The following is a 56,229-nucleotide window of genomic DNA, read 5'->3' as shown; positions in this document are numbered from 1 at the left end:
AGTACTGGCTTGCGACGAGCGCGTCACTTTCTCCTCAAGGAAAGAAAAAAGTAGCGGATCTTTTTGATGCTCAGAATCTGGTTCCTGAGCGCGTGGTTGCCAGTACGGATCTCGACGCTCTTCTAAATAAACACCCTGATGTCGAGCGTAGTAACTATAAGCTCTATCTCACAAGCGTTGCCGTATTGGAAATGCTGCTACACAACGAACTATTTGTGCACGCTCAGGATCTTCTGACTGGCATCGAATCGCGTCGCAAATATTACGTACAAGGACGCTCTCTTGCAAAAGCGCAAGAAATTTTGGAAAAGAATCGTGTTTGCATCATCAGTGGCCCGCCTGGAGTAGGGAAGACTACTCTTGCTGAAATGATCTCGCTGAATCTGATCGAGGAAGGTTACAGGCCCTTCTGGATCAGTGAAGACCCGCGAGAAGCGGATATTATTTGGCGGAGCGGGGAAAAGCAATTCTTCTTGTATGACGATTTTCTTGGTAAGAACGCCTTGGCTGACAAGATGGGAGTCAAGGGCGACGCTCGTCTACTAGCTTTGATGGACAGGGTTAAGAATAGTTCTAACCACTTCTTGATTATGACCACGCGCGAGTACATCCTTTCGGCGGCGAGGCAAACCTATGAGTTGCTGCGAAGCCCAACGATCGACTACTCAAAGATCATTGTCGATCTTTCTTCGTACACCGAGTTCCATAGAGCGCACATCCTATACAACCACGTATATTTTTCCGATTTGGGAATAGCGGCTAGAAGGTCGCTAGTTGAACGTAAGCAGTACAAGAAGATCATCGCGCACTGGAACTACAACCCGCGCCTGATCAGGTTTATTATTGACTCGGCGGTCGCGGCGGGCGGGCAAGATTCTGGAGCTGGTTTTGCTGCGTTTATGCTGAAGAGTCTTCTGAACCCGTCGGAGCTTTGGGGGCATATCTTCACGCATCAGATCAGTCAGGTCGCTCGCGACATGTTGCTGGTTTTGCTGACCTTTGGTGGATATGCAACTCTTGGGGAGTTTCGCTCGGCGGTGAAGTTCTATCGCGAAGTAGTTCGCGGCGGAAATTCTTCGATGGAGGAAATTCAGAATGGGTTGTCGGTGTTGGACGGCGCGTTCATCAATGTTTTTGAATCTGGCGACGGGCGCGCGGTACGGTTCGCGAACCCAGGTATCGCCGACTACCTGTATCGCTATCTACGCGATAACCCATTCCTTTATGAAAACCTTGCAAGTGGATCGAATACGCCGGAGCAGGTGATTACAGTATGGGGCTTTACGCAGGCGGATAAGGCTGTGCACGGTGAACTTTACCTGCCAGAGATCGCGAATGAGTTTAGGAAATCACCAGAATTTCTACTTCAAGCTATGCTGCGTGTCATTCGCGAAGGCAAGGAGGGTAGAATTTGGGCAGTCCGGACCCCTTTGGCTTCTTTCTCGTCGGAGCGAGTTGCGACTCTTGCGGCTAATCTCTCAAAGAGGATTTCCAATGCGACGCTCTCGGGGACTGTGGCAATAGCTTGCGCGGCATTCAACCCGCGGTGGTCATTGAAGCGTGGGGATAAGCACTGGGCTCTTTCATTTATCCGGGCCTCTCGAGTTGTCTTAGTGCAAAGCGACGCTGGAATTGACCTTATTGAAAGTGTGCGGGCGTGGTTTGCGGGGACATTGCACGAGGCTGATGACTATGTGAAGTATCGAGAACTTGAGGAAGCTGTCGGAGGGCGGGAAAACGAAGGTGACGACCTCTTCCGAGAGAGCTTTATAGGATTCGCGAGGGATCAATTGGACTCGATGCTCGAATCGGACGACCTCGATTCAATTGTGCGTGAATTTGGCGAATTGAAGTCCGCGCTTGAGGATTTCGATATCTCAAGCGAGATCGAGTCATATATCGAATCTGTTGAGAACCGTATTTCTGAGCTGGAGCAAGAGTATCCGGACGAGTCAGATGATGACGATTGGCCAGGCGAGAGCGGAGGCGAGGATGATGGTGACATCGACAACTTGTTTTCTACTCTTGAATGAGCGGCGAGCGATTGGTCTTGTCCATGAACCTGTCCATGAACTGTCGTCTGACCTGCCGAACATGCGGCAGGTCATCGCAGCAGGGCCAGGTGGAGGCGCACGTTGACGCGCTGGGCCATGTGACCTTGGACACTCATAATCCGTCAGGTCGTGGGTTCGAGCCCCACCTTCCCCACCACCTCCACCAGGTCAAATCGCGTGCGGACACGACCTCCCGGTGCGTAGGGTGCGCGAGACCAAGGGGGTGTGACATGACGAAGCTGAACCAGATCATCGCGGTGGAGAAGAGTGTCAAGGGGGGCACGCTTCGAGACCTGACCGACGCGCACCACGGGTTGCAGAAGCCCGCGCTGCTGGCCGGCATCTCGCGGACGTACCAGCCGAAGGACGAGGACGGCGAGGTGCTGCCGCCGGAGTCCACCCGCGTGCAGATCAAGGCCGAGGACGTGCTGCGCAAGACCGCCGCCGTGATGACCCGGCTCTTCGACGTCACGGCGACCAAGGACTGGGCCAACTGCGTCGCGAAGGCCGACGTGGTGGTCGACGGGCGGACGTTGCTGCGCGACGTGCCCGTGTCGTACCTGCTGTTCCTCGAGAAGCAGCTGACCGACCTGCACACCTTCGTGAAGAAGCTGCCCCTGCTGGACGCGGCCGAGGACTGGAGCTTCGACGAGTCCGCCGACTACTGGCGGACCGAGCAGGTGCGGACCATCCGTACCAAGAAGGTGCCGCGCAACCACGTCAAGGCCGAGGCCACGGAGAAGCACCCGGCGCAGGTCGAGGTGTACTACGAGGACATCCCGGTGGGGTACTGGACCACGGTGAAGTTCTCCGGTGCGCTGCCCGCCCGGCGGGTCAACGAGCTCGTCGACCGGGTGGAGAAGCTCCAGCACGCGGTGAAGTTCGCCCGCGAGGAGGCCAACGGCCTGGAGATCACCGATCAGCGCGTCGGCGAGGTCGTCTTCGACTACCTCTTCCGCTAGCGTCTGCAGACTCCCCCGCTGGAGCGCGGGGGTGCGCTCCTGCAAGGGAGCGTGAAAGCTGAAACTGAAACGTCAGCCTGAACCACCCGGTCACAAGTGGAGGTTCGAATCCTCCTCCCGGCACCATCGCGCCGGGGTAGCCCAATCGGTAGAGGCAAGCCGGGATCACACTCAGACTCTCGCTCCAGATTCAGCATTTCCGCCGAACGCCAGATCACCCGAGACCGGACAAGACTCGCCGAGGTGCAGGTTCGAATCCTGCTGGCCGCTCTGCCGTGCGGCCGTAGCTCAACGGAAGAGCGCGGCGACCTAAGGACTGATCCGACTCTTAAACGTCGCTGGTGTGCGCAAATGGGCGGCAAACCGGGGCCCTGGACTGGACATGTCCGGGGCCCCACCCGCGTTCAACGGGACTTTTGCGCGCGCAGGCCCTCGACGTAGATCGACAGGAAGCGCCGCCACTCGTCCGGGGAGTCGCGGATCACCTGGGCCATCGCCCTCGTCAGCGTGGCCAGGTCGGCGATCGAGTAGTCGGCGCGCAGCACGCCCGCCGCCAGGGCGCGGTCGATCAGGATCCCCGCGTGCCCGGCGCCGCGGTGGCAGGCCGAGACCACCTCGGGGGCGTTCGGCAGGTCGCGGGCCAGGACGTCGTTGAGGCCCCGGTCCTCCGCCTGCAACGCGTAGAGGTCGTCCAGGTAGCCGGCGAAGGCCCGCCAGGGGTCCGGTTCGGCCAGGGCCTTGTCGCCGATGACGTCCAGGGCGGCCAGCCGCTGCGGGAAGATCTGCGCCACGAAGTCGTCGCGGGTCGGGAAGTGCTTGTACAGCGTGCCGATGCTGACCTCGGCCTTGCGGGCGATGTGTTCCAGGGGCACGTCGAGGCCGCGTTCCGCGAACAGCTCCGCGGCCGCTGCCAGCAGCTTGTCCCTGTTTCGTGCCGCGTCCGCACGCAGGGGCCTCGACGCGGTGACCATGGGGCGGATCCTACTCGGGCGTTAAATCGAGGGTCCCCTCGATTTCTGTGGTAGCGTCGGCGGACGTAAGTCGAGGGTTGCCTCGAATTAGCGTTCGGAAGGACGGAACCCATGTCTCCCACAGCTGTTGTGCTCGGGGTCGGCCCCGGGCTCGGCATGTCCATCGCGCATCGCTTTGGCCGTGAGGGCTACGACGTCGCGCTGGTCTCGCGTCGTGGTGATCGGCACGCCGGCTACCTGAAGTCCCTCGCCGATGCCGGCGTGCGAGGGCGGGCGTTCGCCGTCGACGTCCGGGACCGCGAGCAGCTGCTGTCCACTTTGGACGAGATCGGTCCGGTGGACGTCGTGTACTACGGGCCCGGTGCCACCGACCTGAACGACGCGCCCGGTGAGATCACGTCGACCACGTCCGACGATGCCCGCGCCGCCATGAACTGGCTCTACCCGGCCGTCGACGTCGTCCAGCGCGTGCTGCCGGGCGTGGTCGAGCGCGGGGGAGGCCTGCTGTTCGCAGGTGGGCTGAGCGCGGTGCGGCCGATGCCGGTGCTCGGTGCGCTCGCGCTGACGAGTGCCGCGTTGCGCAACTACGCGGTGACGCTGAACGCGGCGTTGGCCGAGAAGGGTGTGTACGCGGGCACGCTCACCATCGGTGGCGTGGTCGAGCGTGGAGACATCCACCAGACGGTGAAGTCCATGCCTGAGCGGTTCGGCTCCCTGGCCGGGCACACCCTGGATCCGGACGACATCGCGGAGACCGTGTGGCAGATGTTCGTGAAGCGGGACCGCGCGGAGGAGGTGTTCTCGGCGCTCTAGAGGTACGAACCCGGAGTGTGGCCGAGGGAGCGGCGGAAGACGTCGATGAACGCGCTCGACGTGGCGAATCCGCACCGCAGGGCGACGGCGGTGACGGGCTGGCCCTCGGCGAGCAGGCGCAGGGCGTGGTAGAGCCGCACCTGGGTGCGCCACTGGGGGAAGGTCATGCCCATCTCGTCGCGGAACAGCCTGGTCAGGGTCCTGCCGCTCGCGCCCGCCTCGCGGCCGAGCGCTTCGAGACCGCGTGCGTCCGAGGGATCGGTCTCGAGCGTCGCGCAGACCGCCGCGAGCCTGGGGTCGCGGGCGGCGGGGACGCGCACCGGTCGCTCGGACGCGGTGGCCAGCTGGTCGAGCAGGACCGAGCGCATTCGTTTGCCCGCAGGGGTTTCTCGGTCGGTGCGCTCTGTGTAGGCGATGAGCAGCTCACGGAGCAAAGGGGAGACGGCGAGTGCCGTCGGCTCGTGGAGCTTCAGCGGGTTCTGCTTGAGCCCGAGGAAATGCAGCCGTGTGACGCCGTACGCGCGATGTGAGTGCACGGCGCCGGACGGAATCCACAACGCACGGTGCGCGGGCGCGATCTAGCGCGACGTCTCCGTGTGCACGGCCACGACGCCGCGGCTGGCGTAGACGATCTGGTGCTCGTCGTGCCAGTGCGCGGTGACGCCACCGGCGGCGGCCAAGTCGCGGCTCGTGGTCGGCGCGGCCGGCACATGGCGAGAACTCGACATACATCGGCAGAATATCGGAATCCCGAATGCACCGGCGGCCGCGACGATCGGGGCGTGAACAACTCCCGCCGGCGGATGTCGCTCCTGGTCGCCGGACACGCGGTGAACGACCTCTACCAGGGGGCCGTTCCCGCAGTCGTCCCGTTCCTCGTCGTCGAACGCTCCTACGGCTACGTCGCGGCGGCGGGCATCACCGTCGCCGCGACGCTGCTGTCGTCGGTCGTGCAACCGTTGTTCGGGGTGTTGACCGACCGGCGGCCCATGCCGTGGCTGGTGCCCGCCGGCATGACGTTCGCCGGGGTGGGCATCGGGCTGTCGGGGCTGAGCGACTCGTACCTGGTGACGTGGCTCGCGGTCGCGTTGTCGGGCCTGGGTGTCGCCGCGTACCACCCCGAAGCCGCCCGTCTCGCGCGTCGCGTCGCGCAGGACAGCCACGTCGGCATGAGCTGGTTCGCGGTGGGCGGCAACGTCGGGTTCGCCCTGGGCCCCGTGCTCGTCACGCCGGTGCTGGCGTTCGGTGGGCTCGCGTGGAGTCCGTTGCTCGCGGTGCCCGCGCTGGTAGGAGGTGTGCTGACGGCAGTGGCGTTGCGCGGGGTGCACGCCGCCGCTACGAGCCGGGAGGCGGTGGGCCGGGACGACTGGGGCCAGTTCAGCAGGCTGACGGTGGTGATCGTCGCGCGTTCGATGGTGACGTTCGGGCTCGGCACGTTCCTCGCGATCTGGGTGACCGACCGCGTCGGCGGTGGTCCGGCGGCCGGAGCGGCGGCGCTGGTCGTGCTGTTCGGAGCCGGTGCCGCGAGCACGTTGCTCGGCGGCGTGCTGGCCGGACGGTTCGGACGCGTTCGTGTGTTGCAGGTGTCTTATGCCGCTGCGGTGCCCGCGGTCGCTGGCGTCGCGTTGGTACCGGGTCCGGCCGTGTACCTGATGGTCGCGCTCACGGCCGTGGCGCTGTACGTGCCGTTCTCCCTGCACGTCACGCTCGGCCAGGACTACCTGCCCAACCGCCTCGGCACCGCCGGAGGTGTCACGCTCGGCCTCGCGGTCAGCATCGGTGGCCTGGGTTCTCCGGTCGTGGGCGCCATCGCGGGCGTGTGGAACCTGCAGTGGGGCCTGCTGTCTCTCGTAGTGCTGCCCATCGTCGCGTGGGTAGTAGCACGCGGTTTGCGCTCACCCGTGCGCGTCTAGCTCCATGCGCGCTCTAGCCGCGTTGACTACCGTGGAGCGCGTGCGAGTGGCGACCTGGAACGTGAACTCCGTCAAGCAACGCGTACCCCGCCTGCTGCCGTGGCTGGACCAGCGGCAGCCGGACGTCGTGTGCCTGCAGGAGACCAAACTGGCCGACGACGCCTTCACCGCGTTGCTCGGAGACGCCCTCGAGGAACGCGGCTACGAGTTCGCCCTGTTCGGCGAAACCCAGTGGAACGGTGTCGCCCTGCTCTCCCGCGTAGGCCTGGAAGACGTGGCCGTAGGTGTGGCCGGCGCACCCGGCTTTCCACATGTCGAGGCACGCGCCGTAGCCGCGACGTGCGGCGGCGTGCGCGTCCACTCGCTGTACGTGCCGAACGGCCGTGAGCCGGAGTCGGACCACTACAAGTACAAGCTGGAGTGGCTGGCAGCACTGCGCGACGTGCTGGAGGCGGGTCCTTCGGACGCGCTGGTGTGCGGCGACATCAACATCGCGCCGACCGACGCAGACGTGTTCGACCCCGAGGCCTACATCGGCTCGACCCACGTCACCGAACCCGAACGCGCCGCATTGCAGGCCATCAAAGCGTTGGGGTTCCACGACGTCGTGCGCGACCGGTGGCCCACCGAGCGGATCTTCAGCTACTGGGACTATCGGGCCGGCATGTTCCACCGCGACCTCGGCATGCGCATCGACCTGATCCTCGCGTCCAGCTCCGTCGCGCCGCGGGCCAAGGCCGCGTGGATCGACCGGCACGCGCGCAAGGGCACCGGGCCCAGCGACCACGCGCCGGTGATCGTGGATCTGGACGAGGCGCCGGACGGGGACATCGGGCCCGTGGTGCCGCCGCCCTCGTCGCCGGGGTCGAAGAAGAAGGTCAAGCTGCCCCAGGCGAAGTAGGCCGCCATGGAGTGGTCGGACGGCCGCTGATGGCTGGGACTGCGGCCGCGGTGGTACCGCAGTGGACCGCTATTCGACGATCTGTTCGTTGCGGTGCCGGAACTGTGCGGTCTACTGCGGTCCCGGCCGCAGCGTCACGGTGAACGCCGCCCCGCCCTCCGCCGCCGGACCCGCCGCGATCGTCCCGCCCATCCGCGTCACCAGCCCGTGCACCAGCGCGAGCCCCACACCGGTCCCGACCGGCCGCGACTCCTGGTACCGCGCGTGCAGCACCCCGCGGTCGAACGCCACGGGGTAGTCCTCGGGGGCCAGACCCGGGCCGCCGTCCCGCACCTCCAGCACGGTGGACAGGGCGAGCACGACCGGGCGGCCCGCGGGCGTGACGCGCAGGGCGTTCTCCAGCAGGCCGTCGATCACCTGGCGCAGGCGGCGCGCGTCCGCCCACACCACCGGTGACGACGAGACTTCCAGCACGAAGCGCACTCCTCGGGCGTGGCAGCGGGCGTGCCAGACCTCGGCGGCCGAGCGGACCACCGGTTCCAGGGAGATCGCGGCCATGTCCAGGCGGAAGTCGTCGGCGCCCAGGCGGGCCAGGTCGAGGAGGTCGGTGACCAGGCGGTCGAGGCGGCGGGACTCCTCCAGGATCACTCTGCCCACGGGGGCGACCTGGTCGCCGGAGACCACGCCGTCCGCCAGGGATTCGGCGAAGCCGGTGACCGCGGTGAGGGGTGTGCGCAGCTCGTGGGAGACGGAGAGCAGGAAGTCGCGCTGGCGGGACTCGCTGCGCTGCAACGCGTCCGCCAGGGAGTTCATCGCCTGGCTGACCTCGGCCAGTTCGTGTGTGCCGGCGACGGGGACCCTCAGGTCTCGGCGGCCCGCGCTCATCGAGTGGGCGACCGAGGCGACTCGGCGCAGCGGGCGGGCCAGGAAGGAACCCAGGGCCAGGCCCGCCAGGCACGCCACGGCCAGGCCCGCCCCTAGGGCGCCGAGGATGTTGCGCACCAGCTTGCGGTAGGTGCCGCTGGTCTCGGTCTCCTGGACCAGGGCGAAGCCGCCCGCCCCCGACGGACGGGCTTCCACGTTCAGGCGGCCGCTCACCCCGGACACGGCGGAACCCGACAGCACCTTCCGGTAGTCGACGGAGCGCACCGCGCGGACGGCGGCCCGGTCGGCGCCGGTGACGTCGCCGGACGCGGTGATCCGGACGATCGCGATGTCCTGGCCCTCCAGGATCTGCTCGACGCGGTTGTTCGAGATCTGGCCCGCCACCACGTCGGCCTGGGAGCGCAGGAACTCCCGGCTCACCTGTTGCGAGGTCGAGAGCACCAGGCGGGCCGAGACGAAGCCCGCCACGGCCACGGCCACGAACGCGACTCCGAGGCACAGCAACGCTATTCTGCCCGCGAGGTTCACGACGCGTCCGCCGAGTAGCCGACGCCGCGCACCGTCCGAATGGGACTGAGAGCACCGAACTTGGCGCGTAGCTGAGCCACGTGGACGTCGACTGTTCGTGTGCCGGCCATGGACGAGTAGCCCCACACGGCCGAGAGGAGTTGCTCGCGCGAGAACACCTGGCGCGGGTTCTTCATCAGGTAGGAAAGCAGTCCGAACTCCGTCGTGGTCAACGAGACTTCCGCGTCACCGGCGAACGCCCGCCGTTCGCCGATGTCGAGCCGCACGGAGCCCACCTGCAGAACGTCGGACACGGTGCCGGACGAACGACGCAGCACCGTCCGCACGCGCAGAGCCAGCTCGCGCGGGCTGAAGGGCTTCGTGATGTAGTCGTCGGCGCCCAGTTCCAGCCCGAGCAAGCGGTCCACCTCGTCGTCCCGGGCCGTCACGAACAGCACCGGCGTCCAGTCACCGGCCGCGCGCATGGCCCGGCAGACCTCGATGCCGTTCAGCACGGGCAGGCCGACGTCCAGCACCACCGCCACGGGCGAGAGCGAGCGGACCGCGGCCAGTGCCGCGTCCCCCGAGGACTCCAGGTGCACGCCGAAGCCGTCGCGCCGCAGGTACAGCGCCACCAGTTCGGCGATCGCCGGTTCGTCCTCCACGACGAGCACCAGGCCACGTTCCACGCGTTCACCCCGGCTGGTTGATGTCCGACTCGATGCTGTTCAGCGTTGATTCCACATCATCGAGGTCCGGCGCCGGCTCCTCACCCCGGCACGCCGTCAGGGCGAACAGCAGGACGGCCGCGGCGAGCCACCTCACTTCGACCCGCAGTGCTCGGACTTGAACTTGGCGACGCGCTCGCCGGCCTTCGCCAGCTTCACGAGCTGCGCGTCCCGCAGCTTCAGGCGTGCGTCGAGCACGTCCGCGCGCGCCGTGTTGCCGGCCTTGCGGGCGTCCGCGGCCTTCTGCTCAATCCACTTCTTCGAGCCGAGCGTCTCCGGGCCGCCGTTGATCTTGTCGGTCAGCGCCTTGACCTTGGCCTCGACGCGCGGGACGCGGTTCGAGCAGATCTGCTGCACCTTCTCCGGGCTGATCGTGATCGGTTCCTGCGCCGACGCGGTCCCCGCGCCCAGCAGCAGCATTCCCGCCACGAGCCCACCGATTCGCGAAATGTTCATGGCACAGAACGATGACCGGCCATGGTCAGAACCAGGTCCGCCGAATGTTCGGGTTCTGCAAAGATCAACGCAGGGCTATCCCGCGCACGGCCGCCGCCTGCGCCATCGGGCGCATCCGGTCCCAGACCCGCTCCGACTTCAGCTCCTCCGCCGCGCGCACCGCCCGCATCCCCACGGCCTGGCCCTCGTCGAAGTCGCCGTCGAGGAAGTGGCACGTGGCCAGCGAGATCAGGCAGAACGTCCGGCTGCGCGCCATCGCCGGCTCGAAGTCCTCGATCGCCGTCCGCAACGCCGGTATCGCGGCGCCGGTGTCACCGAGCTCGGTGTGGACCGTGCCGATCATCGCCGTCAGGTCGGTCTCGTCGTGGAACCGCGCCCAGTCGGGCACGTGCGTCAGGTCCGCGGACGCGAACGAGTCCTGCGCCTTGCCCAAGGCTCGCAACGCCTCGGCGGCACGGGCCTGGTGCGCGTACGCCCACGCCTCGTTGGCGTACATGATGCTCGCCGCCAACGGCGCGAAAGCGCCCCTCTGGAAGTACGCCAGCGCATCGCCCGGCGCACCGTGATGCAGATGCACGCGCCCACGCCGATAAACGATGTTGGTGATCAGGTCCTCGTCGTGCCGGGCGAAGTCCAGCGCGCGGTCGAAGTGGTGGTACGCGGCCCCGACCTGACCGCTGTCGAACGACGTCCACCCCGCCAGGTTGTGCAGGTCCGCGACAGCGGACAACAGGCGCGCCCGCACCCCTTCCGAGGCTTCGGCGGCCAGCAGCTGCTGAGCCCAGTAGATCCGCACCACGACCGCGTCGCGGCACGCTCCTCCGCCGTACTGGTAGTCCACCGCGCGCAGTGACCGGGTCTGCGCCTCCAGCTGTTCCACATCGCTCACACCGATGCGGCTGGAGTGCGGGGGAGGGAAGTACGCAGGATCCGCCATGAAGCACACCTCCTGCGCCGCCTTGTGAACCCGAGCGTAGGGCGCCCGGGTCCGGGTGAGAAGAGGCCCGGTGTCGCTTGGAATTGTCCGAAAGTAGCGATTAAGCAGGTATTAATGCGGGTAGGCAGGACGAAGTTCGCGGAGCACGCTTTGCTCATGAGGCGACGCGCGCACCTGCGGCTGGTGACCTCCTCCGAGGTCGAGGACACGACGTTGACAGCGGTCCTCCGGGCTGAGGACCTGGCTGAGCGGCTGGGGCTCGATCCCTGCTCACGGGTGACGTGCGCGTTGCATCGTTGCTGGCTGCACCAGTGTGTCGACTCGTTCGAAGCCGCAGCGGACCGCCAGGTCCTCCGGGCCTACCGCACGAGCGTCGCGGCAACGTACGCCCACTAAGACGGATAGTAGAACGGCCCCGCAGAACGACCCGGAAGCGTTAAGCCTGACGGGTGAAGACGGCGGTCTCCGGAAGATAGCTCGGCGGCCGGCGGCTGTCCGCCGGCACGTCGAGCAGTGCCCAGATGACATGCCGGCCACCCCCGGCAGGCGTCTCGCCCATCGTGAAGTTGCAGACGGCGATGGACGCGACGTTGTGCCGCATGGTGTGCCACTGCTTGAGGTCGAAGCGTGCGGTCGTGCGCACGGCGACGGACAACTTGTTGCCACGCATGCGCAGTAGCAGCGAGAGAGGGCTGTCGTCCTCGATGTGCGACACCAGCTCGACGGCCACCTGCGGCGCGACGTCCAGCATCGACTGGACGCCCCACCGCTCGCAGGCGCGTTCGGTGATCCGCTCGGCCACGTGGGGCAGGCAGCGGCACGTCGGCAGCGGCGCGTCCACCCGGTCCTCGTGCTTGAGCCGCACCACCGCGGCCACCGCGGCCGTGGTCGTCGAGTACAGGGGGATGTGCCGGGGCAGTCCGCGCGACTCCAGCGTGGAACGCAGCTGGTGGTCGCTGACGACGATGCTCATGGAGATGCCCGGCCAGCGCGCCGCGGACAGCCACACGACGTCGAACAGCACGAGCAGTGCGGGAGATTCGGTGACGAGCTCGTCCAGCTCCACCACGACGCCGAAGAGCTCCTTGGTCGCGTGGTCGAGCAGCACGTCCTGCGCGCGCATGTACGTCGCCCAGTCGAGCCGTCCGCTGAACCGGACGACGAGCACGCCGTTCTGCTCCCGGACGTCGACCTCGAGGCTGCTACCGGCCATGATCTCGTCCCCTCCCGCGGCCACGTCCTCGCCAAGCCTCCAAGACTGACGAGCTCGCCGCATGCGCCCTAGGGGGTAACTACCCGTGTTTCACCGTTGGTGCCTCCGGGGGACCGCATTGCAGCGGGAGATCGAGCAGACCTAGGGTGCCGCTGTGGGCGGTTCGCTGTACCCAGGGCGCAAAGGCAATTTGCCTGCTGACACAACTACTTTCGTCGGCCGCAAGCACGACGTCGCCGAAGTGAGGAGGCTGCTGTCCGAGTCGCGCCTCGTCACTCTCACGGGTGTCGGTGGCGTCGGCAAGACGCGGCTGGCGTTGCGCGCTGCCGCCGAAACCAGCAGAGCGTTCCGCGACGGCGTGTGGTTCGTCGACCTGGGCGGTGTCACCGACCCGGAACTGGTGGTGCACACGGTCCTGGAGCAGCTGGGCGTCCACGACGACACCGTCCGCAGGCATCGCACCGTCCTGGTGGAACACCTGCGCGACCGGCAGCTGCTGATGGTCCTGGACAACTGCGAGCACGTCATCGGACCGACCGCCGATCTCGTGGACGTGCTGCTGCGCGGAGTCCCCGGCCTGCGCGTACTCGTCACCAGCCGCGAACGGCTGGGCATCGACGGCGAACACCTCTGGCAGGTGACGCCCCTGTCGCAGGACCCGGCGCTGGCGCTGTTCGCCGAACGGGCCGCCGCCGTCGACCCCGGATTCGTCCTCGACGCGTGCAACCACGAGAAGGTCAGCCAGATCTGCACGCTGCTCGGCGGGATCCCCCTCGCCATCGAACTGGCCGCGGTGCGTCTGCGCGTGCTGGGTCTTGACCACTTGTCGTCCAGATTGGACAACACCTTCCGGGTGCTCGCGGACGCCAAGCGCGGCGGCGATCCGCGCCACCAGACGCTGCACGCCGCGGTGGACTGGAGCTTCCACCTGTGCACGCGGTCCGAGCAGATCCTGTGGGCGCGGGCGTCGGTGTTCACCGGCACGTTCGACCTGGAGGCCGCGGAACGGGTCTGCTCCGGCGACAGCGTCGCGCCAGAGGAGGTCATGCACTCCCTGATGGGCCTGGTCGACAAGTCGGTCGTGGTGGCCGAGCAGCACCCGTCCGGCACGCGCTTCCGGCTGCTGGAGCCGTTGCGCCAGTACGGCCTGGACGAGCTGCGGGGCGCCGGTCGTGAACAGGTGATGCGCGAACGGCACCGCGACCACTACATCGAATGGGCGGAGCGCCGCGAGAAGGAGTGGTTCGGCCCCGCGCAGCCGCAGATCTTCGCGCTCACCCGGCTGGAGCAGGGGAACCTGCGGTCGGCCCTGGACTTCTGCTTCGACCACGGCGGCGACCACTGCGTGCACCTGGCCAGCACGCTGTGGTTCTACTGGGCGGGCTGCGGCATGCTCGGGGAGGGCCGCCACTGGCTCGACCGCGCCGTCGCGAGCGCGAAACCGGGCCCCTTGCGGGCCAAGGCGCTGTGGGTCAACGGGTACGTGGCGACGCTGCAGGGCGACCTGCCCGCGTCGACGCGGATGCTGGACGAGTGCCGCGAGTACGCCCTCCAGTCCGGCGACGGCGCCGCGCTCGCCTACGCCACGCACCGCCTCGCCTGCACGCACCTGGTCGCCGACGACCTCGACCTCGCGGACAGCGGGTTCCACGAGGCCATGCGCCTGTACCGGAACCAGGGCACGGTCAACAGCCACACCATGCTCGCCGGCATCGAACTCGCGATCGCGGCGACCTTCCGGCACGACTTCGCGTCCGCCGAACGGCTCTGCGTCGAGGCCAAGGCGGTCGGCGAGGAGCACGGCGAACTGTGGGCGCAGGCCTACGCGATCTGGGTGCTGGCGTTGTGCGCGTGGGTCAGCGGCGACCTGGTCCGCGCCGACCTGCTCGGCCGCGAGTGCCTGCGGATCAAGAGCTCGTTCCACGACCTGCTGGGCATCGTGCTCGCGCTCGAGGTGCTGGCCTGGATCTCCGCCTCGCAGGGCAACGCGGTGCGCGCGGCCACGCTGCTGGGCGCCACCAGCGAGATCTGGCAGTCGGTGGGCTATCCCATGTTCGGCTCGCGGCACTTCGGCGCGCCGCACGGCGAGTGCGAGTCCGCGGCGGTCTCCGCGCTCGGCGAGCAGGAGTTCCGGGCGGTGTTCCGCAAGGGCATGGACCTCGAGCTGGAGGAGGCCATCGCGTACGCGATCGGCGAGGAACAGGCCGAGGCCCCGGTGCCGGTCCTGGCCCTCACCCCGCTGACCCGGCGCGAGCAGCAGGTCGCCGACCTCATCGCCGGCGGCATGTCGAACAAGGAGATCGCGGCCAGGCTGGTGATCGCGCGGCGGACGGCGGAGGGGCACGTGGAGCGGATCCTGCAGAAGCTCGGCTTCACCTCACGCGCGCAGATCGCGACCTGGGTCACCGAACGCCGTGTCTAGTGGTGTGGCTAGTCGACGCAGGGGATGCCGTCGCCGGGTGGCGGCGGGGGCGGGGCCGTGGCCAGTTCGGTCACCTTCGCCCGCACCTTGGCCTGGTCCACCTTGTTGACGTCGAGCCCGCCCAGGTGTGCGCCGCCCTCGATCGGCAGCGTGTCGAACCGCACCTCGGTGGGGATGTCGCGGGCGAACTCGGCCAGGTCGAAGCCCGCGTCCAGCACGACGTCCTGCTTGGCCATGTCGATCATCGCCTGCACCGCGCCCACGTCCGCGCCCTTGAGGCGCTTGGTCACGGCGGACAGGAACGCCTGCTGCCGCCGGGTCCGGCCGATGTCACCGTCGGGCAGGCCGTGCCGCTGCCGCACGAACGACAACGCCTGGCCCGCGTCGAGGTGCTGCGGTCCTGCCGGGAAGTCCGCGCCGGACAACGGGTCCTTCGTCGCGTTGCGCAGGCACACGTCCACGCCGCCGAGCCCTTCGGCGATGTGGAAGAACCCGATCAGTGAGATCTCCACGAGGTGGTCGATCGGCTGGTTGAGGAACGACGACACGGTCCGCACCTGGGCCCTGCGCCCGGCCTCCCGCCCGGCGCGTTCCAGCTCGCGCCTGTCGTGCGTCCCGGCGGCGCGCAGCCTGTCCTCCTCGGCGACCTTGGCCCGCCCGTAGGCCTCCTTGATCTTGCCCTCGCCGCCCGAGGACAGCGGGACGAGGTTGTCGCGGGGCACGGACATCGCCACGGCCGGTCCGGAAACCGGGATGTGCAACAGGATCAGCGTGTTCGCGTTGTACCCGCCGCGGTCGCTCTCGCCCGCCTGCATGCGCCGCAGCACGTCGTCGGGAAGCGGTTCGCCGTGCAGGTCCAGCCTGGTCGTCAGACCCATGATCAGGATGTTGCGGCCGGACTCCGAACGCGGCGCGTCGGCGGGGATCGCGTAGGACCGCTCGACCCCCGTCGAGATGGTCGACACGGTGGTCCACGCGAACGCCGAGGCGGCGAGGACCGCCGCGCTCAGGGCCGCCCACGCGAGGCGCGTGAGGACGCGGAAGACCGTGCGGTGATAGCCGCCACCTGGTTGCATGAAAAGGACACCCCCTGAACTATTCTAGGTGGTCATGGGGGTTCAACTGCCCACTCTCGCCGCGCTCGCGATGCTGGCGGTGTTCACGCAGACGGGGGTCTGGGCGGACGGGGGCGACCTCGGCTGGGTCTTCGGCGTGTGGCTCGTGGGGGGCACGCTCGTGGTCTCGGCTCTGGTCCGCCGAGTGGGTTTGTGGACGGTGGCACCGGCGCCACCTCTCGTGTTCGTCGTCGTCGCGGTGGGCAACGCGGCCTGGGAACGGCAGTCGAAGAGGCTCGCGCCGTGGGGGAGCAGCAAGGAGTTGGCAGCTGACGCGGTCCCGTTGCTGGTGAACGGGTTTCCGTGGATGGCGTCGGCGGTCGGTGCGGCACTGGTGGTCGCGGTCGTCCGCATCATCACCTGGGGGAAGAGGAAATGCAGGTCTTCGTCGATCGAAACGGCGGTAGACGGGTAGCGGCGAGGTTCGTCAGCTGGACCGTCGCGAGTGGACTGATCGTGTTCGCCGCCGTGGTGGGCGGCACGCTGCTGGGAGCGTGGTGAAGCGCACACCCCGGTTGCACTGGATCTCCATCCTGCTGGGGCTGCTCGTGCTGATGTGCGTGGTGTCGTTCCACGCCTACGCGGCGATCAGGCCCGAGCCCGTGCCGGTCGCGGGCGGGCACCGGGAGCTGCCGGACGGCGCGTTCGCGCTGGCGTTCCACGGCGGCCCTGACCCGAAGTGGACGCCGCGGACCCTGGAGAGGCTGGACGCCGCGGGCATCAAGGCGACCTTCTTCGTCACCGGTGCCCAGGTCACCCGGCATCCGGACGTCGCGCGCCGGATCGTCGCCGAGGGGCACCGGATCGGCATCGACGGCTTCCGCGCCGAGGGCGACCTCGCCACCGGGCTGAACCTCGCCCTCGCGCAGGCCGCGCTCGCCGACGCGCTGGGCGTCCACACGCGACTGGTGGGCGCTCCGGCCGAGATCGACAGCGGCGACCGCGAGCACCAGGACATCGGCACGCTGGTGCGGATGTCGTTGCGGGAGCGGGGAGGAGGCGTCGTCCGGCTGCACGACAACGGCAGCATCGGCGGCGACATAGCCCGGGAACTGGCGAAACAGCCCGGCCACCGGTTCGTGTTCGTCAGCGACGAACCGCCGGTCGAGGCCTCCGCGCGGGAACGGTTCACCGGCGCGGTCACCACGTGGTCGCAGCGCAACGGCGGCATCGTGCTCGTGGTGTTCGGCACGGCCATCGCGATCGCCGCCCTGCTCGGCCTGCTGCGCACCCTGATGCAGCTGGGCCTCGCCCACACCGACCGCCGGCTGCGGCGCGAGAACGAGCCGCCGCCGTGGTTCGCGCCGCCGGTCTCGGTGGTCGTCCCCGCGTACAACGAGGCGCTGAACATCGCCGCCACGGTCAGGTCCATCGCCGGGAACGACCACGTGGCCGACGTCGAGGTCATCGTCGTGGACGACGGCTCGACCGACGGCACCGCGGACATCGCCGAGCAGCTGGACCTGCCCGGTGTCACCGTGATCCGGCAGACCAACCAGGGCAAGCCGGCGGCGCTGAACGCGGGCGTGCGCGAGGCGTCGCACGACGTGCTGGTGCTGGTGGACGGCGACACGATCTTCGAGCCGGACACGATCGGCCAGCTCGTGCAGCCGTTCGCGGACAACGGGGTCGGCGCGGTCTCCGGCAACGCCAAGGTCGGCAACCGGCAGGGCCTGCTCGGGCGCTGGCAGCACCTGGAGTACTGCGCGGGCTCCAACCTGGACCGGCAGATCCTGCACGCGCTGCGCTGCATCCCGACGGTGCCGGGCGCGGTCGGGGCGTTCCGCAGGGCCGCGCTCACCGACGTCGGCGGCGTCAGCGCCGACACGCTGGCCGAGGACACCGACCTCACGATGGCCGTCACGCGCGCGGGCTGGCGGGTCGCCTACCGGCCGGAGGCCAAGGCGTGGACGGAGGCGCCGGCCAGCCTCCACGGCCTGTTCCTGCAGCGGTATCGCTGGTCGTACGGCACTTTTCAGGCGATGTGGAAGCACCGCGGCGCGTTGGTGGAGAACGGGCCGATGGGCCGGTTCGGACTCCTTTACCTGCTGGCGTTCCACCTGCTGCTGCCGCTGCTCGCGCCGGTGATGGACCTCTTGGTGCTGTACGGGTTCCTCGTCGCGGACGCGCCGCTCGGGTTGATCGTGTGGGCGGTGTTCCTGCTGATCCAGACCGCGAGCGCGGGGTACGCGCTGCGGCTCGACGGCGAGTCGCTCAGGCCGCTGTGGGCCTATCCGTTGCAGCAGCTGGTCTACCGGCAGCTGATGTACGTCGTGGTCATCCAGTCGTTGATCACGGCGTTGCACGGCACGCAGCTGCGGTGGATGTCGGTGCGGCGCACGGGTCGGCTGGCGGACGCGCCCGGCGGTAGGGTGCGCGTCACCTGAGCCTCGGGAGGGCCGTTGGGTCGCACGCCTTTGGACGCGCCGGAGCGTCAGCGGGAGGTCTTCGCCGCCGTGCTCGACGTGCTGGCCGAGGTGGGCTACGCGCGGTTCAACATGGACCTCGTCGCCGGCCGTGCGCGCGCCAGCAAGGCGAGTCTCTACCAGCGCTGGCCGTCCAAGGCGCGGCTGATCACCGACGCCCTGAAGGCGAACCTGCCCGAGCTGCCCCAGCCGGACGAGGGCACGTTCGCCGAGGACGTCCGCCAGATCCTGCTGGCGTGGGGCGAGCCGATGCCGTTCGACACCGCCGGGATCTTCCTGGGGCTGCTCGAAGGCAGCCGCCAGGACGCGGACCTCGCGTGCCTGCGCGAGGAGCACATCGACCGCGCCTACACGGAGCACCTGCGGGTCGCCGTGGACCGGGCGAAGGCGCGCGGCGAACTGCCGGAGCGCCTCGACGCGGACTTCCTCATCACCGCTCTGATCTCGACCTTCGTGCTCAGGTCCGAGGAGCGGGGTGTGATCGAGGGGATCGTCGACGGCCTGTTGAGACCCCTCATCGGGACCTTTAGGGCCAAATAACTCGTCAGGGAGTAGTTTCTTCGCTACGTTCGGTCATGGAATCAAAAGAACAGTTCTGTTCTGTTGAGGGGACTCCCGTGACTGAAGCCGCTGTCTGCCCGGTCCACCACGAACGCGACCACCCGCTCCACCCTCCGATCGGCTTCGCCGAGGCCGTCAGCGACGGGCCGGTCAGGATGGTCTGGCCCAACGGCGTCGAGGCCTGGATGGTGTCCAGCTACGCCGGTGTCCGGCAGGTGCTCTCCGACCCGCGGTTCAGCACCCGCAAGGGCGGCCAGCCGGAGATGCGCACCGACAACGGCGAGGAGGTGCTCGACCCCGACCAGCCGGGCAACATCAACGGCATCGACGGCGCCGAGCACATGCGGTTGCGCCGTCCTCTCTCGCGCGGCTTCATGGTCAAGCGCATGAACGAACTGCGTCCGCGCATCCAGCAGATCGTCGACGAGCACCTCGACGTGATGGAGGCCAAGGGCGCTCCCGCGGACCTGGTCGCCTCGCTGTGCCTGCCGCTGCCGTCGCTGGTGATCGCCGAGCTGCTGGGCGTGCCGCCGGAGCACCAGGAGCTGTTCCAGGCCACGGCCGGCGACCTGTTCGGCAAGAACGGCTCGAAGGACGAGTACCTCGCGCACGCGACCAAGCTCGCGGAGGTGCTCACGCCGATCGTCGAGGCGAAACGGGCCGCGGGCACGAACGACGACATGATCGGCCTGATGGCCAACGACACCGACTTCAGCATGGAAGAGCTGATCTTCCTCTGCATCGGGCTGCTCGCCGCCGGGCACGAGACCACGTCGAACTTCCTGGGCCTCTTCACGTTGCACCTGTTCGAGAAGCCCGACCAGCTGGAGGTCCTGCGGCGCGACCCGAGCCGCGCGGACGTGGTGGTCGAGGAGCTGATGCGGTACACGGTCGGCCAGCTCGGCGGCCCGGGACTCACCCGCAGGGCGACCGAGGACGTCGAGGTCGACGGTGTGCTGATCAAGGCGGGGGACTGGGTGAGCGTGTCGCTCATGGCGAACCTCGACGAGGCGCTCTGCCCGCGTGCGGAGCAGCTGGACCTGGAACGCGACGCCGTGTCGCACCTGGGCTTCGGGTTCGGCCCGCACCAGTGCCTCGGCGCGAACCTGGCCCGAGCGGAGCTGCAGATCGGCCTGCGGACGCTCTTCGAGCGGTTCCCGAACCTGCGCCCCGCCGTGCCCGTCACGGAGATGAGGTACCGCAACGACATGATCACCTACGGCGCCGCCGAGATCCCGGTGGTGTGGTGACATGACGGTCCGGATAGACCAGACGAGGTGCATCGGATCGGGCCAGTGCGTGCTCGCCGCACCGGACGTGTTCGACCAGTCCGACGACGACGGGCTCGGCGTCGTGCTGGTCGCCGAACCCCCGGCCGACCTGCTGCCGGGCGTTCGTGACGCGGTGGACAGGTGTCCCGCTCAGGTGGTCACCCTGGAAGAGTGACCCGACTCGGCCGAACCGGTGAGGAGTCGTCACGGGGAATGGATTCAGTTCCCGTGCGGTGACACCTCGTTGGCCCCTTTCCGTTCACCACCACCGTCCGAAATCGTAGGCGCGACCACCACGGCGTTGTGGCGGTCGCGCCGGCGTGCCCCGGGAGAGCCGAAAGGCCCTGTCCCGGCCAGGCCTGACAGCGGGATGGTGTCGGCGGCACGGGTGAGTACCGACGGTGTGCAGCGGGTATCCCTCGCGGGGTGCGCGTGCGCACGTCAGGAGGGCCGACCTATGTTCAACGGCGATGCGTTTTCCGGTCGTGTGGACAAGACCGACGTGCGGCATGTCGAGACCCTGACGAGTGCTTTGCGGGCGCTCGACCACGAGTACGGCGGCGGTGCCTGCCGCGACGCCTGCGTCGCGCTGCTGAACTGGGCGAACCCGCTGATCGACACCAGCTCGTCCGGACAGGTGCTGCACCGGCTCCAGGTCGCCATCGCGGACCTGCACAACCTGGCCGGCTGGGCGTCGTTCGACATGGGCCTGCTCGAGTCGGCGCACCTGCACTTCGGCCGCGCGATGGGCCTTGCGCGCGCGTCGGGCAACAGCGCGCTGGAAGCGAACATCCACTACCGGATGGGGCGCGTGCACCTGCACTACGAGCTGCCGGAAGACGCCTTGTCGTCGTTCCAGCGGGGTCTGCCCATCGCGCAGGCCAGCGGGTCGACCCTGGCCGTGTCGATCCTGCACGCCAACGAGGCGTGGGCGTTCGCGAAGATGGGCGCGGAAAGGCAGGCGCTGCGCCAGTTCGCGCGCGCCGAGGACGAGTTCCACCGGTCCGAGACCGAGGACGCGCCGCCGTGGGCGCGGTTCTTCGACCTGGCCGACCTGGTGTCGATCGGCGGCATGGTGCACACCGAGCTCGCGCGCACCTGCGACGTGAAGTACGCCCGGTCGGCGATCCCGCTGCTCACCAGGGCGATCTCCTCGGACGGAGCGGAGGCGTCGCGCAGCCAGTCGTTCCGGCTGGCCGCGCTCGCGATGAACTACCTCGTGCAGAACGACGCCGAACAGGCACGGGAGATCGGGGAACAGGCGATCGCGCTGTCCGGTCCCATCCGCTCGGCCCGCACGCGGGACCGCATGAGGCCGTTGAAGGTGGAGGCGGAACGGTTGCGGGGCAACGAGGCCGCGGACGACCTGGCGTCGCGCCTGGGGAAGTTCATGACGGCGTCGCGCGGCGCGGCCTGAGCCGGAGGCGGCACCGGGGCCCGAGGAGAGGTTTGGGCTTCGGGCCCCGGTGACACCGTCTGAAGAGGAGCGGCGCCCCGCTGGGGGGCCAAGACGCCGCTCCAGCCTGGTGTGCCTCAGCAGCGGATGTCGGAGCGGACTTCGGCCTGGCCGGAAGTCACCACTCCCGATGACAACGCCGCGGCGGCGACGGAGGTTGTCGTGCTCATGGGCGAGAAGCATCACGTGACCCGCTGACATTTCGCTGACACCTAGGGTTACCGGCTGGTTAGGATCGGCTCATGCAACGGCGGTGGGGGTTCAGGGTTCTCGGATCGTTGCAGGTCATCGACTCAGGCCGGGTCGTGGAGCTGCGCTCGGCCAAGCAGCGTGTCCTGCTCGCCGCACTGCTGATGAAGGCGAACGCGCCGGTGTCGTCCTACGAGCTGATGGAGCACCTCTGGGGCGAAGAGCCGTCCGGTTCGGCGCGCGCGACCTTGCAGACGTACGTCATGCGGTTGAGGCAGTCGCTGGACGACCTGGCCGACCGCAAGCTCGTCCGCACGTGGCCCACCGGCTACTCGATCCACGTCGAGGACGACCAGCTGGACCTGCTGACGTTCCAGCGGCTGCGCGCCGAGGCCCGCCGCGCGCCCGACCTGGAGACCGAGGCCCGCCTGCTCGGTGAGGCCGCGGCGCTGTGGCGCGGCCCGGCCCTGGACCAGGTGTCGTCGCTGCGGATGGAACAGACCGACGTGCAGCGGCTCAACGAACAGCGCTGGGAGGTGCTGGAACGCCGCAACGACGCCGAGCTGCAGCTGGGCCGGCACGACCAGATCGTCGACGAGCTGCGGTCGCTCGTCGCGGAACACCCGCTGCGCGAACGCTTCTGGTACCAGCTGATGCTCGCCCTGCACCGCACCGGCCAGCAGGCGCAGGCGCTGGACGTCTACCGGCGGGCCAGCGACGTGCTCGCCGACGAGCTCGGCATCGACCCGAACGCCGAGCTGCGCGCGCTGCACATGGAGGTGCTGGCGGGTTCCTCCGCGCCGGTCGCCGTCCAGTCCGGACCCTCGTGGCTGCCGCCCGCGGTCGGCGACTTCTCCGGGCGGTCCGGCGAGGTGGCCCGCCTGACGGCCGGGCTGCGCGCCGGCGGGACGTGGACGATCACCGGCCCCGGTGGCGTCGGCAAGACCTCGCTGGCCGTGCACTGCGCCCACGCCGTCCGCGACACGTTCCCGGACGGGCAGCTGTACCTCAACCTGCGCGGCGGCGAGCAGAAGCCCGTCGAGCCGGCCGCGGCGCTGGACCGGTTGCTGCGCGGACTCGGTGTCTCCGGCGGCGCGATCCCGTCCTCCGTGGAGGACCGGGTCGACCTGTACCGGGACCTGTTGTCGGACCGGCGGATCCTCGTCGTGCTGGACAACGCGGTGAACGAGGCCCAGGTGCGTCCGCTGCTGCCGGGGACCACCTCCGGTGCCGCGCTGGTGACCTCCCGCGCCGCGCTGGCCGGCCTGGAGGCCGCACACGTCGTGCCGCTGGACGTACTGCCCTCCACCGATGCGCTGGCGTTGCTGCGGGCCGCCGTCGGCGAGGCCCGGTGCGCCGCCGAACCCGGTGCGGCGCAGGAGATCGTGGACTACTGCGGCAAGCTGCCGCTCGCGTTGCGGGTGGCCGCGGCCAGGCTGGTGGCCCGCCCGCACTGGCAGCTCGCGAAGCTCGCCGGCCGGTTGTCCGACGAACGCCGCCGGTTCGACGAGCTGTCGCTGGGCGATCTGGACGTGCGCGCCTCGCTCGCTTTGTCCTACGACGGTCTGGGCGAGTCGCACCAGACCGCGTTCCGCCTGCTGTCGCTGCTCGACACACCGGACTTCCCCGCCTGGGTGGCGTCGCCGTTGCTGGGGCTGGACCTCGACGACGCGGAGGACCACGTCGAGGCGCTGGTCGACGCCCGGCTGGTCGACTACGCGGGACGCGATGTGCTGGGGCAGGTGCGTTACCGGCTGCACGACCTGTTGCGCGCCTACGGCCGCGAGGCCGCTTCCGAGGACCCGGCCGTCGCGCTCCAGGCGTTGTTCGAGCAGTGGCTCGACCTCGCGATGCGGGCCGACGTGGAGCTGCCGCACCAGGGCGTCCGGCTCGAACCCCTTGCGCTGGAACGGTTCGACCTCGGCGACCCGGCCGACTGGTTCGACGCGGAGTGGCTGAACATCCACGCCGTGATCACCCAGGCAGCGGCGCTGGGCCTCGGGTCGCTGGCCGCCGAGCTGGCGATCCGGTCGGCCGCTTTCTGCGACCTGCGGGCCCGGTTCGACGACTGGGAGCAGATCAACGCGCTGGGACTCTCGTGCGCACCTCCCGCACGCCGCCCGATGTTGTTCCAGCAGCGCGGGATCCTGCGGGCCCGGCTGCACGACTACGCCTCGGCCTCCGCCGACTTCCAGGCCGCGCAGGAAGGCTTCGCCGCCGCCGGTGACGTGTGGGGCGAGGCCTACGCCTGGTACGGCATGGGGTGGATGCACGAGTGGAGCGGGCGGTCCGCGGAGGCCCGCGAGGCCCATCGCGAGGCCATGACCCGGTTCGTCGTCTCCAGCAACCCGCACGGCGAGATCGAGGTCCTGTGTTCGCTGGGCGCCATCGAGCGCCGGGCCGGTGGGCTGGCCGCCGCCCAGGAGTACCTCGAACGCGCCCGCCGCGTCGCGGGGCAGCTGGGGGACGAGCAGAGCGAACTGATGGCGACCCTGGAACTGGGGCGGCTGCACCAGTTCACGGGCGAGCTGGCCGAGTCCGCCGCGTTCCTGCGGTCCTCGCTGGCCGCCGCGCAGAAGCTCGGCGATCCGGATCTCGCGGCCAACATCCGGTTGTTCCTGGCGGACACGCTGGTGCGGTCGGGCCAGAACTCCCTGGCCGAGGAGCAGCTGCGGCAGGCCTGGGAGTTCTTCGAGGAGCACGACGACCGGCAGGGCCGCATCTGGGTGTGGCGCCTGAGGTCCGGGCTGGCCTCGTCCGCCGAGGAGGCGCTGAGCCTGGCCTCGCTGGCCGTGGAGCAGGCCAGGAAGATGGGCTCTCCGCCGGAGCTCGGGCGGTCGTTGAGGGTGATGGGCAACGCCCTGGAGCGGTCCGGCCGGGGCGACGAGGCCCGGGACTACTGGCAGCTGGCCGAGGAGACGCTGACGGCCGCGGGGTTCCAGGCGGAGGTCGACGAACTCCGCCTCGCGACGTCCTAGCCCCGGTTCTGGCTCAGGACCGCGACCCCGTGCGGGCGTTGGCGCCAGGCGACGGGCACGGGTGTCGCCTGGCGGGTCAGCAACGCGCGGCGGATCAGCTGATCGTGATCGCGCCCGCCGGGCAGAGGTTCGCCGCTTCCTCCGCGGTGGCCTCGTGCCCGGCGTCCGGGTGTTCCTGCAGGAGGACGACCGTGCCGTCCTCGTCGTTCTGGTCGAACAGGTCCGGGTCGGTCAGAACGCACATTCCCGAACCGCAGCACTTCGTCTGGTCGACGGAAATCTTCATGCCGACCACGCTACTGGCAGCGAGTGGACCCCGTAGATCCCCATGTCGGTGCGCAGCGGCACCTCCTCGGGGTCGACGTCGAGGCGGAGGTCCGGGAACTCCTGGAACAGCTTGGAGAACCCGATCCTCATCTCGATGCGGGCCAGCTGCTGGCCCAGGCACTGGTGGATGCCGTGCCCGAACGCCACGTGCCCGCTGGCCGGGCGGCGCAGGTCCAGCTCGTCGGGGTTGCCGGGGAACTTCTCCGGGTCGCGGTTCGCCGCCGGCACGTGCATCAGCACGGTGTCGCCGGCCCTGATGAGGTGGCCCTCGATCTCCACGTCCTCGGTGGCGGTGCGCACCGGTCCGAAGTGGATGATCGACAGGTACCGCATCAGCTCCTCGACGGCGTTGTCGACGACCTCCGGTTCGTCGCGCAGGACCTTGAGCTGGTCCGGGTGCTGCAGCAGCGTGAACGTGCCGAGTCCCAGCATGTTCGCCGTGGTCTCGTGGCCCGCCAGCAGGAGCAGCAGCGCCATGTTCGACGCTTCCTCGTCGGTCGGTTCCCCGGTGGCGAGCAGGTCGCTGATCATGTCGTCGCCCGGGGCCGCCTTCTTGCGGACGATCAGCTCGCGCATGAACTCCTGGATGCGCTTCATGGCCGCCATGGCCTCGTCGAACGTCGAGTCCAGGCTCAGCAGCTTCGTCGTGTCGTCCTGGAACCGGTGCCTCTCGTCGTAGTCGACGCCGAGGAGCGCGCAGATCACCAGTGACGGCACGGGAAGCGCGAACTCCTTCACGAGGTCCGCCTTGCCGCCCAGCGACCGCAGGTGCTCGAGCTGGTCGTCGACGATCGTGCCGATCCACTCGGACAGCTGGTTCATCCGCCGGACCGTGAACTGGCCCTGCAGCATCTTGCGCAGCCGGGTGTGGTCCGGCGGGTCCTGGCTCAGGAACATGCCGGGCTCGACCTTGCGCCTCTCCGGCGGCGCCTCCCCCTGGAACCTGACGTCCAGCATGTGGTGCTTGCCGGGGTCGTTCGTGAACTTCGGACTTCCCAGGATCTCGCGGACCTGGTGATGACCGGTGACGAGCCAGCCGAGGTGACCGTCGGCGAACTTCAGCCTGCTGATGCGGGCCTGCTCGCGGATCCGGGTCACCTCGGCGGGCGGGTCGAACGGGTTCTGGCGCGTGATCGGCAGTTCGTCGGCGATCAGTTCGGTCATCTCGCACACCTCCCAGTGCTCGGCAGAAGACCTATTTCGAAGCTACAGAAGTTTCATTACTTCGTGAAGCTGATTCGAGGGCCACGGACCGCCATGAACGGAAATCTGTCCGCATCTGCCGGTCGTGGGTCGCGACGGCCACGGCGGCCCTGGTCTGGTGCAGGGCCTCGGTCAGCTCGTCGACCAGGGCGATCGACAGGTGGTTGGTCGGTTCGTCGAGCAGCAGGACGTGGGGCGAGCCGCTCAGCAGGATCGCCAGCTCCAGGCGCCTGCGTTGCCCAGTGGACAGGCGGCGGACCGGCCGCACCAGGTCTTCTCCTCTGAGCAGACCGATGTCCTCCACACGCGAACAGAGCTGCACCGCGGTGGCGTCCTCGTTCTCGAACGCGGACTCCTGGGCCAGCAGGGCGACCCGGCCGACGTGGTGCACGGTGCCGCGGGCAGGTGCGACGCGGCCGGCGAGCACGCCGAGCAACGTCGACTTGCCCGCCCCGTTCGGGCCGGTGATCAACAGTTTCTCGCCCGCGCTGAGCGAGATCGGCTCGGTGAGGCGCAGCCGTCCTGGCACTTCGAGCGGGGTGGCGTGCAGCAGGTCGCCGCTCGCCTCCAGCTCGGGCGGCGTGAACCGCAGCGGGGGCGGGGGAGCGCCGACGCGCTGGTCGCCGAGCTCTTCGAGCCTGCGGGCGACGTTGCGCATCTTGTTCGCCGCACGGGTCGTGCGCTGGTGCCTGCCCGTGCCCTTCGGAGGGCGCCAGCCGTCCCTCAGGCCGGACTGGGCGCGCTCGACCTTCTCGGTCAGGTCGTCGTGCTCGGCCTCCTCCTGGGCGAACCGCTGCTCCCACCGTTGCCTCTCGGCGCGTTTGGCCTCCTTGAACGCCCGGTAGCCGCCGCCGTGCAGGTGCACCTCGCCGTCCGGCGCGGGATCGAGGTCGAGCAACTGGGTGCAGACCTCGTCCAGCAACGTGCGGTCGTGGCTCACGAGCACCACGACGCCGTGGTGGTGCTGCAGGCGTTCGGTCAGGAAGGCCAGGGCACCCGCGTCGAGGTGGTTGGTCGGTTCGTCCAACAGCAGGACGTCGGAGCGTTCGGCCAGCAGGCACGCGAGCCGGACCCGGTAGCGCTGCCCCACGCTGAGCCGGGCGAGCGGCGTCGCTCGGTCGTGGTCGGCGTCGAGGGCCTTCAGCGCGATCTCGGCGCGGCGCTCGGCGTCCCAGGCCTCGACGTCCTCGGCGTGGGCCAGTGCCTTCTCGTAGCGCTGCTCGTCGAACGGCGCCGCCGCACGGTCCAGTTCGGACAGTGCCTCGCGGCTTTCGCGCAGAGCCTCGGACAGCAGGTCCCCCACCGTTTCGCCCTCGTGGAAGGGCATTTCCTGTCGTACGAGGCTCAACGAACCGTGGCGGGTGACGGTTCCCTGGTCCGGCGCCAGGTCTTCGGCGAGCAGGCGGAGCAGCGTGGTCTTGCCGCGGCCGTTCTCGCCGATGACGCCGAGGCGCTGGCCGGCGGAGACCTTCAGGGAGATGCCGTCGACGACGGGCCCGGCCTCATAGCCCTTGGTGAGATCTTGGGTCGTCAAATGAACATGCGAACGCACGGGGATCCTCTTCTGGGTACGCGAAATCAGGACGTGTTGCGCGGTGGCACACGTCCGTGATCAGAGGTAGAAGACCCCGTACCCGAATCCCATGAAACCCACGGTACTTACGGCCGCAACGCTTTTTCCACGGCCGCCTTGAGGTCTCGGACGCTCTCCTCGGTGCCCGGTGTCGGTCCGACCGTGCTGCCGGCGCCGACGAGCCGGTAGAAGAGCAGGCCCTCCAGGAACGCCGTGAGGTGCGCGCCCGCCCGTTCCGGGTCCTCGTGGCCGAGCATCTTCGCGATCGCGGTGGCCTGCTCGCGCGGCGAGTGCGCCATGATCGACTTCAGCTCGGGGTGGTGCGTGGCCTCCAGCATCGCCGCGTACCTCGCGAGCGTCCTGTTCCGCTCGACGAGCCAGCTGTCGATCGTCCTCGCGATGCTGCCCGCGACGTCGTCCGGATCGGGCGCGATGTCCTGCTGCTCCTGGTTCGCGAGGCGCGCGACGAACCCCTCGACCAACGCCTTGCGCGTGCGGAAGTACGCGCTGGTGGAGCCCTCCGGCAGGCCCGCGCGGCGGTCGACCGCGCGGTGGGTGAGCCCGCGCATGCCCTGCTCGGCGACGAGGTCGATCGCGGCGTCCGCGATGAGGTCTCTGCGCATTGTGCTTCCCATCTCTCTACAGCTGTAGTCTACGGCTGTAGAGTCTTCTACATCTGTAGAGGAGGACGCCGTGAAGGCGATCGTGGTGGGTGGCGGCATCGGTGGGCTGGCGACGGCGGTGTCGTTGCGACGCGTGGGCTGGGAGGTCGTGGTCCACGAACGCGCGGCGGCCTTCGGGGAGATCGGCGCGGGCGTGGGCGTGATGCCGAACGCGCTGCGGGCGCTGGAGTGGATGGGCCTCACCGACGAGGTGCGCCGGCTGGGCACGCCCCGCGTGTCCGGTGGGGTCAGGGCGTCCGACGGGCGCTGGCTGGTGCACCTGACCGACGTCGCCGGGCAGAACGTCATCGCGATCCACCGAGCCGATCTGCACGGCGTGCTGCTGCGCGCGTTGCCGCCCGAGATCCTCTTCAACAACGTCGAGGTGACCGGCGTTGACGAGCTGGACGCGGATCTCGTGGTGGCGGCGGACGGCATCAACAGCCGCCTTCGCGCGGAACTGCTGCCCGACGCGCCGGGACCGGTGTACGCGGGGGCCACGGCGTGGCGAGGGGTGGCGCCGGGGCCCTGCGAGCTGCCGCTCTCGCAGACACTCGGTCCCGGCTGCGAGGCGGGCGTCCTGCCTCTCGGAGACGGCCGGGTCTGCTGGTACGTCGCGGCCGTCGCGCCGGCCTCGGCCGACCTGGACCCGGTGGCGCTGTTCGCCGACTGGCACGACCCGGTGCCGGAACTGCTGGCGTCCACCCCGGACGTGATCCGGCACGACATCTACGAACTGCCGTTGCTACCCACGTTCGTGGGCGGCCGGGTGGCACTTCTGGGCGACGCCGCGCACGCGATGACGCCGTACCTCGGTCAGGGGGCGTGCATGGCGCTGGAAGACGCGGTGACGCTGGCCTCGGTCAACGGGGATCTCGCGCGTTACGACGCATTGCGGCGGCCGCGGGCCCAATCGGTGTGGAAAGCCTCGCGGATGGCGGGGAAGTTCGGCATCGAAGTCCGCTCACCTGTGGCGTTGGCGCTGCGGAACCTCGCTTTCCGGGCGGTCCCGCCTTCCTTGGCGATACGCGGGATGACGCGCTTCTCGTCGTGGGAGGTACCCGCCGAAGTTCACTCGAACGGGTCGAATCCGGTGGTGAACTGAATCACCGGTCAATGTTTGGTGTCGGCGCGATAACGGTCCAGAACCACCCTTTGTCGCGCCCTTTGTCACCCGGTTGTAGGATCAAGTACTTGCTGAGCGTGTCGGACGCGGTCCAGTGATCCAGATGGCGTAGCGCGACAGGCGGTTCCTACTCCACGAAAGCGCAACTACGGTGCCTCGCCATGACCCCCGTCCCGACTGACGTGATGCCCCGTTCCCTCACGGCGCTTCCCTCGGCGCAGGTCGAGAACACCGGCGAGATCGACATCGCCGAGGCTGAGGACTTCGTCCGGCAGCACCACACCGAGAACCCGGACCTCGGTCCCGTCGAGGCCAGGCTGGCCGAAGTGCACGCGGAGATCGCCGCGACCGGTACCTACCGCCACACCACCGCCGAACTGACCTTCGGTGCCAGGGTGGCCTGGCGCAACAGTTCCCGCTGCATCGGACGCCTCTACTGGCGGAGCTTGAAAGTGCGCGACCAGCGGGAGCTGTCCGCTCCCGCCGAAGTGGCCGAACAGTGCGTCGAGCACCTCCGCGTCGCCACCAACAAGGGCAAGATCCGGCCCGTCATCACGATCTTCGCCCCCGCAGAGCCGGGCATGGACGCGCCGCGGATCGTCAACGAGCAGATCATCCGCTACGCCGCCTACCGCGGCTCCGACGGCGGAGTGCTCGGCGACGCGCGCAACCTCGCCCTCACCGACCTCGCGTTGAAGCGAGGCTGGCAGCCGCCGTCCACACGTGGCCCGTTCGACGTGCTGCCGCTCATGGTGTCCTGCAAGGGCCAGGAACCCGCGCTCGTCGAGATCCCCGCCGACGACGTGCTGGAAGTCCCGTTGTCCCACCCGGACTTCCCGTGGCTGAAGGCGCTCGGCGTGAAGTGGCACGCCGTCCCCGCCATCAGCAACATGCGCCTGCGCATCGGCGGGATCGACTACCCGTCCGCGCCGTTCAACGGCTGGTACATGGGCACCGAGATCGGCGCCCGCAACCTGGCCGACCACGACCGCTACGACCTGCTGCCGTACCTCGCCAAGCGAATGGGCCTGGACATGTCGTCGGAGGCGACGTTGTGGCGCGACCGAGCTCTGGTGGAGCTCAACCGCGCCGTCCTGCACTCGTTCGCGGAGGCCGGGGTCACGATCACGGACCACCACACGGAGTCGCAGAGGTTCCTGACGCACCTGGAGAAGGAGGAGGCCGCCGGACGCACCTGCCCCGCGGACTGGTCCTGGATCGTGCCACCCGTGTCGGGCGGGCTGACACCGGTCTACCACCGCTACTACGACACGGAGGAGCTGCTGCCGAACTTCTTCCCCTCGGCCGAGCCCTCCGGATGTCCTGTGTCCCACTGATCCGCGGTGCTCGCCCCGGCCGCGGCGGCGGCCGGGTCCGCCGGTCCGGTGTGCTCTGGCAACTGTGATGCGGCCCAGGTCACCTTTGATCGCGTAACGTGCGTACGGTGAGAGTGGGAACCCCCGCAGAGTCGCGGCCCGCCGAGCGCCGAGTCGCCTGCGTACCGGAAACGGTGTCGTCGCTGGTCGACGCTGGACTGACCGTGCACGTACAGGAAGGCGCCGGGCGTCACGCCCACGCCCTCGACGCCGCGTACCGCGCGGCAGGGGCCGTGGTGGCGCTCGAGGACCCGACGCCGGAGTCCGACGTCGTCGTGTCCGTGCAGCCGTTGACCACCGCCCAGGCCTCCGCGTTGAAACCGGGCGCCATCACCATCAGCTTCCTGCAGCCCCAAGGCGAGCGGGAACTTCTCGACGTCTATGCGCGGCGGAACGTCACGTCGTTCAGCTTCGACCTGCTGCCCCGCGTGACCCGTGCCCAGAGCGCGGACGCCCTGTCCTCCCAGGCGCTGGTCGCCGGCTACCGTGCCGTCCTGGTCGCCGCCGAACGACTACCGCGCTTCCTGCCCATGTTCACCACCGCCGCCGGCACCGTGCCGCCGGCGAAGGTGCTGGTGCTCGGCGCCGGCGTGGCGGGCCTGCAGGCCATCGCCACCGCACGCAGGCTGGGCGCCGTCGTCGAGGCGTACGACGTGCGCAAGGCCGCGGGCGAGGAGGTCCGCAGCCTCGGCGCGAAGTTCATCGAGCTCGAACTCGAGACGCAGTCCGGCGTCTACGCCTCCGCGCAGTCCGAGGAGTTCCTGGAACGCCAGCGGGAACTCATCGGCGAGCACGTGGCGGCGTCAGACGTCGTGATCACCACGGCCGCCATCCCCGGCCGCAAGGCCCCGGTGCTCGTCACGACGGACATGCTCAAGGCCATGGCGCCCGGCTCCGTCGTGGTCGACCTGGCCGCGGAGTCCGGTGGCAACTACGCCGGTTCCGTCGCGGGCCAGGAGATCTGGGTCGGCGACGTGCTCGTGCACGGCGCGCTGAACCTGCCGTCGTCCATGCCGGTGCACGCCAGCAAGCTCTACTCGCGCAACGTGTTGAACCTGCTCAAGCTCATGATCGCGGACGGCTCGGTCGTGCCGGACCTCTCGGACGAGGTGCTCGACGGCTGCTGCCTCACCCACGACGGCCGGATCCGCAAGGAGTTGCCGTGATCGACCTGCTGACGATCTTCGTGCTGGCCGTGTTCGTGGGCTTCGAGGTGGTCTCGAAGGTGTCCACGATCCTGCACACGCCGCTGATGTCCGGTGCGAACGCCATCCACGGCGTGATCCTCGTCGGCGCGATCCTGATCACGGGGTCCGCCGAGAGCACCCTGGAACTGGTTCTGGGGCTGATCGCGGTCTTCCTGGCCACGGTCAACGTCGTCGGCGGGTTCGTGGTGACCGACCGGATGCTGGAGATGTTCAAGAGGTGACGGTCCAGCTGATGTACCTCGTCGCGTCGGTGTGCTTCGTCCTGGCGCTGAAAGGCCTGAGCTCGCCCAAATACGCGCGCTACGGCAACTTCATCGGCGCGTTCGGCATGCTGGTCGCCGTCGTCACCGCGTACGTCCACGGCGTCGTCCACAACGGACTGTGGATCCTGGTCGCCGTCGCACTCGGTGTCGCGGTCGGCATCCCCGCCGCGCGGTCGGTGAAGATGACGGCCATCCCGCAGATGGTGGCGCTGTTCAACGGAGTCGGTGGCGCCGCGGCGGCTCTGGTGGCACTGGCCGAGTTCTTCGCGGTACCGGACACGACTGTCCTGTTCCGGCTCGCGACCGTGCTGACGGTGCTGATCGGCTCGGTCAGCTTCTCCGGTTCCGTGGTCACGTTCCTGAAGCTGCAGGAGCTGATGACCACCCGCCCGGTGCTTTTGCCCGCCGGGCAGCAGCTCGCGATCGCGGCCGCCGCGTCGTCGGTCGCCCTGTGCGCGGTGACGATGGCGGTGCCGAACGGGTTGCTGCTGTGGCTGCTGGCGGTCGTCGGGCTGGCCCTCGGCGTGCTGTTCGTGCTGCCGGTCGGTGGCGCGGACGTGCCGATCGCCATCTCGCTGCTCAACGCGTTCACCGGTCTCGCGGTCGCCGCGTCGGGTTACGTGCTGGCGAACACGCTGCTGATCGTCGCGGGCACGCTCGTCGGCGCGTCCGGCACCATCCTGACCCGGCTGATGGCGCAGGCGATGGGACGGTCGCTCGCCAACATCCTGTTCGGCGCGTTCAAGGCGACCACCGCTGTGGCGCAAGGGGAAGAGCAGCGCACGGTCAAGTCGGGCACGGTCGAGGACGTCGCGATCCTGCTGGGGTACGCGAACAACGTGGTCGTCGTGCCGGGGTACGGCCTCGCCGTCGCGCAGGCGCAGCACGCGGTGCGTGAGCTCGTGGCGCAGCTCGAACGGCGCGGGGTGTCCGTGGCGTACGGGATCCATCCAGTGGCGGGGCGGATGCCGGGCCACATGAACGTGCTGCTGGCCGAGGCGGACGTGCCGTACGAGCAGCTCAAGGAGCTCGACGACGTCAACCCCGGCATCACGTCGGTCGACGTGGCCGTGGTCGTCGGGGCGAACGACGTGGTGAACCCGGGCGCGCGGGACGAGCCGTCGAGCCCGATCTACGGCATGCCGATCTTCGACGTGGACCGCGCGAAGTCCGTGGTGTTCATGAAGCGGTCGATGCGGCCGGGGTTCGCGGGCGTGGACAACGAGCTGCTGTACAACCCGAAGACGACGCTGTTGTTCGGTGACGCGAAGGACTCGCTCACGAAGCTTCTGGCCGCGGTGAAGCAGCTGTAGCCAGGAGCTCGGTGACCTCGGCCGCGGGCAGGGCGGGCAGCAGCCCGATCACGCCGTCCGCGCCCGCCCGCCGCCAGTGCTCGGCGTCCTCGGGGGTGTGCACCTCGTCGACGCCGAACCGCACGCCGAAGCCGTGCACGGTCTCGATGAGGGCGCGCATCGCCTGGTGCAGCGGCGAATCCGGCCTCGGAGCGGGCGCGCGGGTGATCACCGAGCGGACCGGTACCTCGGTCAGCACCGCCAGTTCGTCGTGGCCGCCGCGGAACCCGTCCAGCGCCGTGACGACGCCGCTGTCGTGCAGCACCAGGGCGTTGTCGTCGCCGGCCAGCACCGACGAGATGTCCAGCGCGATCCGCAGCCGTTCCGGCGGAAGCCCCGTGTCGTCGAGCGCCCGCTTGACGTCGGCCACCAGGTCCTCGTCGCGGGACTGCAGGGCGCCCAGCACGAGGTGCAGCGTGGGCGCTCCGTCACCGAACTCCTCGACCCATCTCGCGGCCTGCACGCACGCCTCCCGCAACAGCCAGCGGCCGATCGGCAGCGACAGCCCCGTGGAGTCGGCCAGCGCCATCGTGTCGTTGTGGCTCAGGTCGTCCCAGTGCAGGCGGGCGACGGCGCCGAGCACCTCCTGGGTCTCCAGGTCGTGCACCGGCGCGTAGACGATCTCGACCTCGCCGTGCTCCCACGCGCCCGGCATCGACGCGGCCAGCGCGTACCTGCCGCGGCGGCGGGCGTCGTCGTGCGGGTCGTGCAGGGCCCACTGCCGCTTGCCCCGCGCCTTCGCCTGGCGCAGCGCCGCGTTGGCGCACCGCATCAGCTCGGCGGCGGTCGCGAACGCGGGCGGCCGGTCCACCACGCCGACGCTCACCGACAGCGCGAGGCCGTGATCGTCCACAAAGGTCGGTTCGCCGAGTGCTTCCTGGATCTCCTCGATGGTCGAGGTGACGTTGTCCGAGACCGTCATCAACGCGAACTCGTCACCGCCGACGCGCGCCAGCACGGCGTCCTTCGCGGCGGCGAGCTCGCCCAGGCGGTGCGCGACGATCTTGAGGAGCTTGTCACCGGTCTCGTGGCCCAGGCCGTTGTTGACGACCGAGAACGCGTCCAGGCCCAGGTGGTACAGCGTGATCGGGCCGCCGTCGAGCCGCCGTTCCAGCCGGGAGAGGAAGTGCTGGCGGTTCGACAGGCCGGTGAGCGAGTCGTGCAGCAGCTGGTGGTCGAGGCTGCGCTGCAGCAGGTGCAGCTCGCTGATGTCCTCGACCATCGTCACGTGGTGCGTCGGCCGGCCGTCCGCGTCCCGCAGCACCGACACCACGAGGTGCACCCACACCGGCTCGCCGTCCGCGCGGATCAGCTTGCGCTGGTCGCGGAACCTGTCGACGTGCCCCTCGCTCACCTTCCGGTACGAGGCGCCCAAGGCGGCCAGGTCTTCCGGGTGGTAGAAGTCGCGCAGGTCGCGGTCGGTGAGGTCGGCACCCGAGTCGAGCCCCACGATCTCGGCGAGCGTGTCGTTCGCCTCGACGCACCTGCCGGTGAGGTCGGTGATCACGATTCCCAGCGCGGCGGAGTCGAACACCTCCTGGAACCGGGCCTGGCTGACCCGCAGCGTGCGCTCGACCCGCTGCTTGGCCCGCACGATCGCGACCTTGATCTGCTCCTGCTGGTCGAACGCGTCCAGCCGCATGGCGTGCGCGTACGCGGAGCTCAACCGGGCCAGGACGGGTAGTTCGAACGCGGGCGAGAGAACCTCGATCGTGACCCGCAGCGAGTCGGGTCCGGTCGCGTGCAGTGACACCAGCCGGCGGGCGACCGATTCGGGTGACTCCGGCAGAGCGCGCAGCGAATCGAGCAGGGCCTGCTCGATTTCGGCGTGGGACAGCGGGATGTACGCGGTGGAGGTCAGCGCGTGCATCCAGCGGGCGGCGAGTTCAGGAAGTTCCATCCTGTGCACAGAGCGTACGGATCCGCCGCCGTGCGGCCAACAACGACAGGCCCGCTAGACCTTGCGGCCCACGGCCGCGTAGATGCCCGCCTTGTCCGGATCGTCGGTGTTCGTGACCTCGGGCCGCCACAACGGCGTGGGCACGATGCCGGGCTCCACCAGTTCGAAACCGTCGAAGAGCGCCTCGATCTCGCTCTTCGTGCGCGGGTACATCGGGTTCTGGCTCTTCTTCATGACCTCGACCACGCCCGCCATCTCCTCGGGCTGCAGGTCCTGGGTGAACTGCGAGACCGCGAGGTAGCTGCCGGACGGCACGGCGTCGCGGTACGCCGCCACGATCGCGTTCGGGTCGGCCTGCGGCGGCACGAAGTGGAAGACGCCGGCCGTGAGCACGCCGACGGGCTGCGAGAAGTCGATGAGGCCGCTGTCGCGCGCCGCCCGCAGCACCGCGGCGGGCCTCGTCATGTCCTCCTGGACGATCGTCGCGCGCGGGTCGTGCTCCAGGATGAGCTGGCTGTGCGCGACCGCGACCTCCTCGAAGTCCACGTAGACGACGCGGACCTCCGGGTCGGCCTTCTGCGCGATCTCGTGCACGTTGCCGACCGTCGGGATGCCGGAACCGAGGTCGAGGAACTGGCGGATGCCACCGTCGATCATGAACAGCACTGCTCGGCGCAGGAACGCCCTGTTGAGCCGCGCGATCGTGCGGGCGTTCGGCTGGGCCTGCAGGAACCTCTCCGCCAGCGCCCGATCGGCCGCGAAGTTGTGCCCTCCCCCGAGCAGGTAGTCGTACAGACGTGCGGCGCTCGGCTTGCCCGTGTCGACGCCTTCCGGAACCCAGCTCACCCGTTCAGACATGCGCCCAGGCTATCGAGGCGCCACACGGATGCGGCAGGGCATGGGAATCATTGCTGCAGCAGAACCACTGCCGTCACTGGAAAGCGTGAACCAGCAGCGTCGCCACGGCGACACCCAGCGCCGTGCCGAGCCCTCGTGCGACGTTGACCAGCCCGCTCCCGACCCCCGCCGAGCCTTCCGGCAGCGCACCCATGACGCGTTTCGTGCAGGCCGGCGCGATGATCCCGAGCCCGATGCCCGCGACGACGAGCTGGACCACCTGCGGCACGGGCAGAAGCAGCGCGACGGCGGTGACCAGCGCCCCGGTCCCGACGCCGGGCCTGTTCAGCAACATCGCCGCGATCGCGAACCCGATCGGCAACGCGGCGACCGTGAGCCCTATCCGTGCCAGGGGTTGTTGCATGGTGAACGGCAGCACCGTCATCGGCGCGAACAAGGCGGCGTAGGTGAGCAGCACCCCGGCCAGCCCCGGCAGCACCCGCCACGTCGGCCTTCCCCGGTCCCGTGCGGTCTTCGTGCGGGGGAGCAGGTAGTGACCCGCGACCAGGGCCACGACGCCGATGGGCACGTTGATCGCGAAAACGGCCTGCCACCCGAAGTTCTCGGTGAGGTACCCGCCGAGCAACGGCCCCGCCGCCAGCCCGGCCGCCTGCGCCGCGGCCTGGACGCCGAGCGCCCTGCGCCGCTGCTCCGGCGCGACCGCCGTGGTCACCAGCGCGACGCTGTTCGCCTGCAGCATCGCCGCGCCGACGGCTTGAGCGATCCGCGCCGCGATGAGCGCGTCGAACCCCGGCGCGTACACGCACGCGATGGATGCTCCGGTGAACAACGCGAACCCGTAGATGTAGACGATCTTGCGCCCTACCCGGTCCGCGATCCTGCCCATTGGGACGAGCAGCGCCACGAGCGTGATCAGGTAGCTGAGCGAGATCCACTCCGGATCGGCGTGGAAGTGCGCGCTCATCGCGGGGAACGCCAGCGTGACGATCGAGGCGTCGAGCTGACCCATGAACGCGCCGAAGCAGACCGTCGCTATGACCAGCCAAGGCGCGTACGACCGGCGGGCGATCCACGCCGGTCTGGGCGACTCCGTGACGAACCAGTTCATCGTGAACAGATTATATCTGACACAGAGCTATTGCCGGAGGTTCAGTAGGATTTCCGCATGTCAGACGAAGCCCGCACGCTCACCGACGTCGTCACTCGCCTGCGCCGGGCGTTGCGGACGAGCATCCGGGCCGACTGGCCGTGGGAATCCCTGCCGATGGCGCAGGTAGAGCTGCTGCAGACCCTCGCGGAGCGCCCGCCGATGAAGGTCGGCGACCTGGCCGCCGCGTTGCGCCTGGCCCCCAACACCGTGTCCGGACTGGTGTCCCAACTGATCGACTCGGGCCTCGTCGTCCGCGGCGGAGACCCCAGGGACAGACGGGTAGCGCGACTGTCCGTCTCACCCCGTGGACACGAACAGCTGCTCGTCTGGCAGCGCGAGCACGAGAAGCGGATCGGTGCCGCACTGGCCAAGCTGGAGTCGTCCGAACGCGAGGACGTCGTGCGCGCGTTGAAGGCTCTCGATCACCTGGTGGAGCACCTTGCCGAGCCCACGAGCTGACCGTCCGCTGGCGTTCGTCTCGCTGGTGTCGCTGGGCGGAGGGCTCGGCGGTGTGGCGCGCTACGGCCTGTCGGTGTTCGTGCCGGGCGCGTGGGGGTTGTTCGTCATCAACGTGCTGGGGTCGTTCCTGATCGGCGTGCTGATGGGCCTGGTGCCGAAGCCTTTGGTGCGCGCGTTCTTCGGGGTCGGCTTGCTGGGCGGCTTCACGACGTTCTCGTCGTACGCGGTGTCGTGGTCGTGGGCGCTGCTGGCCACGCCGGTTTGTGCTGTGCTGGCGGCGTTTCTCGGGCTGAGGGTGACTCGGTGACCGTGCTCGTGGTGTTCCTCGGTGCCGCTCTCGGTGCGCCGGCCCGCTACCTGCTCGACCGGTTCGTGCAGTCGCGGCACTCCTCCGGCTTCCCCTGGGGCACCTTGACGGTCAACGTCGCCGGGTGCCTGCTCATCGGGTTCGTCGTCGGGACGTCCTGGATGCCGTTGCTGGGCATCGGGTTCTGCGGCGGGCTGACGACGTACTCGACGTTCAGCTACGAGACGGTGAAGCTGCTGGAGACCGAGAAGTACCGGGCAGCGCTGCTGAACGTTCTGGTCAGCGTGGTGCTCGGGGTCGGCGCGGCGGCTGTCGGTCTTGCCCTGGCGCGCTGACGCCGCCGCGGTGGGCCTGGGGGCGTTCCAGTCGCCACCCAGGCCTCCACCCGATCGCTACGAAACGTCCTTCAAGCGGGCCAACATGTTCGGCAGCGTCCCGGTGTGCACGACGCCGAGGCGTTGCGTGGCACGGGTCAGCGCGACGTACAGGTCCGACGCGCCGCGCGGCGACTCGGCCAGGATGCCGTCCGGGTCGACCACGACCACCGAGTCGAACTCCAGGCCCTTGGCGTCGGTCACGCCGAGCACCACGACCTGGGCCTCCTCCAGTTCGTTGCCCACGGACGAACCCGGTACCGCGTCGGCGATCGACGACCCCACCGCGGGCAGCAGCGCGGCCGGCACGATCACCGCGATCTTGCCGTCGCCGACGGCGGCGACCTCGCGGGCGATCAGCGCGGGCACCTCGGACGCGAACGACGACACGGTGGAAACCCAGGGGGCCACGCCGGTCTCGCGCACCGACGTCGGCGGCACCAGGGAGGCGTCGACCGAGGCGAGCACGTCCGCGGCCACCTCCATGATCTCGGCCGGAGTGCGGTAGTTGACCGTCAGTTCCGTGAGGCGCCAACGGTTCTGCACGTACGGCGACAGCACGGAACCCCACGAGGTCGCACCGCCGATGTCGCCGGTCTGCGCGATGTCGCCGACGACCGTCATGGACTTGCTGGGGCAGCGGCGCATCAGAGTGCGCCACGCCATCGCCGACAGCTCCTGCGCCTCGTCCACGATGACGTGCCCGAACGTCCAGGTGCGGTCGGCCGCGGCGCGTTCCGCGGCGGTCTCGTAGCGGTCGACGCCGTGGCGCTCGGCCAGGCGGTAGGCGTCCATCAGGTCCGAGGCCATCAGGATGTCGGGGTCCGCGTCGTCCTCCAGGTCGAGGATGTCGAGAACTCCCTGGGCGTACTCGATGGCCTGGCGGCGCTGGCGCTCGGCGCGGGCCTTGGCCTCCGTGTCGTCCTCGCCGAGCAGTTCGGCCGCCTCGTCCAGCAACGGCACGTCCGCCGGCGTCCAGTCGTCGGTGGTGCGCTGCAACAGGTCGCGCTCTTCGCGGGTGAACTTCGCCATCGCGCGGTTGCGGCGCTTCGGGTTGCGGTAGAGCTCCGAGAGCAGCGAGAACGGGGTCAGCACCGGCCACAGCGACGAGATCGCCGCCTGGACCTCGTCGGACTCGCGCAGCTCACGGCGGATGTCGTCCATGTCGGTCTTGTCGAGCAGGTGCCCGCCGAGGCGGTTGGCGACCATGCCCGACAGCGTCGAGATGATCTCGCGGGCGAACGTGCGCCGTGCCTCGTTGTGGGGGCGGCGGGTCCGGCGCGCCCTGCCCCGCGCGTCGGAGATCGCGCGTCGGTCCAGGCGCAGCACGTCGTTGTCGAAGCGGATCTCGATGGACGGCGGCGCCTCCTGGCGGTCCCGCACGGCCGCGGCGATCACGTCCGCCATCTGGATGCGGCCCTTCACGGCCGCCGCCTCGGCGGACTCGCGGCCGGTCGCCGTCAGGTTCGGGTACAGCTCGCCGACGGTGGACAGCAGCACGCCCGTCTCGCCCAGCGAGGGGAGGACCTGGCTGATGTAGCGCAGGAACGTCGTGTTCGGGCCGACGACGAGCACGCCGCGCTTCGCCAGCTGCCGGCGGTGCGTGTAGAGCAGGTACGCGGCCCGGTGCAGGGCCACGGCGGTCTTGCCGGTGCCGGGACCGCCCTGCACGACGACGACGCCGTTGAGCTCGGACCGGATGATCTTGTCCTGCTCGGCCTGGATCGTCGCGACGATGTCGCTCATCTGGCCGGTGCGCGACTCGTTCAGCGCGGCGAGCAACGTCGCCTCGCCGGTCAGCGACTCGCTGCGGGACACGTCGGCCGAGTTGATGTCGAGGACCTCGTCGTCGAGGCCGATCACCTTGCGCGAGCGGGTCCGCAGGTGCCTGCGCCGCCGCACGCCGTCGGGGGAGGCGGCGGTGGCGAGGTAGAACGGCCTGGCGGCGGGCGCGCGCCAGTCCATCAGCAGCGGCTCGTATTCCTTGTCCTCGTCGAACAGACCGATTCGGCCGATGTAGAAACGGTCTTCGTTGTGGAAATCGAGCCGGCCGAACGCGAGGCCGTTCTCGACCGCGCTGTACTGGGCCAGTTGATCTGTGTACATCGCGACCGACGTGTCGCGCTCGGACCGCATCTGGTGCGTGCCGCCGGTTTGTCGCAACGACTGTGCGAGTCGTTTCGACGTCTGTTCACGGAGGTCGTCGAGCCGGCCGTACAACATGGCCACGTATTCCTGCTCCGGCTCCATTTCGGCGAGCCGGAGGTCATCGGAGGGGCTTGACAACTTGCCTCATTTCTCGATATCATGCGGCGTCGGCTTTTATTCCGATTCGCACTGTCCTGCCCGCGCTGGGTCGCTGAGCGCAGACTGTCTAATCTACACGCATATCAGCGTGGTGCAGGTACGCCTTGCGCAGCAGTGTGGCCAACGTATCGCGCTCGTGCGGCGTCAACGGCGCCAGCAGCTCTTCCTCGTGCGCCCGAGCCGCCTCCAGGCGCTCGTGCAGCGCCCTCCTGCCGCCGTCGGTGATCGACACGGTGAACCGGCGCCGGTCCCTCTCGTCGCGTCTGCGCTGCGCGAACCCGAGCTCTTCCAGGGCGTCGAGCACCGACACGAGGTCGCTCGGGTCCATCCGCACCCGGTCGCTGATCCGCTTCTGCGCCACGGCCTCCTGTTCGGACAGGTAGGCGAGCACCGTCAGGTGAGGCCCGCGCAGATCCGCGCGGCCGATGCGGCGAGCCTCGCGCACCAGCCCGTGCATCAGGTAGCTGGGAAGACGCAGAAGCTGATCAATGCTCATGTCCCTCAGTCTAGAAAAGATCTGTCCCCCGATCGTGGATTGCGCTGCGTGATGAACGCGCCCGGACGAGGGCCGACAGAGTGAGCGTTGGGGTGACGTTTCTCCACAAACCACCAGGGAGCGGCAAGGTGGGGGTATGACGCGTGCGGAGATCGTCCGGCTCGCCCAGTGCGTGGTGCGCCGGCCCCGGTGGCAACTCGTCCTGGCCGTGCTGCTGTCCGCGTGGACACTGGCCTGGGTGCTGGGCCAGCTCGCCGACGATCCCCTCAGCCCGCTCGGTCTGCTGTCGTGGACCGGCATTCCCCTCGAGTCGGCGTCCCTGTGGGCTCAGCAGCGCGCCGACGTCCTCGTCTGGCTCGCCACGCTCGGCGGCCTGAGCTGGGCGGCCACCACCGAACGGGGTCAGCTGCCCGCTCTCGCCGGGTGGTTCGCGGTGCTGGTCGCGGGGGAGGCGGCGGGGTACGAGCACGCCGTGCGGCGGGCGATCCTGAGCATGGTCGTGTTCCTGCTCGTCCTGGCGGTCGTGTCGATCACCGGGCGGCGCGCGTTCGTCGTCGACCGCGTCGCCGTCATGCCCAAGGACGTCGTGCGGGCGGGCATCACCGCCGCTGTGCTGACCGCCGTGGTCCCGCTGATCGCTCCTGGCCTGGCCCTGACGCGGCTCGTCCGCCCCTACGTGACGAAACCGCCGCGACAGCTCAGGCCGGTTGAGACCCAGCTGCTGAGGGAAACCGGATGAGGTGAGCGACTACCTGCCACCGCCCGCGCCTCCGCGCAGTGCGCTGACCCTGAGGTTGTGGCTGGCCGGATTCGGCCTGGTCTTCAACTCGGTGGCCGGGTGGCTGGCGCTGCGAGCCGACCTCGTTTGGCTCGGCGTCGTGCTTTTGCTACTCGCCGCGGTGTGCGTCGTCGACTTCGCCTGGGTGGTTCACCGCAAACGCCGCGGAGATCCGGGCTGAACCTGTCAGGAACCTGTGCTTGGGCTGAAGCACTCCTATGGATAAAGATGTCGGCGTGCATGAAGATCCGGCAAAAGGCAGGTTAGCCAGGGTGATGCGTCGGCAGCCTGTGCAACAGCGAGGCGCGGCAACTGTTTCCGCGATCCTCGACGCTTGCGCGGGCCTGCTGAACGAATACGACTACGACGACATCACCACGGCTCGCATCGTCGACGTGGCCGGAGTGCCCATTGGTTCCTTCTATCAGTACTTCCCCGACAAAAGATCAGTTGTGCACGCTCTGGCGCTTCGCGGCATGGAGACCTATCTCCGCGAAGTGGAGGAGTTGTTCACCGCGGATCTGATCGCGGACACGTGGCGCGAGGCCATGACGCAGGTCGTCGCCGTGTACATGCGGATGCTGCACGAGCTGCCCGGCTTCGGGCGGGTGCGGTTCAGCGACATGCTGGACAGCCACCGCCTCGACTCCAGCGTCGACCAGTACGAACTGATGGCCGAACGGCTGGCGGAGATGTTCGTCAACCGGTTCGGCGCCCACGGCGACGCCCCGGTGATGCTGACGTTCCGGATCGCAGTGCAGACCGCGGACGCGCTGTTCAAGCTCGCCGAACGCGTCGGCGAGGACGACCGCGCGTACGTGGTCGGCACGGCGAACGAGCTGCTCGCCGGCATGCTCGGATCCGTGCTGGAACGGCCCCGGGACCCGGTTCAGAGGCCGTAGGACTCGAGCAGCCGGAGCCAGACCTCGCTGATCGTCGGGTACGAGGGCACCGCGTGCCACAACCGGTCCACGGTGACCTCTCCGACGATCGCGACCGTGGCCGAGTGCAGCAGCTCGGCGACGTCCTGACCGACGAACGTGACGCCGACCAGCGTCCGCGTGCGCTCGTCGACGACCATCCGCGCCTTGCCCTTGTAGCCGTCCGCGTGCAGCGACGACCCGGCGACCGCGATGTCCAGGTCGACGACCTTGACCTCACGTCCCGCCGCCCGTGCCTCCGCCGCGGTGTGCCCGACGAACGCCACCTCGGGGTCGGTGAACACGACCTGCGGCACCGCCACGTGGTCGGCCCACGCCTGCCCGGCCGACCACTGCTTCGGCTCGAACCCGCGGGAACGCTCCAGGATCGCCGTGCCGGCCGCCCTGGCCTGGTACTTGCCCTGGTGCGTCAGCAACGCCCGGCCGGTGACGTCACCGGCCGCGTACAGCCAGCGTCCGTCCACGCCGGACACCAGGCAGGAGTCGTCGACGGTCAGCGGCTTGCCGTCCTTGGTGGCGGGCACCCGCCCGGTGGCGACGAGGATGTGCGACCCCCGCACGACCCGGCCGTCCTGCAACGTCAGCTCGCCCGGCCTGATCGACGAGGCACGCCCGTTGAGCAGCACCTCGACGCCGTCCTCCTGCAAGCCCTCCACGACCAGCGGGCCGACGAACTCCTCGAACTTCGGCAGCGGCCGGTCCCCGGACACCACGAGCTTCACCTTCGAGCCCAGCCGTGCCCACGCCTGCGCCATCTCGACACCGACGACGCCACCGCCGAGCACGACGAGCGACTCCGGCACCTCCCGCGCCGACGTGGCCTCGCGCGAGGTCCACACGGGAGTGTCCGCGAGACCTTCCAGCGGTGGCATCTTCGGCACGCTGCCGGTGCACACCACGACGGCCTGACGGGCGCGGTGGACCTCGCCGCCCACGGTGACCTCGCGCTCGCCGGTGACCTCGCCCTCGCCGCGGATGACGTGGATGTTCTCCGACTCGGCCCACTTGACCTGGCCCGAGTCGTCCCAGTCGGAGGTGAAGCCCGTGCGCCGCGCGAGGACCTCCTTCGCGTCGAGCGAACCCGCGTTCACGCCCTGCACGCGCCGGGCGGCCGCGAGCGCGTGACCGGGCCGCAGCAACGCCTTGGAAGGCATGCACGCCCAGTACGAGCACTCGCCGCCGACCAGCTCCTTCTCGATCATGGCGGTGGACAGGCCACCCGCGGCCGTCCGCCAGGCCACGTTCTCACCTACGGGGCCACCACCGATGACGATGACGTCGAAGTCCATGCGCCCACACTAGGCCTCGATCAAGAAAGCCACACGAGGCAGAAGGGATGCCCCACCGGGTCCGCGTACACCCGGAACGTGTCGTCGTTGTCCTTCTGCACCAACCGCGCGCCGAGCTCCAGCGCCTTCGGCTCGGCCTCCTCGATGTCCTCGACCAGCACGTCGAGGTGGAACTGCTGCGAGCCGTGCGGATCGGGGAACGTCGGCGGCTGGTACTCGGGGGCGAGCTGGAACGCGAGGCGCGTGCCGTTCGCCACGATCACGACCCAGGTCTCGTCGTCGCCGGGGAGTCGTTCGGCGCCGAGCAGCTTCTCGTAGAACGACGCGAGCTCGGAGGGGTTCGGGCAGTCAAGTACGACAGAACGAAGTTGTCCGACCATGCCCTCCACCTTGCTACCGGGTGGTGGGCAGTCGCAACGCCTGCTTGGCGATCGGGTCGAGCGACGGGTCGCCCGCGCCGCCGGTCCACACCGCGAACGCCAGCGTCACGTGGCTGCCCTTGGTGCCGTTCGCGAAGGCGGCGCTCTCCAGCGGCTTGCCGTCCATCCCGTGCACGCCGCCGGAGCCGGGCAGTGCGACGACCCCGTGCAGCGACTTCGCGCTGGGGGCGTCGTAGAGGTCCATGTCCGCCACCAGCACCGTCACCTGCTTGCCCTGCACGGTCGTCTCGTAGGTGGCGCGCAGCAGCACTCCGCAGTCGTTCGCGATCAGCCACGCCTTCACGTCGCCGAACGCCTGCGCCTGGCACTCCTGGTCCTTCTTCATCTCCTTCGGCACGAACGTCGTGCCGTCCACGACCACCGTCGTCGGCTGCGCGGACGTCGGCGCGGGCGTCGCGTCGGCCGGCTTGTCCTCACCGGGCAACGCCAGCACGAGCCACACCACGAGGATCAGCGCGAGCAGTGCCGCTCCGGCGAGATAGGGCCAGGTCAGCTTGCCTGGCAAGCGTTTGCGACCGATCGCCTGGCGCAGCTGCGCCTTGGGGATCAGCATCGTGCTGGCGGCCGCGAGGTCGGGGGAGACAGCGTCGCTGAAACCCTCCGCGATGAACGCCTTCGCGTCCGGCGGTGAGCCGGTGTTCTGCAGGATCGCGAAGAGCTTCGCCGCGTGGTCCGCCGTGCAGGGCACCGTGGAGGTCGCGAGCTCGCGGGCCGCACTGAGCACAGTGGACGGTTTGGGGTGCAGCACCCGCACCCCGCGGTTGAGGTCGACCGTCGGCTGCACGACCTGGCCCACGAACGGGCCGACCGCGACGATCGTGCTGACCGGGAGCGGTTCCGCGCGCATCGCCTGGATCCGCTGCGCCACCGCGGTGGCCGCCGCCACGGCCTCGGTCGCCGGGTTCGCCGTGCCGTCCTTGGCCACGAGCGGCCAGCCGTCGATCTTCCACTGGCCGCCGAGCGGTGCCTCGAGCTTCATCCCGGGGTCGGGCAGGTCGACGCCGACGATCACGAGAACGCCCTTGGGCAGCACGACGATCGCGTCCAGCGGCATCGGGCAGTCCGGTGGCTGGACGCCGATCAGCGCGATACCACCCAGGACCTCGGTACCCGCGCCCCACGCCGTGAGGGCGGCACGGACGTCCGCCCCAATGGCCGAGGGTTCAGCGCCCAGACGGATCAGCCGCACGAGTCCCTACCTTTCCGCACGGGGGGACACCGTAGCGGTCCGGGGTCGCCCAAACGCACTCGGTCGAGACATTCGGTGATGGCCGTCACCGATAAGTGGATCACTCGTTAGTTGGATTGCCTGCCAATGCTCACGGAGGGTCCATGTACAAACGCGCTGCATCGCTCGCCGTACTGCTCGTGGCCGTCGCATCCCCTGTCGCGACGGCCGCACCGGCCTCCACGGTCTACGTCCACGGCGCCGACATCGCCGCCGCGGAACAGGCGGTCGAGGCCGCCGGTCTGCAGAAGCTCACGAGCTTCCACAAGATCGGCGTCGTGGCCGCGCGCGGCGACTCCGCGCAGATCTCCTCGGCCAGGACCAAGGCGGGCGTGACGCGCGTCGAGGTCCAGAAGCCGATCAAGTTCCTCGGCTCGACCTCGCACACCGCCACCCGCGGCCTGGACGCCCGCAACAGCCTCGGGCTCACGGGCGCGGGCGTGTCGGTCGCCGTGATCGACTCGGGTGTCGACCCGACGCACCCGTCGTTCGGCGGCCGGATCGTCCGCAACCTGAAGAGCCTGTGCCTGGACGGCTCGACCCAGACGAACTGCATCGTGCCGGTGCCGAACTTCCTCGACACGGACACGACGTCGCTGGGCGGTCACGGCACGCACGTCACCGGCATCGCGATCGGCGGTGACGTGCAGACCACCGGCGGACCGGTGATCCGGGGCGCGGCGCCGGGCGCGAAGGGCGTCGTGATCTCGACCGGCGCGGCGATCCTCATCCTCGGCGCCGACGCGGCGCTGAACTGGGTGCTGGAGAACCACCGGGCCCCCTGCGGCGCCGGTGTGCCCGCCTCGGCGTGCCCGCCGATCAAGGTGATCAACAACTCCTACGGCCCGTCCGGCGGCGGCGCGTTCGACCCCGAGTCGGTGACCGTGAAGCTGCAGCGCCAGCTGGTGGCCGAGGGTGTCGTCGTGGTCTGGGCGAACGGCAACGACGGCGGCGACGGTTCAGCGAACCTGTCCAACCCGCCCGGCGTCGACCCGACCCCCGGCGTGATCTCGGTCGCCTCCTACAACGACCAGGAGACCGGCACCCGTGACGGCGCCGTGTCCGACTTCTCGTCGCGCGGTCTCGCCACGAACTCCGCGACGTGGCCGGACATCTCGGCGCCGGGGGAGAACATCACCTCGTCCTGCCGGCTCTACCTGCCGATCTGCGCGACCGGCCTCGCGCCGCTGAACGGGCCGGGACTGCTCGACCTCGGCACGTTCAACACGATCAGCGGCACGTCGATGGCGGCGCCGCACATCGCCGGGATCGTCGCACAGCTGTTCCAGGCCAAGCCTTCAGCGACCCCCGCCGACATCGAGCGGGCGCTGAAGTCGACGGCGTACAAGTACGGCACCGGCTACCAGCCGGCCGGCCCCTACACCTCGTCGTTCGACAAGGGCACGGGCCTGGTCGACGTGGTCGCCGCGGTAAACGCGCTGTAGATCACGATCAGGCATCGCTCGGCCGGGGAGATCGGGACTTAAGACCTGTATCTGCCCCGGTCGGGTGATGATCGAGCTGGTTCTTATGGCGGACATGCCTCAAGTCGAGGCAGAATGCAGCGAACGGGTTTCGCGGTGATCACCTCACACTCGGCAAAGGCGTAGGGGAAGACGTCCCTCGTCGAGTAGCGGAGGTCAGCAGTGAGCACCCGTGGCAGCACCAGTGGCGTGGTTTACGTCCACTCGTCGCCGTCTGCGGTCTGTCCGCACGTCGAGTGGGCGATCTCGGGCACCCTCGGTGTCCGGGTAGACCTCAGGTGGGCAGCGCAACCCGCGGCACCAGGCCAGTTGCGCGCTGAATGCGCATGGACCGGAGAGGCCGGCACCGGCGCCAAACTCGTGGCTGCGCTGCGCGCGTGGCCCATGCTCCGGTTCGAGGTGACCGAAGAACCGTCCTCAGGTCAGGACGGCGAGCGTTTCTGCTTCGCGCCCGTTCTGGGGCTCTGGCACGCCAGAACCTCGGCCAACGGCGACATCGTCGTCAACGAGGACCAGCTGCGTTCACTCGCGGTGCGTGCTCGTGGCGGTGAGTCCTTCGCGCACGGCGTCGACGAACTGCTCGGCGCCGCGTGGGACGACGCACTGGAACCGTTCCGCCGCGCGGGCGACGGCGCGCCGGTGACGTGGTTGCACCGCGTCGGATGAGTCCTGAGTGGACCCCGCTCACCGTTTGGGCAGCGGGGTTTCTTCTCGGTGCGTGGGATCCCAGGCCAGCATGAGCTGGCCGTAGAGCGGCGACGTCTTGAGCAGGTGCTCGTGGGTGCCGAGCAACGGCTTGCCGCCGTCCATGACCAGCACCCGGTTCGCTCGCAGCGCCGAGCTCAGCCGGTGCGCGATCACCACGAGGATTCCGTTCCGCTCCGCGAAAGCCCGTTCGACCCTGGCCTCGGCGGCGGGGTCCAGGTGGGAGGTCGCCTCGTCGAGGATGACGACGCCCGCGGACGTGACGTAGACCCGCGCGAGTGCCAGGAGCTGGGCCTCACCGGCGGAAAGTCCTTCTCCGCCGTGGCCGAGCGTCGCGTCCAGCCCGCCGATGGAGTCCAGAAGTGGTTTGGCGCCAACCTTTTTCACCGCGTCGACCAGGTCCTCGTCGGTCGCCCACGGCGCTAGCAGCGTGAGGTTCTCCCGCACGGTGCCCGTGAACAGGTAGGTCTCCTGCGGGATCAGTGCGATCGCGTGGTGCCGGACCGCCGGCGTCACCCGGTCGACGGGCGCGCCGCCGAAGAGGACGGAGCCGTCGTCCGGTGCCATCAGGCCGGTGAGCAGACTGGCCATTGTGGACTTGCCGATGCCGGACGGGCCGACGACGGCCAGGTGGTCACCGGGACGAAGATCGAGCGACAGGCCGCGCACCACCGGTTCCGCGTCCGGGCTCCAGCCGAACGTGACGTCCCGCAGCACGAACTCGCCGTTGGCCGGGGTCTCGGTGCCCACGTCCCGGTCGGTGCGCGGGGCCGCTTCCTGGAGTCGTTTGAGTGCGACCATCAGCCGCATCACGACCGTGCTGGTGGTGCGGGCCAGGCCGTGCAGCGCGGGGTTCACGCTGTTGGTCAGGTAGACGACGGCCGCCAGCACCGCACCCGTGGTGAGACGGCCGGACGCGACGAGCGGGGGAGCGAACGCGACCAGCAGGGCGATGGGAGCGAAGCCGCCCAACGCGATCACCGTGGCGCGCAGCGAGTTCGCCCACGCGACGGTGACAGTGGCCCTGGCCTGCAGGTTGATCTGCTTCGCGACGTCCCCGTACGCCTCGGCGGCGGCGTCGCAGGCGGCGACGTCGCGCAGACCGGTCAGCACCGCGCCGGACGCTTCCGCGGTGTGCTCGTCCGCCATCACGGCGTCGCGTTGCCGTTTGGCCAGCGAGGGGAGCATCAGGCCGAAGAGCACCAGGGCGGCCACGATCGGGAGCACGACCAGCCAGATCAGCGCGGCCGCCGTGGTCGCGAGCCCGATGAGCGCGGCGAGCGTCGTGACCAGAAGGGCACGAGCCTGCACCAGCACGCCCGCGGTGGCGTCGCGGACGACCTCGACGTGCCGGGTGATCATCGCCACGGCGCTGGCGTCCGGTGTGCGGCGGTGCGTCGGGTCGTTCAGCACGCCGTTCACCACCCGTGCGACCAAGGCGTCGCGCATCGGTTCGACGACGGAGCCGAGCCGTGCGAACACCTGCCGCTGGCCCAGCGCGCCCACCACCGCGAGGGTGGCGAACGCGAGCAGCCACAGCACGCCGGCCAGCGGGTTCCCCGCCGCGAAACCCTTGTCGACCGCGGAGCCGACGAACCTGCCGCCGAAGAACGCGGGGATGCCTTCGAGCAGGGACCAGCCGAGCAGGACCAGCATGCCCCGGCGGTGTCCCGCCAGCGTCGAGAGGTAGAAACGCATCACTCGCCTCCGGTGAACACGGCTCGGTAGTCCGCGTCGTTCCACAGCTCCTGGTGGGTGCCGGTGCCCCTGATGCGGCCGCTTTCCAGCCACACCACGAGGTCCGCCCTTGCCGCCGTCGCCGCGCGATGCGTCACGACGACCCTGGTGCGGCCGGGAAGCGCCGTGGTGAGCGCTTTGTCCACTTTGGCTTCGGTGACCGTGTCCAGACTTGCTGTGGCGTCGTCGAGCACGAGCACGTCGGGATCCCGGATGATCGCGCGGGCGAGGCCGATCCGTTGCGCCTCGCCGCCGGACAGCGGGGCGTCGGCGACCGGCGTCTCGTACCCCTGCGGCAGCCGGATCAGCACGTCGTGCACCTGGGCGGCCACGGCCGCGTCCCTGACCTGGATCTCGTCCGCGTCCGTTCCGTAGCCGATCGAACGGCCGATCGTGGTGCCCAGCAACGCCGGGCGTTCGAACGCGTACCCGACCGAGTCGTGGCCGGCCACCTCGCCGGCGTCCACAGCGGACAGTCCGCCGAGCACCGCCGCCAGCGTCGACTTGCCCGCGCCGGAGGTGCCGACGATCGCGGCGAACGTGCCGGCCGGGATCATGAGGTTCACGTCGCGCAGCGCTTCGCCGACGCTGACGCCCCGCAGTTCGACGACACCGTTGGACCGCCGGGGAACCGGACGTCGCGGTGCTGTGGCGTCGAGGACCTCGGCGATCCTGGACGCGGACGCGCGGGTCCGTTCGAGGACGGTCAGCTGGGTCATCTGGCCGACGATGCCCATGCCGAGTGCCGAGTAACCGAGGGCGGCGAGCACGTCACCGGTGCTCAGCCTGCCCTCCATGACACCGAAACCGGCGGCGGTGAGCACGGCGATCTCGACCGCGGGCAGCAGCAACCCGGCCCGCCACATCATCTTCGCCTGGGTGCGCCACATGCCCGCACCGGCCGCGGCGAGCCGGGGCAGCGGCTCCAGCACGCGGTCCGTCTCGCGGTCGGCGATGCCGGCGGACGCGATCGTGCGCAGACCGGACACCGAGTCGAGCAGCCGGGCGGACACCTCGCCGGACACTTCCTGGTAGGTCAGCACGTCGTCGGCGGTCATGCGCATGTGGGTGCGGATCAGCAGACCCGCCAGCGGGACGCTCAGCACGAACACCGCCGCGAGCCGCCAGTCCAGCAGTGCCAGCGCGACGACGGCGCCCGCCGAGGACACGGCGGTGACGACCAGCGTGATCAGCGTGACCGCGATCCCGCCCGCGTTGCCGCAGTCACCCGTCACCCGGCTCACCGCGTCACCGGCGGCGAACGGGGAGGGGTGACCGAGGTCGAGCAGCTTCCTGGAGAGCTTGCGGCGCAGCCACGCCGTGGCGCGGCTCGTGGTGCTCGCGGCGAGCACGATGCCGATCGCGTCGCCGACGATCTCGGTCGCCGCCAGCAGGAGCAGCCACACCACGGTGAACAGCACGAACGTGCCGCTGAGTGCCATGTCGACGGCGTCGGCGAGTGCGGAGGGCAGCAGCAGGCCGCCGGTCGTGGCGACCGCGGCGTTGAGCAGCAGCAACCACGGCCGGTGGTCGCGGCGGACGACGGAGAACAGCAGGGCGTCGCCTGGTCTGGCCATCGGCTGTTCCTCCGGAGGGTCGCGAGGGCGCATCATGAGCAAGGGCCCGACAGCTGGCCGGCTGCCGGGCCCTGCAGTTGGCGGGTGAGCGGCATACTTCGCCTATGCCGCTCACTCACCGCGGTGTTTCAGTTGGGCGCAGGTCAGCAGGCCAGCAGGCTGACGGTGCTGTGCGAGCAGGGGAGCAGCAGCGACGCGTTGGACGCGGTCGTGGAGCCGCCGCCACCGCCGCCGCCGTGGCCCGACGCCATCGCGTTGCTCGGCGCCTCGGGGGTCTCGAGGTCCTGCATGTCGAGGATGAAGCCCATGACTGTCTCCTAATTTCGAGGGATCGATCTCTTGCTACCGGTCCGCGAGGACCGGGGCCTGGGCCCTTCCGAGGAAGGGGAGTGGTGGACGTTCGTCCACTGTGGAGGCGATGGCGAGCAGGACGCCCGCGCCGCCGGTGTTGAGGTCCATGGAGAGCCGGCGCAGCTGCACACCGGGGAAGGCGAGCCCTCCGCCGTAGCGCACCGCGTGCCAGCCGAGTGCCTTGAGGTGCTGGCGGACGGAGCGTTCGAGGCGCTCGTCCGGCCGGTGCCTGGTCGCGTGGGCCAGCGTGGCCATCAGTCCGGCCCTGCCCAGCGTGAACGCGGGCTGGATGACGAACTCGCCGGTGCAGCCGCCGAGCAGCTCGGGGAGCTTCGCCACGCAGGGACGTTCCGGCGCGACCTTCGCGAGCTCCGTGAGCACCAACGCGATTCCCGCGCCGCCGATGCCGACGTACGGCAAGCTGCGGAACGTGCCGTCGCGCACCTGCAGCGACCCGTCCAGCGCGACCATCGTCTCGGCCAGGTCGCGTTCGAGCGCCTGCTCGGACAGGTCGAGCCAGCGCTCCTGCGCGGTGTGCTCGAACATGCGCAGGAAGAACAGGGCGGGACCGGACCAGCCGTGCAGCAGACCAGCCTTCGCCTTGTCACCGGGCGGTGGCGCCTGCTCCAGCTGCTTCGCGAGCCGTTCGGCCAGCTCCCCGGCCTGCGCCGTGAAGCCGTCGTCGCCGCGCGAGTCCGCGAAGTGCAGCAGGTTGAGGCCGATGCCGGACAGGCCGGCGCTGAGCCCGTGGTCCTGGGTGGTGCGGACGAGCGGGACGTAGCCCTCGACGATCTCGGTGGCGACGTCGTGGTGGCCGAAGTTCTCGAGCACGTGCGCGATGCCGTGCGCGCCGGCGAAGAAGCCGGGTTGCTTCGGCGGGTTCGTGCGGACCGACCTGATCAGCCAGTCCTCGTGTTCGGGGTACCGGCCCTCGCCGCTCTCCGCCAGCGCGTGCAGCACACCCGCGGCGCCGTGGCCGAAGCCCGCGCCACCGGTCTCGAACTGCTCGATGTCGCCGGGGAACAGGCGGTCCGTCCGGTGCGGGGTCGCGCTGTGCAGGATCGCCGTGGCGATCTCCTTGCGCACGACCGTCCAGTCCGGGTTCTCGTCGTCGAACGCGGTGAACGCGGGATCGGCCGGCGGGTCGACGCGCGGGGTGAGCACGTCGAGGATCTGCCGCTGGTAGTCCTCGTCCAGGCCGAACCGCTCCGCGACGACGTGCACGTGCTGGCGCAGCTTGGCCGGGGCGAGCTCCAGCACCGCGTTGAGCGGCAGGAAGATCCACAGCTTGAGCGCGGCCAGCGGGTAGAGGTCGATGTCGAAGCCCTCGCGGTCGTTCGGGGCCTGGAACCCCGGCGCGCCGAGCGTCGGCCGGTGCACGTCCTCGATCGTCGACGACAGCTCGAAGTCGATGAGCGAGACCTCGTCGTCCTCGCCGACCAGGATGTTCATCGTGTGCAGGTCGCCGAACACGACACCGCGTTCGTGCACGCGGGCCACCAGGTCCTCGACCTTGGCGATGAGCGCCTGGGCCCTGGTGCGGTAGTTCTGGAGGAGCTCGCCGGTGGTGTCCCTGTGCGTCAGCGGGTAGTTGTGGCCGAGCCACTGCCCCAGCGACCGGCCGGGCATGAACTCCATGGCCACGAACAGGTGCTCCCACTCCGTGAAGCGGTCGTACACCTCGGGAACACCGTCGACGCCGTGCAGTCTCGTGAGGATCTCGTGCTCGAGCTCCAGCCTGGCCACGGCGTCACGGCCCTCGCGGTCGAGCCCGGCGTGCGGCCGCGCCTCCTTGAGCACGACCTCCTTGCCGTCGCTCTTGCGCGTCGCGAGGTAGACGCCGCCGCCGTTGGAGAAGTGCAGCGAGCTCTTGATCCGGTACGGGAACTTCTCGGGGTCGCCGGCGTTGCGCTCGGCCAGGTGCGGCTTGAGGAAGGCGGGCAGCTCGATCCACTCGGGGAGGCTGAAAACCGGCTTGCGCCTGTCCGGGACGAGTGCGCCGTCCGGCCCGGCGATCGCGAGCACCTGCTGCCCGTCGACCTCGAGCCACTGCTCGGCGAACCCGCCGTAGCGCACGTACAGCGGCCCCTTGCCGAAGCGCAGGTCGCTCAGGATGTAGGCCCCGTGCTCGCCGTCGAGCACCTGCGCCAGCTCGGTGCAGATGGTCTCGAGCTGCTCGGTGTCCTTCGGGTAGATCGTGACCAGCTTGCCGCTGCCGTCGCGGGGCGCGTACTTCGAGTTGCGGGCCAGCACGATCGAGATCGTCTGCAGGTACTTGAAGGGGATCCGCCGCTCGACGCAGTAGTCGAAAGCGGCCTTCAGCACCCGGCCGGCGTTGTCGAGCCCGGCGGAGACGTGGATCTTCCACCCCTCGTTGGGGAGCTGAACCCCCTTCGGGTGGTGGTGCCGCCACACGTTGCGCTCGACCGTCGTCCAGTCGGGAGGGAGCGCGGGCAGTTCGGTCGAGAAGTCGTCCGCGGGAGTGCTTTCGGTGCTGCTCTGCAGATCGTAGAACTGCCGATCAGCGAAGCAGTACGCCTCGTATCTGAGGTCCACCGAATTCCCCTCCCCGTCTCGTTTGCGTTTTCTTTGTTGCGGCATATTTCCGCACAATCACGCGCCTATGGGGAATCCGCCGTTCGAGTCATATGGGTGACCCGTTCGTGGCCGAAAGACCATTGGTTACCCGTGCGTATGTTACTTGCAGTGATGAGGTTTGGGTCCATCTCACCCGGTTGAGATGTTTGCTCAAATGTGCTTGGGCGGCGATGTCGGGCACCTCCGCTAAACGGCACCGTCTCGTTCCTGATCTTGCACGCCTCTGAGCTGCGATATTCCAGTCGGATGCTTACGTATAGTTAGGTGCGTGCAAACGTCGTGTACGCGCTGTGTTGGCTGCTCTTTACGAGTGAAGCCGAAAATGGCTGCTATTGCGCGTTTGATACGGCCGAATGGCGGTGTGGAGACCCCCATTTGCACTCATTCATAGGATGAGATTGCCCATCGCCTTTTGTGTATCAGACATTGTCTTGCTACATCCAACTCGCTAAATAAGGGTGTGATGTAATCGTTCGAGTGAAATTTCGTGTTTCGATGTAACGCGACACGTTTTGTGAACGGCCTCCGCTGCCCGGCGTGTCGTGCGGCTAGGCTGCGCGTGTGGGGAGCGTGGCAAGCCGCTGGCTGGTGCCGGCCGTGGTCGTGATCACCGGCGCGGCGGTGGCGGCGGGGATGGTGGGCAGGACCGTGTACTCGCGCCCGGCGGAGGCCAGGGGAGCACCGGTCGTCGCGTCCTCGTCCGTGGCGGGCCCGTTGCCCGGCACCCCGGAGGTCAGGCTGAGCCCGGACTCCTTCACCCACCCCGACCGGACCGCGGTGCAGCGCGTGCTGCAGTCCTACTTCGACTCGATCAACTCGCTGGACTTCGACGGGTGGCGCGAGACGGTGTCGGCCCGTCGGGCGTCGTCCACACCTGAGGCCGGGTGGATCGCCGCTTACGAGACCACTCAGGACGGCGGGATGGTGGTGCAGCGGGTCGAGTCCGATGTGGTGGGGCGGCGGCTGCGTGTGCTGATCTCGTTCGTGTCCACTCAGGACGTTGCCAAGGCTCCGCCCGCGTTGCCTGAGCGGTGCATCCGGTGGCGGGTGGTTTACGTGTTGGTCTGGGAAGGTGGGGCGTTGAAGGTGGATGAGGCGCCGGAGAACCGGAACCCCCAGATGGAGAAGTGCTGACGTTGGCTCGTGGGGTGGTTGCGTTGCGTGCTGGTGTGGCGGTTGCTTCCTGGGGGACTCCGCCCCCCAGACCCCCCGCGATCTGATCCAGGACCGGTCCACGCCACGCGTGGGTTGATGGCACGCCTGTTGCGTTGGGCGGAGTTGCGTTGCTTTGCGGGTGGCGTCGGTGGGGTGGTCCCGTCACGAGTCGCACCCGAGCGGGCCACATCTGAAGGGGAGGGTCAAGTCGACGAAGAGCGTGTCGACTTGACCCTCCCCTTCAGAT

54 protein-coding genes (1 of these 54 only partly in view) are annotated in these 56,229 nt (G+C 69.1%); 28 read left to right on the top strand and 26 right to left on the bottom strand.

Annotation, left to right across the window (positions count from 1 at the left end; translation table 11 throughout):
* Positions 1-2,033: the 3' portion of a restriction endonuclease gene (locus ORI60_RS36055; protein ID WP_266042490.1), read on the top strand. 259 nt of this gene lie to the left of the window's left edge; the window shows 2,033 of its 2,292 coding nt (coding positions 260-2,292); its start codon lies off the left edge, out of view; it ends in the stop codon at positions 2,031-2,033.
* Positions 2,034-2,284: 251 nt separating this feature from the next.
* Positions 2,285-3,016 (top strand): hypothetical protein, encoded by a 732-nt coding sequence (locus ORI60_RS36050; protein WP_266042489.1) that lies wholly within the window; start codon positions 2,285-2,287, stop codon positions 3,014-3,016.
* Between the two features lie 404 nt (positions 3,017-3,420).
* Here ORI60_RS36050 and ORI60_RS36045 read toward each other — a convergent pair whose 3' ends face one another.
* Positions 3,421-3,987, bottom strand: coding sequence for a TetR/AcrR family transcriptional regulator (locus tag ORI60_RS36045; RefSeq protein ID WP_266042488.1), 567 nt, complete (start codon positions 3,985-3,987; stop codon positions 3,421-3,423).
* Positions 3,988-4,098: 111 nt separating this feature from the next.
* On the opposite strand from ORI60_RS36045, the gene ORI60_RS36040 reads away from it, so the two are divergent.
* Positions 4,099-4,800, top strand: a complete 702-nt coding sequence (locus ORI60_RS36040) for an SDR family NAD(P)-dependent oxidoreductase (protein ID WP_266042487.1) — start codon at positions 4,099-4,101, stop codon at positions 4,798-4,800.
* Here ORI60_RS36040 and ORI60_RS36035 read toward each other — a convergent pair.
* Together ORI60_RS36035 and ORI60_RS44660 are read right to left on the bottom strand one after the other, a co-directional pair.
* Positions 4,797-5,336 carry an AraC family transcriptional regulator gene (locus tag ORI60_RS36035; protein WP_323055979.1) on the bottom strand — a complete coding sequence of 180 codons (540 nt, stop codon included), beginning with the start codon at positions 5,334-5,336 and terminating at the stop codon, positions 4,797-4,799. The genes ORI60_RS36040 and ORI60_RS36035 overlap by 4 nt on opposite strands.
* A gap of 42 nt (positions 5,337-5,378) precedes the next feature.
* Complete coding sequence (locus tag ORI60_RS44660) at positions 5,379-5,528, bottom strand: hypothetical protein (RefSeq protein WP_323055978.1); 150 nt, start codon at positions 5,526-5,528, stop codon at positions 5,379-5,381.
* A 54-nt stretch (positions 5,529-5,582) separates the two neighbouring features.
* Between ORI60_RS44660 and ORI60_RS36030 the strand changes: the two genes are divergently transcribed.
* Together ORI60_RS36030 and ORI60_RS36025 are read left to right on the top strand one after the other, a co-directional pair.
* Positions 5,583-6,713, top strand: coding sequence for an MFS transporter (locus ORI60_RS36030; RefSeq protein WP_266042486.1), 1,131 nt, complete (start codon positions 5,583-5,585; stop codon positions 6,711-6,713).
* A gap of 40 nt (positions 6,714-6,753) precedes the next feature.
* The gene (locus tag ORI60_RS36025; protein WP_416234546.1) at positions 6,754-7,614 is read left to right on the top strand and encodes an exodeoxyribonuclease III; all 861 of its coding nucleotides are present in this window, start codon (positions 6,754-6,756) and stop codon (positions 7,612-7,614) included.
* Between the two features lie 111 nt (positions 7,615-7,725).
* On the opposite strand, the gene ORI60_RS36020 is transcribed toward ORI60_RS36025, so the two are convergent.
* The 5 genes from ORI60_RS36020 to ORI60_RS36000 form a co-directional block, all read right to left on the bottom strand.
* Complete coding sequence (locus ORI60_RS36020) at positions 7,726-9,027, bottom strand: HAMP domain-containing sensor histidine kinase (protein WP_266042484.1); 1,302 nt, start codon at positions 9,025-9,027, stop codon at positions 7,726-7,728.
* The gene (locus ORI60_RS36015; RefSeq protein ID WP_266042483.1) at positions 9,024-9,695 is read right to left on the bottom strand and encodes a response regulator transcription factor; all 672 of its coding nucleotides are present in this window, start codon (positions 9,693-9,695) and stop codon (positions 9,024-9,026) included. The genes ORI60_RS36020 and ORI60_RS36015 overlap by 4 nt, the downstream gene beginning before the upstream one ends.
* A 4-nt stretch (positions 9,696-9,699) precedes the next feature.
* Complete coding sequence (locus ORI60_RS36010) at positions 9,700-9,831, bottom strand: hypothetical protein (RefSeq protein WP_266042482.1); 132 nt, start codon at positions 9,829-9,831, stop codon at positions 9,700-9,702.
* The gene (locus tag ORI60_RS36005) at positions 9,828-10,190 is read right to left on the bottom strand and encodes a hypothetical protein (protein WP_266042481.1); all 363 of its coding nucleotides are present in this window, start codon (positions 10,188-10,190) and stop codon (positions 9,828-9,830) included. Before ORI60_RS36005 ends, ORI60_RS36010 begins: the two co-directional genes overlap by 4 nt.
* A gap of 64 nt (positions 10,191-10,254) precedes the next feature.
* Complete coding sequence (locus tag ORI60_RS36000) at positions 10,255-11,127, bottom strand: hypothetical protein (RefSeq protein WP_266042480.1); 873 nt, start codon at positions 11,125-11,127, stop codon at positions 10,255-10,257.
* Between the two features lie 156 nt (positions 11,128-11,283).
* Here ORI60_RS36000 and ORI60_RS35995 point away from each other — a divergent pair, with 156 nt between their 5' ends.
* Positions 11,284-11,523 carry a hypothetical protein gene (locus tag ORI60_RS35995; protein ID WP_266042479.1) on the top strand — a complete coding sequence of 80 codons (240 nt, stop codon included), beginning with the start codon at positions 11,284-11,286 and terminating at the stop codon, positions 11,521-11,523.
* Positions 11,524-11,563: 40 nt separating this feature from the next.
* Here the strand turns inward: ORI60_RS35995 and ORI60_RS35990 are convergent, their stop codons facing one another.
* On the bottom strand, positions 11,564-12,340 hold the full coding sequence (locus ORI60_RS35990; RefSeq protein WP_266042478.1) for a hypothetical protein: 777 nt from the start codon (positions 12,338-12,340) through the stop codon (positions 11,564-11,566).
* Between the two features lie 241 nt (positions 12,341-12,581).
* On the opposite strand from ORI60_RS35990, the gene ORI60_RS35985 reads away from it, so the two are divergent.
* On the top strand, positions 12,582-14,762 hold the full coding sequence (locus ORI60_RS35985; protein ID WP_266042477.1) for an ATP-binding protein: 2,181 nt from the start codon (positions 12,582-12,584) through the stop codon (positions 14,760-14,762).
* An 8-nt stretch (positions 14,763-14,770) separates the two neighbouring features.
* Here ORI60_RS35985 and ORI60_RS35980 read toward each other — a convergent pair whose 3' ends face one another.
* Positions 14,771-15,838: an LCP family protein gene (locus ORI60_RS35980; RefSeq protein WP_266042476.1), complete on the bottom strand. Its 1,068-nt coding sequence runs from the start codon at positions 15,836-15,838 to the stop codon at positions 14,771-14,773.
* Positions 15,839-15,872: 34 nt separating this feature from the next.
* Here ORI60_RS35980 and ORI60_RS35975 point away from each other — a divergent pair, with 34 nt between their 5' ends.
* From ORI60_RS35975 to ORI60_RS35945, 7 genes are all read left to right on the top strand, one after another.
* On the top strand, positions 15,873-16,292 hold the full coding sequence (locus ORI60_RS35975; RefSeq protein ID WP_266042475.1) for a DUF6542 domain-containing protein: 420 nt from the start codon (positions 15,873-15,875) through the stop codon (positions 16,290-16,292).
* A gap of 82 nt (positions 16,293-16,374) precedes the next feature.
* A complete protein-coding gene (locus tag ORI60_RS35970; protein ID WP_266042474.1) occupies positions 16,375-18,264 on the top strand; it encodes a glycosyltransferase in 1,890 nt (629 codons plus the stop codon).
* A 15-nt stretch (positions 18,265-18,279) separates the two neighbouring features.
* Entirely contained in the window at positions 18,280-18,843 is a 564-nt protein-coding gene (locus ORI60_RS35965) for a TetR/AcrR family transcriptional regulator (RefSeq protein WP_266042473.1), read from the top strand.
* 77 nt (positions 18,844-18,920) lie between these two features.
* Positions 18,921-20,114, top strand: a complete 1,194-nt coding sequence (locus tag ORI60_RS35960; protein ID WP_266042472.1) for a cytochrome P450 — start codon at positions 18,921-18,923, stop codon at positions 20,112-20,114.
* A 1-nt stretch (position 20,115) separates the two neighbouring features.
* The gene (locus ORI60_RS35955) at positions 20,116-20,310 is read left to right on the top strand and encodes a ferredoxin (RefSeq protein ID WP_266042471.1); all 195 of its coding nucleotides are present in this window, start codon (positions 20,116-20,118) and stop codon (positions 20,308-20,310) included.
* A 282-nt stretch (positions 20,311-20,592) separates the two neighbouring features.
* Positions 20,593-21,552, top strand: coding sequence for a transcriptional regulator (locus ORI60_RS35950; RefSeq protein ID WP_266042470.1), 960 nt, complete (start codon positions 20,593-20,595; stop codon positions 21,550-21,552).
* 281 nt (positions 21,553-21,833) lie between these two features.
* On the top strand, positions 21,834-24,758 hold the full coding sequence (locus ORI60_RS35945) for an AfsR/SARP family transcriptional regulator (RefSeq protein WP_266042469.1): 2,925 nt from the start codon (positions 21,834-21,836) through the stop codon (positions 24,756-24,758).
* Between the two features lie 94 nt (positions 24,759-24,852).
* On the opposite strand, the gene ORI60_RS35940 is transcribed toward ORI60_RS35945, so the two are convergent.
* From ORI60_RS35940 to ORI60_RS35925, 4 genes are all read right to left on the bottom strand, one after another.
* Positions 24,853-25,044 (bottom strand): ferredoxin, encoded by a 192-nt coding sequence (locus tag ORI60_RS35940; RefSeq protein ID WP_266042468.1) that lies wholly within the window; start codon positions 25,042-25,044, stop codon positions 24,853-24,855.
* Positions 25,041-26,249: a cytochrome P450 gene (locus tag ORI60_RS35935; RefSeq protein ID WP_266042467.1), complete on the bottom strand. Its 1,209-nt coding sequence runs from the start codon at positions 26,247-26,249 to the stop codon at positions 25,041-25,043. The genes ORI60_RS35940 and ORI60_RS35935 overlap by 4 nt, the downstream gene beginning before the upstream one ends.
* Positions 26,250-26,280: 31 nt before the next feature.
* Positions 26,281-27,822: an ABC-F family ATP-binding cassette domain-containing protein gene (locus tag ORI60_RS35930; RefSeq protein WP_266042466.1), complete on the bottom strand. Its 1,542-nt coding sequence runs from the start codon at positions 27,820-27,822 to the stop codon at positions 26,281-26,283.
* A gap of 125 nt (positions 27,823-27,947) precedes the next feature.
* Positions 27,948-28,484, bottom strand: a complete 537-nt coding sequence (locus ORI60_RS35925) for a TetR/AcrR family transcriptional regulator (protein WP_266042465.1) — start codon at positions 28,482-28,484, stop codon at positions 27,948-27,950.
* Between the two features lie 70 nt (positions 28,485-28,554).
* Between ORI60_RS35925 and ORI60_RS35920 the strand changes: the two genes are divergently transcribed.
* From ORI60_RS35920 to ORI60_RS35900, 5 genes are all read left to right on the top strand, one after another.
* Entirely contained in the window at positions 28,555-29,628 is a 1,074-nt protein-coding gene (locus ORI60_RS35920) for an FAD-dependent monooxygenase (RefSeq protein WP_266042464.1), read from the top strand.
* Between the two features lie 182 nt (positions 29,629-29,810).
* A complete protein-coding gene (locus tag ORI60_RS35915) occupies positions 29,811-30,986 on the top strand; it encodes a nitric oxide synthase oxygenase (protein ID WP_416234545.1) in 1,176 nt (391 codons plus the stop codon).
* 107 nt (positions 30,987-31,093) lie between these two features.
* Positions 31,094-32,191, top strand: a complete 1,098-nt coding sequence (locus ORI60_RS35910; RefSeq protein ID WP_266042463.1) for an NAD(P) transhydrogenase subunit alpha — start codon at positions 31,094-31,096, stop codon at positions 32,189-32,191.
* Positions 32,188-32,454 carry an NAD(P) transhydrogenase subunit alpha gene (locus tag ORI60_RS35905; RefSeq protein WP_266042462.1) on the top strand — a complete coding sequence of 89 codons (267 nt, stop codon included), beginning with the start codon at positions 32,188-32,190 and terminating at the stop codon, positions 32,452-32,454. The genes ORI60_RS35910 and ORI60_RS35905 overlap by 4 nt, the downstream gene beginning before the upstream one ends.
* An 11-nt stretch (positions 32,455-32,465) precedes the next feature.
* Positions 32,466-33,809, top strand: a complete 1,344-nt coding sequence (locus ORI60_RS35900) for an NAD(P)(+) transhydrogenase (Re/Si-specific) subunit beta (RefSeq protein WP_266042581.1) — start codon at positions 32,466-32,468, stop codon at positions 33,807-33,809.
* Here the strand turns inward: ORI60_RS35900 and ORI60_RS35895 are convergent.
* The 3 genes from ORI60_RS35895 to ORI60_RS35885 form a co-directional block, all read right to left on the bottom strand.
* Positions 33,775-35,748, bottom strand: coding sequence for a diguanylate cyclase domain-containing protein (locus tag ORI60_RS35895; protein WP_266042461.1), 1,974 nt, complete (start codon positions 35,746-35,748; stop codon positions 33,775-33,777). The two genes, ORI60_RS35900 and ORI60_RS35895, sit on opposite strands and share 35 nt — an antisense overlap.
* 54 nt (positions 35,749-35,802) lie before the next feature.
* Positions 35,803-36,606: an SAM-dependent methyltransferase gene (locus tag ORI60_RS35890; protein WP_266042460.1), complete on the bottom strand. Its 804-nt coding sequence runs from the start codon at positions 36,604-36,606 to the stop codon at positions 35,803-35,805.
* Between the two features lie 73 nt (positions 36,607-36,679).
* The gene (locus tag ORI60_RS35885; protein ID WP_266042459.1) at positions 36,680-37,714 is read right to left on the bottom strand and encodes an MFS transporter; all 1,035 of its coding nucleotides are present in this window, start codon (positions 37,712-37,714) and stop codon (positions 36,680-36,682) included.
* 57 nt (positions 37,715-37,771) lie between these two features.
* Here ORI60_RS35885 and ORI60_RS35880 point away from each other — a divergent pair, with 57 nt between their 5' ends.
* Genes ORI60_RS35880 through crcB form a run of 3 tightly spaced genes read left to right on the top strand, consistent with a single transcriptional unit; the run spans position 37,772 to position 38,857 of the window.
* A complete protein-coding gene (locus ORI60_RS35880) occupies positions 37,772-38,215 on the top strand; it encodes a MarR family winged helix-turn-helix transcriptional regulator (protein ID WP_266042458.1) in 444 nt (147 codons plus the stop codon).
* Entirely contained in the window at positions 38,196-38,522 is a 327-nt protein-coding gene (locus tag ORI60_RS35875; RefSeq protein WP_266042457.1) for a fluoride efflux transporter FluC, read from the top strand. Before ORI60_RS35880 ends, ORI60_RS35875 begins: the two co-directional genes overlap by 20 nt.
* Positions 38,519-38,857, top strand: a complete 339-nt coding sequence (gene crcB, locus ORI60_RS35870) for a fluoride efflux transporter CrcB (RefSeq protein WP_266042456.1) — start codon at positions 38,519-38,521, stop codon at positions 38,855-38,857. Before ORI60_RS35875 ends, crcB begins: the two co-directional genes overlap by 4 nt.
* 57 nt (positions 38,858-38,914) lie before the next feature.
* Here crcB and ORI60_RS35865 read toward each other — a convergent pair whose 3' ends face one another.
* On the bottom strand, positions 38,915-41,146 hold the full coding sequence (locus tag ORI60_RS35865; RefSeq protein ID WP_266042580.1) for a HelD family protein: 2,232 nt from the start codon (positions 41,144-41,146) through the stop codon (positions 38,915-38,917).
* A gap of 124 nt (positions 41,147-41,270) precedes the next feature.
* A complete protein-coding gene (locus tag ORI60_RS35860) occupies positions 41,271-41,699 on the bottom strand; it encodes a MarR family winged helix-turn-helix transcriptional regulator (RefSeq protein ID WP_266042455.1) in 429 nt (142 codons plus the stop codon).
* Between the two features lie 136 nt (positions 41,700-41,835).
* Between ORI60_RS35860 and ORI60_RS35855 the strand changes: the two genes are divergently transcribed.
* The 3 genes from ORI60_RS35855 to ORI60_RS35845 are packed head-to-tail and all read left to right on the top strand — an operon-like array spanning position 41,836 to position 43,379.
* Positions 41,836-42,438: a hypothetical protein gene (locus tag ORI60_RS35855; protein WP_266042454.1), complete on the top strand. Its 603-nt coding sequence runs from the start codon at positions 41,836-41,838 to the stop codon at positions 42,436-42,438.
* A gap of 1 nt (position 42,439) precedes the next feature.
* Positions 42,440-42,658, top strand: a complete 219-nt coding sequence (locus tag ORI60_RS35850; protein ID WP_266042453.1) for a DUF6343 family protein — start codon at positions 42,440-42,442, stop codon at positions 42,656-42,658.
* 55 nt (positions 42,659-42,713) lie between these two features.
* Positions 42,714-43,379, top strand: a complete 666-nt coding sequence (locus ORI60_RS35845) for a TetR/AcrR family transcriptional regulator (protein ID WP_266042452.1) — start codon at positions 42,714-42,716, stop codon at positions 43,377-43,379.
* On the opposite strand, the gene ORI60_RS35840 is transcribed toward ORI60_RS35845, so the two are convergent.
* The 3 genes from ORI60_RS35840 to ORI60_RS35830 are packed head-to-tail and all read right to left on the bottom strand — an operon-like array spanning position 43,367 to position 46,336.
* Positions 43,367-44,707 carry a dihydrolipoyl dehydrogenase family protein gene (locus ORI60_RS35840; RefSeq protein WP_266042451.1) on the bottom strand — a complete coding sequence of 447 codons (1,341 nt, stop codon included), beginning with the start codon at positions 44,705-44,707 and terminating at the stop codon, positions 43,367-43,369. The two genes, ORI60_RS35845 and ORI60_RS35840, sit on opposite strands and share 13 nt — an antisense overlap.
* 20 nt (positions 44,708-44,727) lie before the next feature.
* On the bottom strand, positions 44,728-45,087 hold the full coding sequence (locus ORI60_RS35835; RefSeq protein ID WP_266042450.1) for a VOC family protein: 360 nt from the start codon (positions 45,085-45,087) through the stop codon (positions 44,728-44,730).
* Positions 45,088-45,100: 13 nt separating this feature from the next.
* The gene (locus tag ORI60_RS35830) at positions 45,101-46,336 is read right to left on the bottom strand and encodes a hypothetical protein (RefSeq protein WP_266042449.1); all 1,236 of its coding nucleotides are present in this window, start codon (positions 46,334-46,336) and stop codon (positions 45,101-45,103) included.
* 143 nt (positions 46,337-46,479) lie between these two features.
* On the opposite strand from ORI60_RS35830, the gene ORI60_RS35825 reads away from it, so the two are divergent.
* Positions 46,480-47,820, top strand: a complete 1,341-nt coding sequence (locus tag ORI60_RS35825; protein ID WP_266042448.1) for a S8 family peptidase — start codon at positions 46,480-46,482, stop codon at positions 47,818-47,820.
* 201 nt (positions 47,821-48,021) lie between these two features.
* Entirely contained in the window at positions 48,022-48,525 is a 504-nt protein-coding gene (locus tag ORI60_RS35820) for a DUF3145 domain-containing protein (RefSeq protein WP_266042447.1), read from the top strand.
* 18 nt (positions 48,526-48,543) lie between these two features.
* Here ORI60_RS35820 and ORI60_RS35815 read toward each other — a convergent pair whose 3' ends face one another.
* The 4 genes from ORI60_RS35815 to lanKC all read right to left on the bottom strand — a co-directional run bounded on the left by ORI60_RS35815 (position 48,544) and on the right by lanKC (position 54,785).
* Positions 48,544-50,262: an ABC transporter ATP-binding protein gene (locus tag ORI60_RS35815; RefSeq protein ID WP_266042446.1), complete on the bottom strand. Its 1,719-nt coding sequence runs from the start codon at positions 50,260-50,262 to the stop codon at positions 48,544-48,546.
* On the bottom strand, positions 50,262-51,878 hold the full coding sequence (locus ORI60_RS35810; protein WP_266042445.1) for an ABC transporter ATP-binding protein: 1,617 nt from the start codon (positions 51,876-51,878) through the stop codon (positions 50,262-50,264). Before ORI60_RS35810 ends, ORI60_RS35815 begins: the two co-directional genes overlap by 1 nt.
* A gap of 143 nt (positions 51,879-52,021) precedes the next feature.
* Entirely contained in the window at positions 52,022-52,186 is a 165-nt protein-coding gene (locus tag ORI60_RS35805) for a SapB/AmfS family lanthipeptide (RefSeq protein ID WP_090058697.1), read from the bottom strand.
* A 34-nt stretch (positions 52,187-52,220) separates the two neighbouring features.
* The gene (gene lanKC, locus ORI60_RS35800; RefSeq protein WP_266042444.1) at positions 52,221-54,785 is read right to left on the bottom strand and encodes a class III lanthionine synthetase LanKC; all 2,565 of its coding nucleotides are present in this window, start codon (positions 54,783-54,785) and stop codon (positions 52,221-52,223) included.
* A 603-nt stretch (positions 54,786-55,388) separates the two neighbouring features.
* Here lanKC and ORI60_RS35795 point away from each other — a divergent pair.
* Complete coding sequence (locus tag ORI60_RS35795) at positions 55,389-55,961, top strand: hypothetical protein (RefSeq protein WP_266042443.1); 573 nt, start codon at positions 55,389-55,391, stop codon at positions 55,959-55,961.
* Positions 55,962-56,229: the final 268 nt, after the last annotated feature.

This window comes from Lentzea sp. NEAU-D7, assembly GCF_026242055.1.
GTDB lineage: Bacteria > Actinomycetota > Actinomycetes > Mycobacteriales > Pseudonocardiaceae > Lentzea.
This window is presented reverse-complemented; position numbering and strand designations above follow the sequence as displayed.

What these genes read in the sequence shown, in the direction of transcription:
- ORI60_RS35885 (WP_266042459.1), bottom strand. Translation starts at nt 37,714, where the DNA reads ATGAACTGGTTCGTCACGGAGTCGCCCAGACCGGCGTGGATCGCCCGC.
- ORI60_RS35945 (WP_266042469.1), top strand. Translation starts at nt 21,834, where the DNA reads ATGCAACGGCGGTGGGGGTTCAGGGTTCTCGGATCGTTGCAGGTCATC.
- ORI60_RS35900 (WP_266042581.1), top strand. Translation starts at nt 32,466, where the DNA reads ATGTACCTCGTCGCGTCGGTGTGCTTCGTCCTGGCGCTGAAAGGCCTG.
- ORI60_RS35835 (WP_266042450.1), bottom strand. Translation starts at nt 45,087, where the DNA reads ATGGTCGGACAACTTCGTTCTGTCGTACTTGACTGCCCGAACCCCTCC.
- ORI60_RS35880 (WP_266042458.1), top strand. Translation starts at nt 37,772, where the DNA reads ATGTCAGACGAAGCCCGCACGCTCACCGACGTCGTCACTCGCCTGCGC.
- ORI60_RS35895 (WP_266042461.1), bottom strand. Translation starts at nt 35,748, where the DNA reads ATGGAACTTCCTGAACTCGCCGCCCGCTGGATGCACGCGCTGACCTCC.
- ORI60_RS35925 (WP_266042465.1), bottom strand. Translation starts at nt 28,484, where the DNA reads ATGCGCAGAGACCTCATCGCGGACGCCGCGATCGACCTCGTCGCCGAG.
- ORI60_RS35980 (WP_266042476.1), bottom strand. Translation starts at nt 15,838, where the DNA reads ATGCAACCAGGTGGCGGCTATCACCGCACGGTCTTCCGCGTCCTCACG.
- ORI60_RS35810 (WP_266042445.1), bottom strand. Translation starts at nt 51,878, where the DNA reads ATGGCCAGACCAGGCGACGCCCTGCTGTTCTCCGTCGTCCGCCGCGAC.
- ORI60_RS35815 (WP_266042446.1), bottom strand. Translation starts at nt 50,262, where the DNA reads ATGCGTTTCTACCTCTCGACGCTGGCGGGACACCGCCGGGGCATGCTG.
- ORI60_RS35990 (WP_266042478.1), bottom strand. Translation starts at nt 12,340, where the DNA reads ATGGCCGGTAGCAGCCTCGAGGTCGACGTCCGGGAGCAGAACGGCGTG.
- ORI60_RS35995 (WP_266042479.1), top strand. Translation starts at nt 11,284, where the DNA reads ATGAGGCGACGCGCGCACCTGCGGCTGGTGACCTCCTCCGAGGTCGAG.
- ORI60_RS35855 (WP_266042454.1), top strand. Translation starts at nt 41,836, where the DNA reads ATGACGCGTGCGGAGATCGTCCGGCTCGCCCAGTGCGTGGTGCGCCGG.
- ORI60_RS35860 (WP_266042455.1), bottom strand. Translation starts at nt 41,699, where the DNA reads ATGAGCATTGATCAGCTTCTGCGTCTTCCCAGCTACCTGATGCACGGG.
- ORI60_RS35950 (WP_266042470.1), top strand. Translation starts at nt 20,593, where the DNA reads ATGTTCAACGGCGATGCGTTTTCCGGTCGTGTGGACAAGACCGACGTG.
- ORI60_RS35840 (WP_266042451.1), bottom strand. Translation starts at nt 44,707, where the DNA reads ATGGACTTCGACGTCATCGTCATCGGTGGTGGCCCCGTAGGTGAGAAC.
- ORI60_RS36000 (WP_266042480.1), bottom strand. Translation starts at nt 11,127, where the DNA reads ATGGCGGATCCTGCGTACTTCCCTCCCCCGCACTCCAGCCGCATCGGT.
- ORI60_RS36040 (WP_266042487.1), top strand. Translation starts at nt 4,099, where the DNA reads ATGTCTCCCACAGCTGTTGTGCTCGGGGTCGGCCCCGGGCTCGGCATG.
- ORI60_RS35915 (WP_416234545.1), top strand. Translation starts at nt 29,811, where the DNA reads ATGACCCCCGTCCCGACTGACGTGATGCCCCGTTCCCTCACGGCGCTT.
- ORI60_RS35825 (WP_266042448.1), top strand. Translation starts at nt 46,480, where the DNA reads ATGTACAAACGCGCTGCATCGCTCGCCGTACTGCTCGTGGCCGTCGCA.
- ORI60_RS35975 (WP_266042475.1), top strand. Translation starts at nt 15,873, where the DNA reads ATGGGGGTTCAACTGCCCACTCTCGCCGCGCTCGCGATGCTGGCGGTG.
- ORI60_RS35865 (WP_266042580.1), bottom strand. Translation starts at nt 41,146, where the DNA reads ATGGAGCCGGAGCAGGAATACGTGGCCATGTTGTACGGCCGGCTCGAC.
- ORI60_RS36045 (WP_266042488.1), bottom strand. Translation starts at nt 3,987, where the DNA reads ATGGTCACCGCGTCGAGGCCCCTGCGTGCGGACGCGGCACGAAACAGG.
- ORI60_RS36050 (WP_266042489.1), top strand. Translation starts at nt 2,285, where the DNA reads ATGACGAAGCTGAACCAGATCATCGCGGTGGAGAAGAGTGTCAAGGGG.
- ORI60_RS35955 (WP_266042471.1), top strand. Translation starts at nt 20,116, where the DNA reads ATGACGGTCCGGATAGACCAGACGAGGTGCATCGGATCGGGCCAGTGC.
- ORI60_RS44660 (WP_323055978.1), bottom strand. Translation starts at nt 5,528, where the DNA reads ATGTCGAGTTCTCGCCATGTGCCGGCCGCGCCGACCACGAGCCGCGAC.
- ORI60_RS35805 (WP_090058697.1), bottom strand. Translation starts at nt 52,186, where the DNA reads ATGGGCTTCATCCTCGACATGCAGGACCTCGAGACCCCCGAGGCGCCG.
- ORI60_RS36005 (WP_266042481.1), bottom strand. Translation starts at nt 10,190, where the DNA reads ATGAACATTTCGCGAATCGGTGGGCTCGTGGCGGGAATGCTGCTGCTG.
- ORI60_RS35940 (WP_266042468.1), bottom strand. Translation starts at nt 25,044, where the DNA reads ATGAAGATTTCCGTCGACCAGACGAAGTGCTGCGGTTCGGGAATGTGC.
- ORI60_RS35890 (WP_266042460.1), bottom strand. Translation starts at nt 36,606, where the DNA reads ATGTCTGAACGGGTGAGCTGGGTTCCGGAAGGCGTCGACACGGGCAAG.
- ORI60_RS35935 (WP_266042467.1), bottom strand. Translation starts at nt 26,249, where the DNA reads ATGACCGAACTGATCGCCGACGAACTGCCGATCACGCGCCAGAACCCG.